Raw genomic sequence first — 57,671 nt, forward strand, 5'->3', positions numbered from 1 at the left:
TTCACAATAATCTCTTCAGCAAGTTTTTTTCCGTCGATAATATTATTCATGAGAGAGATCCTTTCGGTAAGGCTGTTTGTTTTTTTGTAAAGCATTTTCTAATAATACGATAGAGTTTTATAGCAATATTCATATGAGAACAGTAAGAATGGTTTGATAATGTTGTGGATTTACAGTTTTATAAGACTTTTAAATAATTGCTTTATAAAGAAGCAGCAATATTGCTGTTTGAATAAACTTTGGATAAAGAACAAAAATAATGAAAATACAAAATGGATATGATGAATTATAGGGTTATAAAAAGCCTTTTAACGATTATTTAAGTTTATTTTTAATCTGTTATAGGGGGATACGTGTAGAGGGATATTGTGCGCATCAGAATAATAAAATTTTTGAGCGGAATTTTTATTACAATTATCTTTTTATTTGGAGTGGGGATTCTTATTTTACCTTATCTTGTCTCTACGGATGCGATTCGTGTTCGTTTAGCGCAAGAGTTGAGTGCATGGACAGGTTATAACGTGCAATTGCGTGATCCACCGCGGTTAAATCTTTTTCCTTATCCTAAAGCGTTGCTTTCTGGCATTACTTTAACATCAAAAATGGATGATGTTGCACCATTAATGGAAGCTGAATCAATAGAAGTTGATCTTTCTGTCGTCGATCTTCTTTGGGGGCGTGTTTCTTTTTCAGAGACGCGGATTGTGCGTCCTCAATTTGTTATGGAAAAGCCCGTTAAAACAATGGCAGATTTTTTTGATCGATTTTCTCACTCACAAGGCGCCTTAGGGTTAGCCATACGCAAGGCACGTGAAATATTAAAACATAACCCTGAACATCCAGAGATAGAACACCTTTTAAAACAACCTTTTGGGCGGATTGTTATTAAAAATGGTGCTCTTGTGTATCATGACAGCTTTTCAGGAGTAGCAGAAAAAATAACAGGATTAAATGCGACTTTAGATTGGCCAGAATCGACTGAGGAAGTACGGTTGCGTGCAGATGCTCGTTGGCGCGGAGAATTTACAAAATTATCAATTGATGCTTCTCAAGCATTGTTGCTTTTGGCAGGAGGAAAAAGCCAGGTTAAGGCAAGTCTTAATTCTGTACGTGGGGGAATAACTTTTACAGGGCAGGCTCGGTTATCTGAATATTATATTTTTGATGGAAAGGTGTCGATGCGTTCACCAAGCTGGAATCAGACTTTGTCTTGGGTTGGAGGAAATCAGTTTTGGGGACATAGATTAACAATACCCATTGTATGGGAATCTCATTTTTTAGCGCGACCAATGCATATCCAAATGAACAGTGTTGCATTTACGATGGGGAAATCCAATGCACGTGGGGCTTTGGAACTTGATTTTCAAGATTATGTACCAAGTGTCATGGGCTCTTTAGCATTTGATAACTTAGACATTAACCTCTTGGACTCAATGTTTTTTTCGGATAAAAAGAAAAATTCATTCTTTGATATGGCGCTTTTTGATCGTATTGGGGTGGATATACGACTTTCTGCGCCACAAGCCAAAATAGGAAATATTTCACTTACAAATTTAGCAGCTGCGATGCAAATAAGAAATGGGCATGGGATTTTTGATCTTGGACATGTCAATATTTGGGGTGGATCCGTTCAAAGTAATATTGAAGTTACGCCAGCTGGACAGAAAATACGTATTGAAGGAACTATTTCAGGGGCTTCTATTGATACGCAGGAGGCTTTAGAAGCCTTAGGATTTATTCCATTTGTACAGAGCAAAACAAATTTTACCGCAGCGATACAAACACTTGTGGGTTCTTGGATGGAAGTTTTTACAAAAATGCAGGGCGGTTTAACGCTGAAGATGTCTTCTGGTCGGCTCTTAGGGTATGATTTGAATGAATTACAAACAAAACTTTCAAGCAAACAGCAATTTCTTTTAACGAGAAATGATTCTCTCTCCACAAGTTTTGATCACTGGGATATTCAGGCAAGCTTTTCAGAAGGGATGATGAAGGTGACAGAGTCATTGATGCGTACAGCAGACTTGAGTTTATCCATACAGGAGGCTGTTACAGCGGCTATTTTTCAAGGGAAGCAGAATGAATTGATACTACAAGCACAATTGCGCAAAAATCATAGGTCAGAAACTTTATGTAAAGATGTCCAATGCCTTGCGAATAGCCTTGCACGGCCTTTTACATTTTCTCTAAGCTCTAAAGGACAAAATCATGGTAATTTTTTGATTACAAAAGATATTGATACCGATTGAGCATTGTTTTTCATTTGTATGACATTTTATTCTATAATAATTCGTCTATTTGCAATTTAAAGCCTTTTTTAAATTTAAATAAGAGATTTCAATATCATAAGATTCTCTCATGTTAAATCTATTCGTGATGAAACCAAAAAACTTCCTCTCCCTCACAAGTGCAGTTAGTATGTAGATAAACGATTGAAGGGAGGAACAAAAACACCTCTTTACGGAATCTTTCAAATATAAGAGTTTCATAATATGCGTGCAAATCTTAGAAAATTGCTAAAAAACATTTTGTTGCATTAAAACTTATAAGGGCATATCAGCCCGTGCTTATTGAATCTGAGAAGAAATACCATATCCATCTTTGGTAACTGTATGCTTTCCATCTGCTCCAACAGAACCAATACCCACTGTAATCAAAATAAAGGCTAAGAGGGTTGTAATCGTAATAATGGTAGCTTTTTTAGCAGACATATCTTTCCTCCACTGATGCATCAATGACTGAATGCAAAGATGAATGTTGTATTATTTAAACTTTTATGAAAGCAGAATCACTTAATGATCTATTGGTTCCTATCATTATCTCATAAAGCTAAAAAAACTCTATAATTCTTTAATATATTATAGTTCTATAGATATAATTTTTTCTTTTTGTGATATGTTTTTCTTCATTTCTTGATGACGATAGTGAGCATTGGCAAGATTTTATGCGCATAAATTATAAACTTAAAAGATTATTTATCCGACAGACATTGGCTTTGGATGAAGAAATAAAGATAGAGGGGGCACAAGCTTCTTATCTTGTGCATGTTTTGCGGATGAAAGAAGGAGCGGAAATTCTACTTTTTAATGGACAGGATGGTGAGTGGCTTGCTAAACTTATCATTGTTAAGAAAAAGTTTGTTGTGGTTCAGCTTATCCATCAAGAAAGATTACAAACAGCACATTCCAATCTTATTTATTGCTTTGCTCCACTCAAAAATGCGCGGTTGGATTATATGGTGCAGAAAGCTGTTGAAATGGGGGTGTCGATTTTGCAGCCTGTTATAACGCATCATACGCAGGTTACGCGTATCAATATGGCGCGTATGGAAGCCAATGTTATTGAAGCTTCTGAACAGTGTGGCATTTTATCTCTCCCTGAATGCGTATCAGCTCTATCCTTAGCAGAGCTTTTAGCGCGTTGGGATGAGACACAGCCTTTATTCTTTTGTGATGAAGAGCATAAATCGCACAATCCATTACCTTCTTTTAAAAAGCGTGACGTTACAACGCCTGGTGTTCTCATTGGACCAGAAGGTGGGTTTAGTGAAGAAGAGCGGAGCTTTTTAAAAAAGCAGCCTTTTGTGGTTCCAATATCATTAGGTCCACGCATTTTACGTGCTGACACTGCCGCTGTTGCGGCTTTGGCTCTTCTTAATGCGACAGTGGGGGATTGGTCAATGGATTGAGATGTCTGTAAAATCATTCTAAACAATTCATTTAAGATGATAATACCAATGATAGGATACGATAAGTTATGGCGCTTGATATAATGGATGAAAGTGAAGTTTATAACTTAGATTCCTTGGTGAGCTATTTCCAAGGGGGGTATAAAGCAGAAGATGATTGGCGTATTGGTACAGAACATGAAAAATTTCCATTTTATAGAGATGGTTTTCGTCCTGTTCCTTATGACGGTAAGAGGGGAATCCGAGCGTTGTTAGAAGGCATGCAAAGCGCTTTAGGATGGAAACCTATTGTAGATGAAGGGAATATTATTGGGCTTGTAGGATCCGTTGATCAGGGGGCTATTTCTTTGGAACCAGGGGGACAGTTTGAATTATCTGGGGCACCATTAAAAACAGTAGGTGATACGTATCATGAGTTGATGGAACATTTAGCTCTTCTCAAGAAAATTGCAGAACCATTGGGTATTGGTTTTTTGGGGATAGGCGCTAGCCCAAAGTGGACGTTAGCTGAAACGCCGAAAATGCCTAAGTCACGTTATCAAATTATGACTGATTATATGCCGAAAGTCGGGCATAATGGTCTTAATATGATGTATCGCACATCAACAGTTCAGGTTAATCTTGATTTTTCATCTGAAAGTGATATGCGGCGAAAAATGCAAGTATCCATGAAGTTACAATCCGTTGCGACTGCATTATTTGCAAGTTCACCTTTTACAGAAGGACGCCCAAATGGCTTTTTGTCATGGCGTTCTGAAATTTGGCGTGATACGGATAATCAGAGGACAGGCGTTCTTCCCTTTATATTTTCTGAGCGTTTTGGTTTTGCTGATTACGTTGAATGGGCCCTTGATGTTCCCATGTATTTTGTTGTACGTGATGGTCGTTATTATGATTGTACCCATATAACGTTTCGTCAGTTTATGAATGGAGCATTAAGAGGACAAGTTGTAAATTCAATTCCAAATATGGGAGATTGGATTAATCATTTATCAACGTTATTTCCTGAAGTCCGCTTAAAAAGATTTTTAGAAATGAGAGGAGCTGATTGCGGTTCTTGGAAGCGCATCTGTGCATTGTCGGCTTTTTGGGTTGGGCTTCTTTATGATAGAGAAGCGCTTAACGAGGCAGAGGCTTTGACCAAAGATTGGTGTTTTGAAGAAGTTTTAGACATGCGCCAACGCGTTCCCAAAGAAGGGTTAAAAACTCCTTTTCGTCAAACCATTCTTTTAGAATTAGCCCGTCAAACTATCGCTATTGCTCGCAAGGGCTTAAAAAATCGCAAACAGTGTGATGCAAATGGTTTTGATGAAACAAATTTCCTTAATCCTTTAGAAGAGGTTGTGGCAACGGGGCAAACAGATGCTGAAAAATTTTTATCCCATTACTCTTCTATTTGGGATGAGTCTGTTGAACCGGTATTTTTAGAATGTGCCTATTAAATTTTAGGCAAAGACACTTTGTACTTTTTTAAAAAATGCATATCATCGTAGTAGTCTATTCACTCATTTGTTTGAGAGGAGAATATCCTCCCTTGCTTTCAACATTTTTCATAAAGGATACAATACAAAGATCTCTTGGAAACTGCGATTTTTATCCCAATACTATCACGATATTTCCGTAACCTCCATGTTATATCTTTGTGCTCAAGATGATTTGATCTATTTAGTTTTTTATCAAACACTTTTTATCCGCTTGGCTCATTCCTCTTAATGAATAGGGCAGAAAATAATTTTTAGACTTTTAAATAAGGGATAAAAAATATTATTTATATTCAATATCCTCAATGCTATTTTATAAAAATACGAAGTTTTTTTATTTTGTAGAATAAAAATACAAAGCCTTAGTTTATTGTGCTGGTAAGCCACAAACACCTCTTTTATTATTTAAAAATGTAGAGTACGTTTCTTAACTGTTTGTTGTTTTCGTTTTTAAAAGCAAGATTGCATGAGGGGGCTTATACCTTTTTATACCATTATAAGATATAGTTATACAGTCATCATGAAGGGCAAGAGCTGCATTTTTAAAATGGGTAGGAAAATTACAGGGTATCATTTTCGCTACACGAATAATTTGTTCTTTTCGGTTAATGCTCGTTGGGGAATCTAGAAATTTTTCTACGTATTCAAACACTGGATCACTAAAGTCTGCTTCAAGTTTTGCGAGGAAAATGTTTTTTCTAAATAAATCAAAGAGCATCCTATTTTGATCGCTTAGCAAACCCTCACATTGGGATTCTCTACCTAAAAAGGGTGAAGCATCCACAAAAAATAAGTATTTTTTAGTAATACTTTAAAATATTAATTATGCAGATTCAATTTGTCGTTCTATTAAATATTTCTAAAATGATCCCTTATCCTATTCTGTAGATGTGATAGGTTCTATCTTACTCTTAAACATTTTTATATATTCTTTTGCTATTTCCTCTTTGTCGCGGTATTCTAAATCTCTACAGTTTTTATTGAGGTATGACTGATAAAGTTCATCGTACAGATTCAGATCGTTCACTTTCGTATACCCAAGTGATATTAATACAGCAAACAAAGGTATCAATAGAGAAGATAATACAATAAATGTTATGGTACGTTTCATGAGTGATTTAACTCCTTATCTTTGATAAATAGACCAATATTGAATACGGCTATTATGACGGTTGATATCACTTAATTTCGTTATATCGACAGGATATAGGGTATTTTTGTTGGTATTGTGTTTCAGATTGTATTGAGAAATATTATATATTATTGGTTGTATGTCGTTTTTAGGCATTGTGGCTTTTAAAGCCCTTCATATTTACGATTTTTTTGTTATTGAGAGGGCATATTTTTATGCCTATAAAAATAATTAAAAAAACAAAAAAGCTTTCCCAAAAAGTTTTTATTGAGAGCAAAGAAAGAATGTATAATAAGTATTTTCAATAAAATAATTATATTTGAAGGGATGGCCAAAGTTTTTGAGAGTGCTGTTCATAAAATTGGCAAAAGGAGCTTGATAATTTATTTGCCAGAAAATTCATGAATGTTCATTTGTTAATGAACCATTTTTTAAGAAAGCTCTTTTCAATTCAAAGGGCAAAAGAGAGCGATAAGAACATTAATAGCATAAGATACGTTGGAATTATTCAGGATTAAGATGCAATGAATGGTGTTTATATTTCTCTTATTAACCTATTATAAGATCGTAATTATTTAAATAATAAGGAAATAATTTTATTTATTTTCTTTAAATTGTTATTCGTAGATAAAAAATTCTCTTTTAATCTATAAATTAAAAAAATAATGACTTTTAAAAAGCCTTGTAAGTTTTATACCTTAATTTTAAATATTATGCATTGATTTTGAATTATGCATATTATTCACCATCAATCATAACCATAGTGGATATAGACTGGGCATAGACAATGACATTTAATTTTTTCATCAATTTATTTCTATTTGTTATTTTTTTATTGTGGGTTGCCCAAAGTAAGAGAATGCAATGGAGTCTTTCACTCCGTGTTATGCTAGGGCTTATCCTTGGCTTGATTTTTGGAAGTGTTTTGCAGCTTTTTTATGGAGAGGGTGAAGCCACTTTATTGAAATCCGTTGAATGGTTTAACATTGTTGGTGAAGGCTATGTCTTATTGTTACAAATGATTGTTATGCCACTGGTTTTTGTCTCTATCGTTTCAGCGGTTGCTCATTTACATTCTGTTTATGCTGTTGGAAAGATGAGTATCATAACGATTTCAATATTGCTTATTACAACGGCTCTTTCAGCGTTGGTTGGTGTGCTTGTGGTTAATTTCTTTGGATTAACCGCAAATGGTTTGGTGCATGAAGGGCAAAATGTTTCTGCTGTTCTTGGGGATCGTATTTCTCAACTTGGAGATATGAATATACCAAAAATGATTTTGTCCTTGATTCCTAAAAATCCCTTTGCTGAGTTAAGTGGAGCCAAGCGTACATCAATTATTAGTGTTGTTATTTTTGCGTCCTTTTTAGGGGCTGCAGTTCTTCTTTTAAAGAAAGATGAGCCGGAAAAAGGGGAAAAGGCTCTTTTATTTATTCAAGTGGCACAAGCTTGGATTATGCGGTTAGTTCGTATTGTGATTGCTTTGACTCCTTATGGTATTTTTGCACTTATGACTAAGGTAGCAGCAACTTCGCGTATTGCAGATATTTTAAATTTACTCATTTTTATCATCGCTTCCTATGTTGGTATTATCCTTATGTTTGCAATTCATGGTGTATTGCTTGGCATTTCTGGGATTAATCCTTTTCGTTTTTTCAAAAAAGTTTTACCAGTTTTAACATTTGCTTTTAGCAGTCGTTCAAGTGCTGCAAGTATTCCTTTGAATATTGAAGCGCAAACGCAGTGGATAGGTGTGCCGCAATCCATTGCGAGTTTTGCAGCTTCTTTTGGGGCAACAATTGGACAAAATGGGTGTGCTGGTCTTTATCCAGCGATGCTTGCGACCATGATTGCACCGACCACGGGGATTAATCCTCTTGATCCTACTTGGATTGCTACGCTTGTTGGGATTGTAACGTTGAGTTCTATTGGTGTCGCTGGTGTTGGGGGAGGGGCTATTTTTGCTGCATTGATTGTATTACCAATTATGGGACTTCCTGTTACTTTGGTTGCTGTACTTATCTCTATTGAGCCACTGATTGATATGGGACGTACCGCCCTAAATGTGAGTGATTCAATGGTAGCTGGAACGATCACCAGTCAAATGTTACGGACAACGGATAAAAGTATTTTTAAAAAATGATTTTGGGTTATGTTTTTTGGGGTTGTAAAACATCCATCAGAGATATTTGTGCCGAACCAGGTTGTAGAGGTTTTTGTTGATTGGGGTGAGGAGCCCAACCAGAGAGCCAGATGAAAGAAAAATGTGCACGAATACGTCCATCAGGATCGCTAAATTTTTGTGCATAGATTTCAGCAGCACGGAGAAAAAATCGTTTAGATACAGGACGTCGTGAGCGATTGATAAGCGCATTTTGCATTCCCATCGCTTTAAGATCGTTTATGAGATCAAACATTGTATTATAACGTATTGTGACATCTTCAACATCTGCTACAGGTAGGGCAAAGCCAACACGCTGTAAAAGAGCACCTGCATCACGAATGTCGGCAAAAGGGTAGATCCTAGGGCTTGCACCACCATAAATTTCAATTTCGGCTTGTAGAAGACATTCACGTAATTCTTTGAGTGTACCTGCACCCGCCATAACAGCTAGAAATAAGCCATCTGGTTTAAGGGTGTTTTTTATCTGACTTAGAACACCAGGGGTATCATTCGTCAAGTGTAATGAAAGAAGTGAAACAATAAGATCGCAGTAATTTTGAGGAAAATCAAGAAATTCTCGATGACGTAAATGAAACTTTTTATCATGGCTTTGATAAAGTGTATCAGTCTCAATACGTTCTATAGAACAAACCTTTCCAGATTTCATGAGAGCTTGCGTGGCAAGATCTGTATGGCTGTGTAAATCGAGCGCTAATGTGAAGAGACGATCAATGGTGCTAAGACGTTTATAGAGATCTTCTGCCATGAGAGAGAGTAAAAAGTCGTATCCTTTTTTTGCTTTTTCAAAGGCGCGTTTGCGGAATTGTTCAATGCGGTTATGATCAAAAATTAAAGGATGCGACATATTGTGGAATACTTTCGATTTATGAAAGAATGCATTTTGAAAAGGTTCATGATTGTGCGAGCTCTGTCAAGTTTATAATGTGAAAGAAAAATAAGTTTATAGGAGGTTAAGATTTTTTAAAGAAATTAAATTTATAAATTGAGGAAATACAAAGGAACTTTTGTTCTACGGGGGGGACTTGTAAAAGCCTAAATTTATAATGTTTTACTTTCGAGAAGTGGCTTTAAATAGCGGGGATATACTACGTCAATTCATTGAGCGCTTTAAAACGATGCTTTATCCACCAATTTGTCCTGGATGTAAGCAAAATGTTTCTACTTATGGCACGATTTGCTCTGAATGTTGGAAAGATCTTCAATTTATCACGAAGCCTTATTGTCCTGTTATGGGGACGCCTTTTGTTTGTGATATGGGGGATGGTTTTCTCAGTGGTGAAGCGCTTCGTAATTCTTACCCTTTTTCGCGTGTTCGCTCAGTCATTGTTCATAAAGGGCTTGCACGTACTTTGGTAACGCGCTTAAAATATGGTGATCATATAGAATTGGCATCTTTTATGGCTAATTGGATGGTGTTTGCTGGACGTGAGGTTATTGAAGAGTGTGATGTTATTATTCCCATTCCATTGCATTTTCGTCGTTTTTGGGAGAGACGTTATAATCAATCTGCTGAGCTTGCACGTTATATTGCAGCATCACAAAAAAAGCTTTTAAAACCGGGGTGGCTTGTTCGTTCTCGGCATACGCGTCCGCAGGTTAGTCTTTCTTCAAGAGAAAGAAAACTTAACGTAAAAAATGCTTTTAAGGTTTCGCATAAAGTTAAAAAATATCTTAAAGGATGTTCTGTTTTACTGATTGATGATGTATTTACAACGGGTGCAACAGTTACAGCAGCAGCTGCTGCATTAAAATATGCAGGTGCACAACAGGTTGATGTGCTAACATTTTCGCGTGTCCTTAAAGAAGATTCTATTTTTCCTTCTTCTTAAGGGGAATTTAAAGTAGATATTATTAAAAAAAATACTTGGAGGATAATACTTATGAAAGAGATAATCATTTATACACGTCCAGGTTGTCCTTATTGCACAAAAGCACGTGATTTACTGGACAAAAAGGGTGTAAAATATACAGATATTGATGCTTCCACATCCCTTCGTCAAGAAATGGTGCAGCGCGCGAATGGACGTAATACATTTCCACAAATTTTTATAGGTGATTATCACGTTGGTGGTTGTGATGATCTTTATGCTTTAGAAGCAGAGGGAAAACTCAATTCTTTATTGCAAGACCTATAATTGCCGTAAATGACATATCTTTAAGATCGTTTTGCGAGAAGGAGATAGTTAACATCCATGTCTTTTGAACGATTCCAGCTGTCGTTTAATGGATTATAAGTAATACCTATCTCATCAATGACAGTCAGAGCGTTTTTTGATAAGAAATTTTTAAGTTCTCGAGGTTTTAGGAATTTTTTATAATCATGGGTTCCTTTAGGGAGCCAACGGAGGATATATTCAGCGCCGACAATAGCAAGTCCCCATGCTTTCCACGTGCGGTTGAGTGTTGCGACAAACATCAACCCTTGTGGTTTTAGCATTTTTGCTGTCGCTTTTATGAAGAGATTAACGTCAGCGACATGTTCAACAACTTCCATATTAAGGATGATATCAAATTTCTCTCCTTCATTGGCGAGTGCTTCTGCTGTCGTCGTGCGATAATCAATTGAAAGGTTACTTTGGGCAGCATGGATTTTTGCGACTTCAATATTCGTTTGTGCGGCATCAACGCCTACAACTGTAGCGCCAAGTCGTGCCATTGGTTCACATAACAAGCCCCCCCCACAGCCAATATCAAGAATTTTCAAATTGTCAAAAGGCGTCAGTGAGACAGGGTCACGATTAAATTCTAAACAGATTTTTTCTCTGATGTAAGCAAGACGTGTTGGATTAAATTGGTGAAGAGGTCGAAATTTTCCTTGAGGATTCCACCATTCTGTAGCGATACGTGAAAAGTGATCAAGTTCACTTTGATCAACAGTTGTTCGTGTTTCATCTATCATGTTGCCTTCCTTTATTTTTAATGATCAGATCAAGTCCAGAGGATTTTATACAAAGTCAAGAGAAATTAATATAATCATAATGAAACTTGCACAAATGATAGATATTCGCTATGTCGAGAAAATGGTTCGTTGATACAGCATGTTATTCTCATTATCGTTTGAGATAAGAGATGTAAAGGTAAGAGTGTTATTAATGGCGCGCATTGTCATGAAATTTGGTGGAACGTCTGTAGCAAACATTGAATGTATTCATAATGTTGCACGGCACGTCAAAAGAGAGGTTGATGCAGGCAATGAGGTTGCTGTTGTTGTCTCTGCGATGGCGGGTAAAACTAATGAGCTTGTCCAATGGACGTGTGATGCTTCGCCCATACAGCGAGATGCTCGTGAATATGATGTTGTGGTGGCTTCTGGTGAACAAGTCACTTCAGGTTTGCTGGCTTTGACACTTCAAGCAATGGGGATCAATGCGCGTTCATGGCTTGGTTGGCAGATCCCTATTCATACAGACAATGCGCATGGTCGTGCGCGCATTACTGATATTGACGGATCTTTTTTAATAGAGTGTTTTCAGGAAGGTCAGGTTGCTGTTATTGCTGGTTTTCAGGGGTTAGCTTCAGATAATCGGATTTCTACCTTAGGGCGTGGGGGGTCAGATACAAGTGCTGTTGCGATAGCCGCAGCTGTACAAGCTGATCGCTGTGATATTTATACGGATGTGGATGGTGTTTATACAACGGATCCACGTATAGAACCGAAAGCGCGCCGTTTACCAAAAGTAGCTTTTGAAGAAATGCTAGAGATGGCTTCTCTTGGAGCAAAAGTTTTACAGGTTCGTTCTGTTGAATTAGCAATGGTTCATAAGGTTCGTACCTTTGTGCGTTCAAGTTTTGAGGATCCCGATGCCTTAGGCATGGAGGATTCAATGAGTTCTTCTGGAACACTTATTTGCGATGAGGATGAAATTGTGGAACAACAAAATGTTACTGGTATTGCTTTTGCTAAGGATGAAGCGCAAATTTCGCTGCGTCGACTTGCTGATCGTCCAGGGATTTCGGCAGCAATTTTTGGTCCCTTGGCTGAAGAGTGCATTAATGTTGATATGATTGTGCAAAATATTTCTGAAGATGGATCAAAAACTGATATGACTTTTACTGTGCCATCAGCAGATGTAGAAAAAGCCGTTGCTCTTCTTGAAAAAAATCGCAAAGAAATTGGATTTGATGTGCTCCAATTTGAAAGTGATCTTGCCAAAATATCTGTGATTGGCATTGGAATGCGTAGCCATGCAGGTGTTGCGGCGACAGCTTTTAAGGCTTTGGCTGAAAAGGGGATTAATATTCAAGCAATCACCACTTCCGAGATAAAGATTTCTGTTTTGATTGATAGCGCTTATACTGAACTTGCGGTGAGAACATTACATGCTGTTTATGGATTGGATAAGAGTTAAGTATTTTTAAATGCTCAATTTCAAGAACATAAAGTTTTAATATGTATGAGTGATTCGCTTTATAAGCATAACGCGCACTTATTAATGTAAATAAGAATAATTGATACAGTGAAATTTTTTCATTGAAGATTTTTTATGATGAAGCAAAAAACTGTTTGCTTGTATACAAACAAGATTAGCATAGGAATAAAAACTATTTAAGAGACAACATCATAAAATACTTCTTATAAATCGTTTAGATATAAGATAGAGAGAAAGGAGAATTGTTTACATAGGGGCTTTGAAGAGAAGAAGAATGGCACCATGTATCTGTTATGAAAGGGGGATTTATACTTCAGAGTCAACATTATAGAGCTTACAGAATTTGCTTTTTAGTTGGCTAAAAATTAAAAATGTTATCCTAGCAGTAAATAATTTATAAAAATTTCAAGCTCTCACGCTGAAGGGGAGAATGTTCTTGATATCATACCTCTGATTTCAAGAGATAAAATGCCTTATTTCTAGACAAGAAGATTTTAGATGTAAAATGACGTAAATTATATGAATGGAGAGAAAGTGTATCTTAAGAAAGATATTTATAATTCCATGTGGTCTTCGAAGCAATATGCTGGTTCTTTTGGTGCTCTATGCGGATTTGATGGGAGTGGAAAGACCACTCAAGTACAAGAGATTTCTCGCCATTACTCACAAGAAAAACATATCATACAAACTTTTCAACCCAGTCATTGGTATAGAAATAATCAAGAGGTTAGAGATTATTTAGAGAGTGGAAAATCAATTGATCCATTGCTTTTAGCACTTTTAGCTGCGACAGATAGACGAAAACATACGCTTGAAATTATCGAGCCCTCTTTAACTTCATCGCAAAATTTTATAATTAGCGATCGATATGTTTATTCTAGTCTTGCTTATTTTTACGCTCGAGGGCTTTCACTTGAAAGTGTGATTAAATTGAATCAATTTATCCCAAGACCTTGTATCACATTTTATCTTCATTTGCCGCCTGCTGCTATTATCGAACGATTGCAAAAAAGGGATGGTTTAGCTTTAAAATACGAAGAAAAGCTCTCCTTTATTGAAAAAGTTTATGAAGTCTATCAACTTTTATCAGAAATAGACGAACGATTTATCGTCATTGATGGAACCGCTTCTATTTCTTCAATTCATAATCAAGTACGATACCATATAGACAAGGCTTGTTTTAATGATAAATGAAATACACCCATTTATGAATATTATTGAAAAATTTATCTGTGCTCTATTTTCCTTTATGATCTAGTTTCTATGTGAAATCTAAAATTTTAAAAGTTAGTCCGCGATAATTTAAGAGTTTTGGAAAAATATTACATATCTTAATATGTTAATGAAACGACTGGTAATCATTAAACTGCAGCGCATTTTTTTGAAAAGTTTGGAAGAGAGAAGTTATGCAAAAAGGTTATCAAGTTTCTGTTATGATAATGATATTTTCATTCTCTTGAAATACTCATATGGCGATATAAGAACGACTCGTAGAGATCTGCACAAATATATTTGAGTAGAGAGAATAAGCTAAGAGCGGAGGCGATAATAACAGCAAATCTTTTTGAAGTTGAATATTCTTATCTCTGATCAATGAAACAAAAAACAGTTCTTAATGTTTTTATGGGGACTTTCAAATTTGTTCCTTTAACCAGAAAGAACATAAGATAAAAATACCCTAACAAGAAGATACACCCATTTCAAAAACTGTAGGTAACACCTTGGTTATGCTAAAAGATCAGTCTAACAAAGCAAATGATTGTTTGGTTTTATTCAGAACTATGAGAAATTTCTTTGTTGCGCTTAATATAAATAAATCCATATCCAAGACCGATAAGAGCAGATAAACCAGAACCACAAAGCACCCCAATTTTGGCAGCATCAAGAAGGATAATATCCTTAAAAGCAAGCATTGAAACAAAGATAGACATTGTAAAGCCAATTCCTGCTAAGAATCCAATGAGTAAAATCCCGGCCCATGTCATTTGAGGAGGAAGGCGGCATAGTCCTGATTTCACGGCTAGATAACTAGCAGTGATAATGCCAAGGGGCTTACCAACGAAAAGACCAATGACAACACCAAAAACAATTAAGAATGATTTGCCAGAAGAAAGATCAAAGTTTGCAAAACTAACACCAGCATTTGCAAAGGCAAAAACCGGCATGATACCGTATGCAACCCATGGGTGCAAAGCTTTTTGAACACGTGTTACGGGAGCAATCATGGCCCTTTGCCCTTTACGCATTTTTTTCAATGCAGTTGAAATATGATGGAGATCTGTTTTTGTGTTTTTTTCTTGGAGAATTTGCATAGCGTTGCTGAGCATGGTGAGTGGCGCTACAAGAGTGCGTGTAGGAAAAACGGGCGTCATCATACCTAAGATTACACCAGCAAGTGAGGGATGAACGCCTGTTACCATTAATCCCCACCAGATGATTGCACCAGGTAAAATGTAAAGCCATGCTGATGCAAGCCCGATCCATTGAAAAAAGAGTACCAGAGCAATACCTCCCCCTGCAATCAATAGACCACTAGGATCAATGTTTGTTGAGTAGAAAAAAGCAATAATAAGAACAGCGATAATATCATCAATAATCGCTAATGAGAGAAGAATGACATGAAGATTAGAAGGAATTTTTTTTCCAAGAAGCGCCAGAATACCAAGAGCAAAGGCAATATCTGTTGCTGTTGGCACAGCCCAACCATGGATATGTCCCTCGTTAAAGTTGAAGATGAAATAAATAATCGCAGGAACACAAACGCCGCCTATTGCAGCAACAATTGGTAAGATTGCTTGTTTAAAATCGGCAAGAGCACCTTCATGAATTTCGCGTCGAATTTCCATTCCAGCGACGAGAAAGAAAATAGTCATAAGGGCATCATTAACCCAAAAATGTAAATCCCATGAAAGCGTGAAATGACCCAAATTAAAGCCAAGAGGTGTATGCCAAAAAGATTCATAGAGAGCAGCATATTGAGAATTGGCAAAAATGAGGGCAGAAGCAGCAGCGAGTAAAAGAACAATACCACTAAGAGCTTCAATATGAAGAAAACGCTCGATAGCAGAAAGCGCTTGATTGGTGACACGAGAAGCGCGATTAGGCAAGCGATTTGAAGATAAATCAGACATGAACAACTCCAACTATCGACAATTTTATGATTCTATATTCTCTGTGTATAGTGACTCTATTATGATGTTTTCTGTATCATATAAAAGCAAAAAGAGGAATAAAGTTCTTAATTTATAGACAAGATCATCATGTTTAAAGCACAATATGTTTAAGGCGATGCTTCATTTTTAATAGCGAGGTCTACTTTGTTTAACACCTTGGATAGATCATTTTGTAGAGCAGATTCGAGATCAACCATTGTGAGCCCTTTATTATCTTTTGCTTTAATTTTAATGATCAATGTTTGTGGATTTTTAGCAAATTCACCTAAGGATTTTGAAATTTTTTCTGCTTCGTCATGATTTTTTAGCAGCATTTTTGGGGTTTGCGTCATCATTAAATAGAAATCATCATAGAGTTCCTTTTTAAGATCATGTTGGCTATCATTAAGGCTTTTCGCAAGATAAGAAAAAAGCTTATCAATAAAACCTGCATCTCTATATTGTATATCAATTTCATTGATGCCAATGTTTTGAGAAGCAGCAATCATGACATTTTGTTGACCAGAAAAAAACTTCTCATCAACATCAATAACCTTAGCCGATATGTTCCCAGACCCAACATCTTTCATATCGAAAGACATTGTATCAAGAAGGAGCATATGTTTTTTTTCATCATAAGAAATATCAAGTTTTCCTGAAAAATCGATTTGTTCAAACCCCATCTGTTTAAAGAGTTCTAAGTCTTTTTCATTCATTTTTTTCGGTAAAACCGAAAGGTTATTGAAAGAAAGAAAAAGCTTTTTGGGGATAGGGTGTTTCCACAAGCTTGGTTTAAATTGAAATGATTCGAGAGTTGCTTTCAAGGGCGGAATATCAACGGTGACATTATCAACTTTGGCATCTGCTGAGGTAATGGCGAGCAGTATGTTTAGAAGGAGACCATTTTGTGCTATTTTTTCCGCGACTTTATTCTTCTCTTTTCTTGCATTAAGATAAGCTTTAACCAATTTTTCAGGCGTTTGTTCAAGTGGTTTCATCTTTAGACCAGATGTTTTAAATTGGCCGAGGAAGAAAGAGCTATTTTTTTCTGCTTCTTCAAAAATATCGACACTTATATTGTTCAGAGAAATAGGGCCAGTAACGGTTTTTCCTTGAGTGAGAGCGTTATTTTTTCCGAAAATGATAGAATAGGCATAATTGATGTCGATATCATTGGCTTTTATGCTATCACTTTTAGCCATCAGCTGCATCTGTTTATCACCATTGACTGCGATTGTTTTAAAATCCATATTTTTGATACTAACGGAACGAATATGACCTTTTTTAAAATCAAAAAGCTGAAAATTTTTGACTTCAACTGTTTCTGCTGGTTTGTTTCTATTTTCTACAGAAAGCTGTATATTAGGAGCACTTATTGAGGCAAGCTCAATACGCATCATTGATTGTAAAAGACGTGATGTGATTGTTCTATCTTTGTCTTTTAAGGATACACTTTTAAGAGAAATTTGGGGAATTTTTACATGAATATTATTATGCTTTAAATCAACATTATAAAATGTAAAAGTTCCAGGAATAAAGGAAAGAGGAGGACGAGCAGAAATGGCACCAATTTTAAGTGATGTACCGGCTGGAACGGGGAGTGTAACATTCTTCAAATTGACTGTACCTAGAATGCTGACTTCAGTTTTTTCTGCTTTTATAGCACGACGGGCTATCTCTTGTTTGACAAAACTGTCAAGATAGGGTTTTGCGATATAAAATCCACCCACAATTATAATTGCCAAGATAGCAACAAATCCAATAATGCAAGTGAGCCAATATTTTAGGTGACTTTGATACCCACTATTAAGATTGACCATTCTTTCTTCTTTCATTTTTATCACTCTTTGAATTGAGAGTGAAGATAAACTCTTTTAAGCAACGACAAAGGTTAAAATATAGCGTGTACCAGTTTCAACAGTCATCTACCTTGTATATTAGAGTTATTCTCAGCTTTTTTGCAATATCACTTTATCAACTTTTATCGATTTTCTTTAGATTCAGCACGTTATAGAAAAGCACGCATAATGAAGGAGAGATAAGTTTATGCGCATCATATTTTTTATCACTTTAAGTTATCATAAAATATTCCTATGTCCGCTTTTATCTTGCTGCTGTTTATAAGAATATTTAAAACATATAAAGATATGTTTTTGTTTATTATAATTTAATGGGGAGAGGTGAGTGTTATGACAGAAAATCAAATAATGGCCTTTTTGATCATTGGTCTCATGATGGTTGTTTTTATTTGGGATCGATTTCGTTATGATCTTGTCGCTATTTGTACATTATTAATAGCGTGTGCTCTTGGTCTTGTCAGTCCAAAGGAGGCTTTTAGCGGTTTTAGTAATGATATTGTTATTATCGTGGGAAGTGTGTTTGTTGTCAGTACGGCTGTATCACGTTCTGGTATAATGGAATTTATTATTCAGCGGATATGGCCAGATGTGAAATCGGTGCGTCTTCAATTAGCTTTTTTGGTTCTTTCTGTTGTCGTTTTATCAATGTTTGTTAAAAATATTGGTGCTTTGGCTATCATGCTTCCGATCGCTTTTCAGTTTGCGCGTCGTTCTCAGGTTTCTCCCTCTGTCTTTTTGATGCCCATGGCCTTTGGTTCTTTATTGGGGGGGCTTATGACACAGATAGGGACATCTCCCAATGTTGTTATTTCAGCGATGCAAGAACGTTTAGCAGGAACACCTTTTACGATGTTTGATTTTACACCAGTTGGTGCGGTTATTGCGATGGTTGGTGTTTTATATTTGGTCTTTTTTTATTGGCTTTTGCCTGTACGTGTGCGTTCAGGTGGATCGTTTGATAAAGCCATTGATATTCGTAATTATGTTGCAGAAGTGCATATTCCAATAAATTCACCGATTGTGGGGAAAAGTATTATTGATTTGGTTAAGCCATCAAGTGGTGATGTTATGGTGATTCAAATTATCAGAAACAAAGTATTTATTTCGCCACTACCGGATTTTGTTTTATCTGAAAATGATATTGTTTTGCTGGAAGGGTCACATACAGGAATAGATAGTGTGATGAATTCTGCTCGTTTAGAGTTTTCTAAGGAGCGAACGCTTTCTACAGGGGATAAGGACAGTGATATTGATATTATTGAAGCGGTCATCACGCATAATTCGCCTCTTATTGGCATTAGTGCGAAAGAGTTTTCCCTATTTGATCACTATAATGTCAATTTGCTTGCGTTAAGTCGTCAACATGAGAGGGTGAGGGGAAGACTTAATGATATTATTTTCCATCTTGGAGATGTGATTGTTTTACAAGGACAAGATGCGGTTATTCCAAATTTATTAAGGGAATTGAAATGTCTACCCCTAGCAAAACGAAATATTGTGTTTGGAAATTTACGACATGGTTTTATATCTTTAGCCATTTTATTTATAGCCATTATTTTTACAGCTTTTCATATTGTTCCAGTGGCTTTTTCTTTCTTTTCTGCAGCCGCTGCAATGGTTATCTTTCGCGTTTTGCCTGCGCGTGATCTGTATCAGGCATTAGATGGCCCAATATTAGTCCTCTTAGCGGCTCTTATTCCAGTGAGTGAAGCCTTAGAGAGAACGGGATGTACGGATCTCATTGGTCAATGGCTGAGCCAACTGGCAATATTTTTCCCGCCATCTGGTGCTTTAGCACTGATGTTGGTGACAGCCATGTTGGTCACGCCATTTTTGAATAATGCAGCAACGGTTATGATGGTTGCACCCATCGCGTCAAGTTTTGCTCATTCTCTTCATTATAAGCCTGAAGCTTTTTTGATGGCTGTTGCAATTGGTGCGGGGTGTGAGTTTCTTACACCTATTGGACATCAAAGCAATATGCTCGTGATGGCGCCAGGAGGATATCGTTTTAGTGATTATCCACGTTTGGGGGCTCCATTGGCGGTGTTGATCGTTATTGTTGCTGTTCCCATGCTTATGTGGGTTTGGCCATTACAATAGGATATTTTTAGAAGCTTTAAGGATCGATTACAAAAGGTCGTTAATCGTATGAAGATTAAGTTGAAGGGATACACTTTGTATAAAAATTTTTACTTGAAACTTAGGGGAGAGCATTCTTTTAATAACGCTCCAGTGTTTTTTCTGTGGGGTGCAAATTTGTTTATTTGGTTTTAGAGGGGGAGAGAGAAGTTTAGCTATCGTTTTTTGTAAAAAGTTTGTGTGTTTAATGCCATTCTACAATTGAAGACAAGGAACCATTTGTTTTTAAGGGCTTTAAAAGATTGTCTTTGGTATACATTGAATTAAGAAAGAATGGTTAACATTATCGACAAGCATCTATATATTAAGGTCGTGATCTTTTTTATAAATTCAAATTATATAAAACAAATTATATAAAAATTGTCATGTTAAGCAAAAGGATATTTGCGTCGTTTTTAATTGATACAGTTGCAAAAGACTAATCAATTGGGATACATATTGCTTTGAAATGAATAAACAGAGCAACTTAAAGCTTTTTCTTTAATGAGGACTACCATCTTTGTCCATTTATGCGTAAAAGTGTAGAAAGTAAATTTTTTACAAGGTATGTTATATGTCGTATGATAGTTTTATTGCTGAAGTTAATGCAGAATTTCGCCAAGAAAAAGCACTTGCTTTTTGGAGACGTTATGGTTTTTCAATTATTGGGGCAGCTCTTCTTTTCATTCTCACGATAATTATTTATCAAATTTATCATCATGCGCAAATAAAGAAAGCCAGCCATATTGGTGATGCATTTGTAAAAAGCCTTAATTTTGCGGATACACGTCATTTTGATAAGGCGATAAAGCAATTGGAGAATGTTAAAGACTCTCATTTTGGAGGATATCCTTTTCTTGCCCGTTTGCGGGAGGCTTCTTTACGCATGGAGCAAGGTGATCTTATCAAGTCGGTAGAGATCTTTGATTCTGTTGCAGCAGATGAGAAAGCACCGCAGATTTTGCGAAAGGTTGCAAAAATTCGAGCCGCCTATATTTTGGTTGATACAGGGACTTTGGATGATGTCAAAAAGCGCGTCGAAGATATGGCAAGTGATATTGATCCTATGCGTATGTCCGCACGAGAGGCTTTGGGCTTAGCTGCTTATAAAGCAGGGAAGATTGATGAGGCCGTTGACTATTTTCAGAAAATTTCTGCAGAAGGGACGCTGAGATCAAAAGTGACAGATCGGGCTCGAATGATGCTTGAGCTTATGCAAGCTGAGGGCAAGGCAAATAAGGAATAAATCGATGAGCCTTACCATTGCTATCGTTGGTCGTCCCAATGTTGGGAAATCGACACTTTTTAATCGTTTGGTTGGGCAAAAATTGGCTTTGGTTGATGATAAGCCGGGTGTAACACGTGATCGGCGTATTCATGCGGCAAAACTTCAAGATCTACGTTTTGATGTGATTGATACGGCTGGGCTGGAAGAAGCAGGAGATCATACACTTGAGGGGCGTATGCGTTCTCATACAAAAGCTGCGATTGATGAAGCAGATCTTATTTTCTTCGTATTTGATGCAAAGAGCGGAATAACACCGAGTGATTTAAATTTTGCTTCACTGGTTCGCAAATCAGGAAAACCGATTGTACTCGTTGCTAATAAGTCTGAGTCAAAAGCGGCAACAGGGGGAGAGTATGAGGCATGGTCATTAGGTTTGGGAGAGCCGTGCCCAATATCGGCTGAACATGGTTTGGGACTTAGCGATCTTCGTGATGCCATTATAGACGCTGTTGGGTCAGAGCGCGCTTTTGGCAACAACAAAGAAGAAGATATGACGATACAGCCTGCATCTGTTGGTAATGATATAGAAGATTTGCAAGAAGAGGGGCTTATTTACGATGAAAGTAAGCCTATTCGGATTGCCATTGCCGGGCGTCCCAATACAGGAAAATCCACTCTTATCAATAGTATGTTGAAGCAAGATCGGTTGTTAACAGGACCAGAAGCAGGGTTGACACGCGATTCTATTTCTGTCGATTGGGAATGGCGTGGTCGTCATATTAAACTATTTGATACTGCAGGTTTACGTCGAAAATCGAAAATTCAAGAGAAATTAGAAAAGTTATCGGTTGCAGATACTTTGCGTGCTATTCGTTTTGCTGAAGTGGTGGTCATTGTTTTTGATGCAACGATGTCTTTTGAAAAGCAGGATTTACAAATTGCGGATCTTGTGATTCGTGAAGGGCGTGTCCCAGTTATTGCTTTCAATAAGTGGGACCTTATTGAAAATAGTCAGGCCACATTGATTGATTTGCATGAAAAATGTGCGCGATTTCTTCCTCAAGTTCGTGGTTTGAGGGCTGTTCCTTTATCGGGACAATATGGTCAAGGGATTGATAAACTCATGGAAAATATCATGATCATGCACCGTGTATGGAATCGCCGTATTTCCACGGCTAAATTGAACCAATGGCTTGAAACTGTTGTGGCACATCATCCACCACCTGCGATTTCGGGACGTCGACTTAAGGTTAAATATATCACACAGGTGAAAACACGTCCCCCTGGATTTATGATTTCTTGCTCACGTCCCAAAGTCATGCCTCAGTCCTATTTGCGTTATCTTGTCAATGGATTACGTGAAACATTTGATATGTCTGGTATACCAGTGCGCCTATCATTACGAGCTTCTGATAATCCTTTTGCGACACGCTCTCAAAAGAAATGATTAAAAGTGAATGAAATCTATAGAACCTTAAAAATAAGCTGTTGCATGATTTGTCGTGTTCTAAATATCGAAAATGAAATGATAACTTCAACAGACAATCATCTCCTTTTTTATAAAAGAAAAAAATTTTTATTTTCTAAAGTCTTGATTCATCAATAATCATTTATCATGAGTGCTATAGAGCTTTCTCATTTTATTTTCTCTTGATAAAGATTCTCTATGCGCATGTTATGAGAAGAATTTAATGGGGAGTATTTAAGAAAGAGCACACAATCCTTTTAAGAGTGTATTTTAATGCAAAAATAAATGCAATCTGAGGGGAGGGAAATATAATGATGATGCTCATTTGAAAAGAAGCATTAAATTATCTTTTCATAAAAATAGACGGTATTCATAAGCGCTTTTGCTTGCGATAGTTTTTCTAAATAAAAAGCAAAAATATCTGCGGAATCTAATAATATTCAATTGCAAAGGGTGAGATTCAAAAAGTGGATTAAAATTGTATAAAGCGGTATAGCGGTCGTATTCAAGTTTTATTGAGCTCTATTTAAAATTGTAAATTTATTATATCTCGTACTTAAAGAAAAATCTCTTTGTGCTTCTATAAGCCTATTTCACGATGGTGTCTGTAAATAGAGGATAACGTAAAATACCTTGCAAGTGGAATCATATACAACCCGTTGAGAATTTTCAGTTAAACAAAAAGTACAAGTTTACTTGAATAAAAGCCACAAGCTAATGCGTTCATATTATTTTCAGCTTTCAAGGGTGTATCAATTCTATTTGTACCAATTCTCGTTTTGAAAGAGAGCATAAAAAGCAATTTTTCAACCGTTTTTAAGCACACATAAACCCTTCTTGTGATATACAAAAACAGTTTTGATGACTTCAATATGAATACGCAAGAATATCTTATCAGAGTTCTTTTTAAAGGTGAAAATTATAAATTATCCTTATAAATAAATACGTTGCGCTAAAATAACGCAAAAAAAACTAATAGCTTCCATTTCCCTTAACGCATGATGGGTAAAGCCTACGCGATTGATTCACATTCAGTGAATATGTGTTTAGTATATTATTGTTACCAAGAATAAGACATCAGTTATGTTTGTGCTATCTTATCAAAGTGTTACACGATATATTTTGTATGTTTTGGGTAGATGAATTTACATACGTTCAGAATATTTAAATGATATGAGGAAAAATATGATTTTGACGGAAAACAAGACAGCATTCCATTTGTTTGCAAGCTAGAATGATGATGTGCAAGTGTGTTAATGTTTAGTGTTATTAATTTAATAATAGTTTGATTTATAATAATAAATTATCACTTTTTATATTGAATTAAGAACACAAAATATCGTACGCTTCTTTATATTTCAAACATGTTCATATTGAATTAATTAAAATGGTGTCCTTGCCATCACAAGTCGGATTGATGTCTGAGTAAAAACGATTAAAGAAAAGTCTTTTATGCGTTCTTTCAAGACGAGGACTGTTGCAACATTGGAGTTAACAAAGTGTATAAGGGTGCCAGCTTGTTTCTTCATAAGCATAAAGATGGAGAACTTAAAAGTTTTATATTATTTACGGAAGCTTTTATGTATTCTTGGGTGATGTTGTGGAATTGGTTTAGGGGCTTTAAGAAATATCTTTTAAAAAAATCATGTGAATTGAAAAATAGGTTACTTATGCGATAAAATTTATACGATAATTTGTGATAGATTTCTTTTAGTGTCTTGACGAATAAATTCGGGAACAATATGATGCACACGGTTTTATGAGATGCATTTTTACTTTGCTTTTTGATAAAGGAGCCGATGATGGCGATGGGCGAAAAACCCGTTACAAGCCGCAAGGAGGCTGAAGAAAAAAAGCAAAGAGGGTGTTTTCATTCAGAGGATTTGGAATGTCGTAGTAAAAACTTAAGCGTAGCTTTAGGACGTAAGCAAGCGTTAAGGAAGCGGGAGCATAAGGATAGGCGGAAAAAATCACAAGGAAGGATAGCGGATGCGATTAAGCTTTCCAGTGAGTTTCTAGCAAGTGTTATTGTTGGTGTTGTTTTGGGGGTGGGGTTTGATAAGTTAGCAGGTTCATGGCCGTGGGGATTGGTGTTCTTTCTCTTTCTTGGATTTGCTGCTGGTGTATTGAGTATTCTTCGGTCTGTGGGATATGTTTCCTCCAGTCAATTAGGACAAAAAGGCGTATTGCGCCAAGATGAACAAAATAAAGGGGCCCATGAGAGGTCCGATAAATGAGGTTGAAGTGACAGCGCACGCTCCAGATCCTATTCATCAGTTTGAGGTTTCACGGCTGATTAAGATTTCCATAGGAAATATGGATTTATCATTTACAAATGTATCATTGTTTACAGTCGTTACGGTTGTTATAACCTCCGTTTTTCTCTTTATTTCATCATCAAGTCGTGGATTAGTTCCAACGAGGATGCAATCTCTTTCAGAAATGGCCTATGAGTTTGTAGCGTCGACTCTGCGGGAATCATCTGGTGTGCGGGGAATGCAGTTTTTCCCTTTAGTTTTTTCTCTGTTTACTTTTATTTTGGTTGCTAACTTTATTGGTCTTTTCCCCTATTTTTATACGGTGACCTCTCAGATCATGATCACGTTTTCGTTGGCAATGGTGGTTATTTTAACGGTGATTGGTTATGGCTTTTATAAGCATGGGGTCAGTTTTTTGAAACTGTTCGTTCCCAGTGGGGTTCCTGTGGTAGTTTTGCCTCTAGTGACAATGATTGAGATTATTTCTTTTCTCTCTCGCCCCATCAGTCTTTCTCTTCGTCTTTTTGCGAATATGCTTGCTGGTCATATTACGCTCAAAGTGTTTGCTGGGTTTGTTGTTTCAATGATTGGGGTAGGAATCGTAGGCGTTGGTGGTTCGATTTTGCCCCTTATTATGACTGTAGCGATTACGGCTCTTGAGTTTTTGGTTGCATTTCTTCAGGCTTACGTCTTTACAGTTTTAACTTGTATGTATCTTAATGATGCAATTCATCCAGGACATTAATAGAATTGGCGGTTTTCCGTCGAATAGTGCAATTTCGCTTTAAAGGAGAATAATATGGAAATGGTGCTTGCAGCAAAATATATTGGTGCTGGTCTTGCTTGCTTTGGTATGGCTGGAACAGCTTTAGGGCTTGGTAATATTTTTGGGAGCTATCTTTCTGGTGCATTACGTAATCCATCAGCAGCAGATAGTCAGTTTGGACGTCTCGTCTTTGGTTTTGCTGTGACAGAGGCTTTGGGTATTTTTTCATTGCTCATTGCTTTATTACTTCTTTTTGGGGTTTAATCATCATCAGAAGGGTATGTTTGTTCTCGCTATGAGGAAAGATTTACCCTTTTAGCTCTCAATTAAGAAAAATGTTCGTCAATTATCATCGGGGATAGAGGGCTTAAGCTATTTAAAGGATGAAAGAAGATGTTTGTTTCCAGCGCTTATGCACAGAACACTGAAACGTCGATAGAACATATCAAAAAAGTGGCAGAGCATGCAAATCGTGTGTTTCCGCCTTTTGATTTTGTTCATTTTAGTTCGCATTTTTTCTGGTTGGCAATTTCTTTCGGACTTTTTTATCTGTTTATCTCTCGTGTGATTGCGCCGCGTATTGGTGGTGTTATTGAAACACGTCGAGATCGAATTGCATCTGATTTAGATCAAGCAATGCGCATGAAGCAGGAAGCAGACACTGTTGTTGAAACTTATGAGCGGGAATTAGCAGAAGCACGTTTGAAAGCTCATACTATAGCACAAGCAGCTGGTGAAAAATTAAAAGAAAAGGCTGAACTTGAACGGCAGGAAATTGAAGAGCGTTTAGAGAAAAAACTTGCAGATGCTGAAAAACAGATAGCAAAAATTCGGGATAAAGCGATGCAAAATGTTGGTTCTATCGCTGAAGAAGTCGCCCTTGAAATTGTGAAAAAATTAATTGATGTTGATATCAGCAAAGAGGTTGTTCATTCAGTTGTGAAAACTGCGGATTATTGAGGAAGACAAAGATGAGTGATACTTTTTGGGCTTTTGTTGGATTAGTTCTTTTTTTAGCTCTTTTAGTCTATTTCCAAATTCCACAGAAGGTTATACACCATCTTGATGCACGCGCAAAGCGTATCAAAGATGAGTTGGATGAGGCTCTGCGTCTTCGTGAAGAGGCACAGGAAATATTAGCTGAATATCAACGCAAACACGCGGAAGCAGAAAAAGATGCGCAAGAAATTATTGCAGCAGCAAAGCATGAAGTTGAATCTGTTATTGCTGAGGCGCGTACAAAAGCAGAAGAATATGTAAAAAACCGCAATAAATTGGCAGAGCAAAAAATCGCTCAGGCAGAAGCGGATGCAATACGCATGGTTTCTGCATCGGCTATCGATTTGGCAATTTCTACGGCACGTATTCTTATCGCAAAGGAATTAGATTCTAACGGGGCAGATGAACTCGTTAAAGAAACTCTTTCGAAAGAATCATTGAGCAAAATGAAAACACATCTTAATTAATGGTGTTTTAGAGATAAGAAACTGCTTCTTTAGGTGCATAATTTTTTCATTATTGAATGCTTTAATCTATTATGTCGTGATGCTAGTTTTGAATTGGTTATGCATTGAGTTTAGAGAGCACTATTCCCTAGCTTAGATTCGTTTTTTGATTCTATTCATAAAGATTATAATGAGGAGTGCTATTGTCTTTATTTTTATGAAGCGATAAGCGAGTAGCGTTATTGTGTTATCAGTTAAGATATTACGCCCATTTTGTATTGAACAACTGCTTTTATATTTAGCGGTTTTATGAAAAGCACCTCTCTCATTTTTTAAGAATTCTTTTTATCAGTTTTTTATCTCTCTTATCTATCGCCATCATCTGAAGACGGTTATCACTCATGATGGAAGAGTTTAAAGTAAGAGATTTTTTTCTATATTCTCATTGAATATGCGAAAACGATAAGTTGGTTATTATAAATCAATAATTTTGCTTTTTGATGATTTATTCAATTTTTTGACAAGTCATTACAAAGTATCATTTTCACTGGAGATTCTATAATTTTTTAAAAGTTATCTCAAAACTCACAGAGAAATGTTTTTAAATGGAAGTACGCTCTTTATAAAAAAACAGAGTATTTTAATATGCAATATATTGATTTATATAACTAATTTATCGTTGTTCAATTTGGATTAGAATCCTGAATACCGTAAGATTTTCTCATTTCAAATCTGTTTTATATTGAATCAATCAAAATCATTTTCTTACACGTGACAAGCGGGGGTGGTTTGTGGGAAAAAATTCTACAAGAAAGAATACTCTCTTATGAATCGTCTCAAAAGCTAAGGGTTATCGGTAGCATTTGGGGAAGGCAAAGTGTGTGACGGAGCTCGATCTCTCCTTTATAAGCGGTAAAGATGGTGGTACTCAATGGCTTTATCACAATACCATTCATGGGTTTTGTTGTGAAAAGGGCTTGGGGGGCTTAAGAAATTTTTCTTTAAAAAAGCCAATGAATGCGCAATCCAATGGCATTTTGTCTTACAGAATACCTATGTGCTAAACATTTATATACTTGTTTTTAAAAGATATTTTCCAACATATACTCTTCCTTTATTTTACGACGATATCTGTGAAAAGTAGCACCTCCCCGTAAAGTGTATAAAATCTACTGAGCGTAACCATCTTTTTGTTTTAATAAAAATTCAGATCAATAGCATTTATATTACTTGGCCAATTCTCCTAATTTTGCAACAGCACTTGGCTCCGTTCATGAGGAGCGTTTTGACTATTGTCTTCAATATGTTACCAACAAACTACTCCTGCTTGTCACGTGCAAGAATATGATTTTGATTGATGCAATAAGAGAGAAGGGACTTATGATAAGAAAATATTACGATATAAAGTGTCATTGACGATAAAAATTCTACTGCTTTTTAAAGTGAGGTCAAATCTCACGGGAAACTTCTTTTTAAGATTTTGGAATATTCATTAATAAAAAGAAGAAAAAATTTATCTTTATTATTTCTTATCAGTTAATGGACATTTTAAGTTTAAAGGACAAGTTTTGAGAAGTCTACAACCGCTTGTGTAATTGTGTGAATACGTTTAAGAAGAGCAAGACGGTTGGCGCGAACATCGGGGTTTTTATCGTTCACCAATACCTTTTCAAAAAATAGGTCAATCAATTTTCCAAGTGGCGCTAGAATATCGAGTGCACATGATAAATTTGTTGCATTGATGGGTGCAAGAACCTTTTTTTCTGCTTCACAGATTGCATGATAGAGCTGCTTTTCTTCTGTCTCAATAAAGAGATCAGGATTAATTTCATTTGCGATTGTTGTGTTTTTTTGAAATTCATTTTCAAGAATATTGGCAGTACGTTTTACCGAGGCTACAAAGTTCATTCCATCATGGGTATTGATAAAAGCAATAAGAGATTCGACATGACGTGCAACCAATAAAAAATCATCAGAATCTTTATTTAAAACGGCTTCAAGAGCATCGTAGCGAGCCCCTTCTTCTTTTAGATAGATTTTTAGGCGGTCATGAAAAAAGAATAACAGATCAGATAAAATAGCTTCTGTTTTTTCTGGAAAAAGATTTTGCAATTGTGGATTTTCTCTTTGAGAGATTTCATGTTTATTTTTTTGTTGTACGAAAAGATTCGTTGCCAACTGAAACAGTGGCATGAGATTAATTTTCCAATCCCGCGAAAGTACAAGCCTAATAATTCCTAAGGCTGCTCGTCTTAACGCATAGGGATCTTTCGAGCCCGTTGGTTTTTCATTAATGAGCCAAAAGCCAACCAGCATGTCAATTTTGTCGGCGAGCATAATGGTTATAGCAAGTGGTTCTTGCGGAAGACGATCTGTTGGTCCTTGAGGTTTATAATGCTCTTCAATGGCTACAGCTACGCGAGGATCTTCCCCTTGAAGAAGGGCATATTTGCACCCCATAACCCCTTGTAGTTCAGGAAATTCTCCGACAATTTCTGTTTGCAAATCAGCTTTTGCAAGGATTGCAGCACGATTCGCTAAGAGAGGATCTGCTTGTATCAAAGGTGCAATTTTTTGTGCGAGTGTAGCGATGCGTTCTACTCTTGCACCTTGCGTGCCTAATTTGGTGTGAAAAGTTACATTCAAATGATCAAGTCGTGCCATTCTCTGATCGAGAGGTTTTTTTATATCAAGATCAAACTTTTTTATAGAAGATTCCAATTGTTGGATATCGGGCAAATCACGTTGATCTGTTTGCCAAAAATAGAGTGCGTCAGAAAGACGGGCACGGACAACCTTACTATTTCCTTTCGAAATTTCTTTGCCTTCATCATTTGCAAGAATATTAGAAACAAGAATAAAATGATGAGAAAGCTTTATTTTTTCTCCTTGTTTCCGGGTGACAAAACATTTTTGATTGGCCCGAATGGTCAAGCGAATAATTTCGGGAGGAATATCAAGGAATGATTTGTCAAAATCACCCATAAGGATAACAGGCCATTCAACAAGACCAGCAACTTCTTCTAGGAGTGCATTATCTTGAACCAGTTCTAAACCGTTTGCAAAGCAAAGATTTTGGGCATCAGCTAAAATAATATTCTTTCGTCTTTCGGCATCCAGAATGACTTTATGAGTTTCAAGTTGCGTCACATAATCATCAAAACGGCGCACTTGGAATGGCTTTCCGTCACTTAAGAAACGATGACCATAAGTTAGATTGTTACTTTCAAGAGAACCAATTGTAAACGGAATAACATGCGTTTCACCAATTTCTGGTCCGAAGATGCAAAGAATATTTTGTAAAGGTCGAATCCACTTGAGAGCACCACTTTTTGCTGAATTTTTTCCCCAACGCATGGATTTTGTCCACGGAAAGTTACGGATAATATCTGGTAAAATATCGGCAATAATTTCTTCTGCTGCCCTGCCTTTTTTTACAATTTTAGCAATATAAAAATCACCTTTTTTATCATCATGCCCAATATGTGCTTCAGAAATATCGTTGAGCCCCGTTGCACGTAGAAAGCCATCAATTGCATGTTGTGGTGATTTTGTACTGGGCCCTTTTCGTTCCTCATGGACATCTTTTGAGCGGATAGAAAGTCCGCGTATGTCCAATGTTAGTCGACGAGGTGTCCAATATTCACGAGCAGCTTTATAGGTCAATCCAGCATTCACAAGTTGATCCGTGACAGCTTTTTTAAGGTCAGCAGCAGCTTTTCGTTGCATACGTGCAGGAATTTCTTCACTGAAAAGTTCAAGAAGAAGATCAGACATTAGGCTTCTCCAGTGTATATTTGTCCAGCTTCTGTGAGTAAGAAGGCTTCCCCACAACGGCGTGCGAGATCACGAACGCGAAGAATGTAATTTTGTCGTTCGGTTACAGAAATAACGCCACGTGCTTGCAAAAGATTAAAGATATGGCTCGCTTTAATACATTGATCATAGGCAGGAAAAACACAGCGATGTAATGTATTTTCTTTATTGGGTTTCCCAGCATCAAGAAGTGCGTTGCATTCGCGTTCGGCATCAATAAAATGCTGGTGGAGCAGTTTTGTATCAGCAAATTCGAAATTATAATATGAATATTCCTGTTCTGCCTGTAGAAAAATATCTCTATAACTTATTTTGTTTTCTTCCTCCAAACCATTAAAGTTAAGATCATAGACATTATCAACCCCTTGGATATACATCGCTAGGCGCTCAAGACCATATGTGAGCTCTCCTGAAACTGGGGCGCACTCAATGCCGCAAACTTGTTGAAAATAAGTAAATTGAGAGATTTCCATCCCATCGCACCAACATTCCCATCCAAGCCCCCAAGCGCCAAGGGTTGGGCTTTCCCAGTCATCTTCAACAAAACGAATATCATGCAGTTTTGTATCAAGCCCGATAGCTTGTAGCGACTTTATATAAAGTTCTTGTAGATTGGGCGGAGAAGGTTTGAGAAGCACTTGAAATTGATAATAATGTTGTAAACGATTTGGATTCTTACCATATCGGCCATCTGTTGGACGCCGAGAGGGTTGGACATAAGCGACTTTCCAAGGCCGTAGACCTAGAGAGCGTAGCGTTGTTGCTGGATGAAAAGTTCCAGCTCCGACTTCCATATCATAAGGTTGCAAAATCGCACATCCATAGTGGGCCCAATAATTTTGCAAAGTTAAGATTAGTCCCTGAAAAGAACGTTTGGGGTTTAGATGCTCCGGCAGTTTCACGCTTTATACTCTTTAAATATTGAACGATATAGATAGCAACCAAAGAAATTTTAGTCTCTTTAGTTTATTATTTTATGTGGTTTACGGTTAAGCATTGTTTATTGCAAACCAAATTTCAATTTTTCTTGAATTTGTTTAGAATTTTCAGGTTTTCCGTCAATTGCGTGGTTCCATTGAAATATTGCTTCACGTTTACGTCCAACTTTCCAATAGGCATCTCCTAAATGATCATTCAGAGTTGGATCCTCAGGTTGTAATCTGACAGCATTTTCTAATATTTGGACTGCTTTGTTGTATTCTTTTAGTTTATAATAAGCCCATCCTAAAGAATCGAGAATATGACTGTTGTGAGCTTGCAAAGCAGAAGCTTTTTGCAGCATATGGAGCGATTCTTCAAGCTTCTCACCTCGTTCTACAAGGGAATAGGCTAAATAATTCAGAACCTGCGGTTGGTTTGGGAAAAATTCAAGTGATTTTCGCAAGTCAACTTCTGCTTTTGACCACTGTTTTAGACGTTCAAAAGCAATACCACGCTGATAAAAAAGTTTCCAATCGTCCTGCTGAAAGTTTTTTATCTGGGCAATAGCATGGTCTAGAGTTTTAGTCGCTTCAAGAAATTTATGATCCTGCATATAAAAGGCAACAAGCGTTATCAAAATATTACGATCATTGGGAAATTTTTTATTTAACAATGTGAGTAATTTTATTGCTTCTTTATAATTGTTGTTATTGGCAAGAAGGAATGCAAGATGAAGTTGTCCATCTTTATAATAAGGAGATTGAGGGGATAAAGCGCGATAAAGTTTAATTGCTTGATGAGGATCGTCTAATTTAGCAGAAATATGTGCGAGCTGAAACAGTATTGCGTCATTTTGAGGGTATAAGGTGAAAGATAATTGTTTGAAAATACGTGCAATGCGCCCTGAGTTTTTATGGTTAAGGGCTGTTCCAAAATTGTACAACACCTCGGCTGCTCCTTGTTGAGGTGTTTTAATCAACCTTTCTAAGAAAGTATTTTTTTCAATTTTTTTTCGAAAGTTTTTGAAGACTTCTCGACCTGACAACATTTGTTCACCATGCTGGATTGTCTGAAGAGCTTGCTTGCGCATATTATGGCGCAATTGGAATGAGGCATAGGCTATAATAATACGTTCATAGGTATTAGGAGCGATAAGAGTCCCCTGTTTGTTACTCAATGCTTTAATAAAATATTTTTTTGCATCCTGTGGTTGTTCTGCAAGGTCGCTCATAAGTGCTAGGTGATAAGATATAAAAAGCTCATACCAGACAGGACCTTTGAGCTTCTTAAGATCAGCAATTGCTTGAGATTTTTGTCCAGATCCAAATGTAATCCAAGCACCGATGAGTTCAGGTATTGGGTTACTGGCTGTTGCAGGTTCTTTTAATTGCAGAAGAAGTTTGGCATTCTTATAGTCTCTTTTGATGAGACTTTCTATTGACAACGTTAAGGAAACAAAGGGAGTTATAACATCTTGCTCTTTGAGTTTTTTGGCTTGTTGCACAGCTCCTTTAAAGTCTCCGACCAAGAGCATAGCTTCCAGGAGCTCTTTTTGTGTTTCAATGTTATCAGGTTGATAAACGAGTGCCTGTTTAAAATAATTGATAGCAAGATCTGTTTTATTTTCATGATTTGCAACTCTTCCGGCTAAATAAGCACCTGTAAATGAGCTTGTATGAGTCGCCGTGCTTATTTTACTGTAGGTAGGGGATGGCATCAGCGTGATACCCACGATCAAGAGGGTAAAAAGTCGGGATACCGTTGCAGAGCACATGGAGCTAATCCTTTTCAAGATAATCAATCGATTGTGTCGTTTATAAATCATATCTCATTACTTTTTTTAGAAATACTGCGATTCTTGCAAAGAATTCAGTTTACGCGCGCAATGCAAAATTCAACAGTTTCAACGAGAGCATTATAAGCGGGATTTTCATTCATGGGAATAAGAGCATCAATTGCATATTTTCCATAGATGCGCGCTTGTTCTATCGTATCTGTGATGCTATTATATTTCTCCATTAAGTGTTGCGCGTGTGCGAAGGCTTCATTATTGCTATTGCCATCTTCAAGTGCTTGTTTCCAGAAAGCTTTTTCACCCATATTCCCACGCTCATATGCGAGAATAACAGGCATTGTGATCTTTCCTTCCCTAAAATCGTCCCCTATATTTTTTCCTAAGTTTTGAGCACTACCACTATAGTCAAGTGCATCATCAATCAATTGGAAAGCTAATCCTAAAGATGTTCCATATTCCCGTAATGCAGAACGCTCTTTATTTCCATAACCAGCAACAATGGGGCCTACTTCGGCAGCTGCTGAAAAAAGTGCTGCTGTTTTTGCATTGATAATTTTGAGATAATCTGAAGGGCTTGTTTTGATATTTTTTGCGGCAGAAAGTTGCATAACTTCTCCTTCAGCAATAATTGCAGCAGCGTTTGCTAGGACAGAGAGCGCTTCTATAGAGCCAACATCGACCATCATTTTAAAAGCTTGTCCTAACAGGAAATCTCCAACAAGGACACTTGCTTGATTTCCCCAAATCATTCGTGCGGTAGATTTTCCACGTCGTAGATCACTTTCATCAATCACATCATCGTGTAACAAGGTCGCTGTGTGCATAAATTCAACGGCTGTTGCGAGTTTTATATGCCCATCATGTTGATAGCCGAACATATGAGCAGAAGCTAATGTGATCATTGGGCGTAACCGTTTTCCTCCTGATGAAATAAGATGGTTAGAAATTTCAGGGATCATTTCAACCTCTGATTTTGCCATAGAGAGGATAAATCGATTGACACGCTCCATATCATTTTTTGTAAGACTAATGAGGGATTGGAGAGATATTTGATTATTTTGTGTTTGATCTAGTTTTGTGGCTACACTCACAATATGTTGACTCCTAGAGTATTGCAATGGACATCTATGAATTCTATTTTCTTGAATATTAGCATAAAGGGGGTTTTGTTTTGACTCAAGCTTTTGATGTTGCTTTGAAGTGCAAACTTTGAATGATATGTGCAAGAGTATATTTTAAAAGCTTGTATAATATTGTTTCTATGAGGGATAAGGAAACAATTTGCAACAGCTTTATTTAAGTAGTCATTGATAAGAAAAGTTCAGTTTATAGTGAACATTAGGCTTTCAGATGGATAAAATAGCGAATCAGAATGATGAAACAATAGACAGTTTTCATCGTGGGAAATTTTATTTGGTTCAACCACGTGTATATGGTCATCGCTCTGGGATAGACGCTATGTTATTAGCTAGTTTGGTACCCACTGATTTAAAGGGAAAGGTTGTTGATTTAGGGGCGGGGGCTGGAGCAGCAGGGTTGGCCGTTGCTTCGCGTTGTCCGCAAGTTCATGTTACATTGGTTGAACGCTCATCTTTTATGGTATCTTATGCACAAAAAACACTTATGCTAAAGCAAAATGAAAAACTTGCTGAGCGGATTTGTTTGCTAGAAGCAGATGTTACTCTCAAAGGGAATGCTCGTATAAAAGCAGGTTTGATAAATAATAGCTTTGATTTTGCCATTATGAATCCACCTTTTAATAATCCTAACGATCGTAAGACACCTGATAAACAAAAATCTGAAGCACACGTTATGCCTGAAGCGATGTTTGATAAATGGTTACGCAGTGCGGCAGCCATCGTTAAGCCAGGTGGATATTTAGGGCTCATTGCGCGTCCACAATCTCTAAGGGATATCTTGCATGCTTTAGAAGGCCGCTTTGGTGGTATCTGTATCATTCCCATTCATGCACGTGCAACAACTCCGGCAATTCGTCTTTTATTTTACGCAAAACGGGGGAGTAGAGCAGCTTTATCTATTTTACCGGCATTGGTTATACATGAAGGGAATAGCCATATTTTTTCACCACGGATTGATGCAATCAATAATGGATATATAAGCTTGTGGGAACTTTTGTAATGGTCTCTTGTGTTTTTCAGTTTATTATTTAAAGTCTAAACTTTATTAAGGAGGCGTAGCTTTGGGTGAAGTTATATTTCTGGTTGTAATGTGGGGATTGATTGGCGCTTTTGGATGCTATCGCGTTTTTCCTTTTTGTTGTCCTTGCCTATTTAATTGTTCTTAAATTAAGGAGATTTTGTTTTGATGGATATTTTAAAAAATCTTATTCCACGCCGTTTTTCTTCCAATAAACTTGAAATTCCTGTTGTTCGCCTTAAAGGGGCGATTATGGATTCATCATCTATATCTCGTACGCTTTCCCTCAGTAGATGTGCTAATCTTTTAGAGAAGGCTTTTGCGTACAAAAAAGCACCGGCTGTTGCAATTATTGTTAATTCTCCTGGTGGTTCTCCAGTGCAATCACGTTTTATTTTCAAGCGTATCCGCGATTTAGCAGAAGAAAAAAATAAAAAGGTTCTTGTATTTATTGAAGATATCGCGGCATCTGGTGGTTATATGATTGCTTGCGCGGGGGATGAAATTTTTGCAGATCCTTCTTCGATTGTTGGTTCCATTGGGGTGGTTTCAGCTTCTTTTGGTTTTCCGGAACTTTTGAAAAAAATTGGTGTGGAGCGGCGTGTATATACGGCAGGAAAAAACAAAGTTACACTCGATCCATTTCAGCCTGAAAAAAAGGCAGATATTGAGCATTTGAAATCTCTCCAACTTGAAGTGCATCAAACTTTTATTGATTTGGTTAAAGAACGGCGTGCTACAAAATTATCAGATGATTCGAATCTCTTTACAGGAATGTTTTGGAGTGGAAAAAAAAGCGTTGAACTTGGTCTAATTGACGGGTTGAATGATGTCCGTTCTGTTATTAAGGAGCGCTTTGGTAGTGATGCAAAACTTCGATTTATTACACCTCCAAAAAGTTTTTTAGGGTTTAAAACGCCTTCAGGAGTGACTGCTCATACAGTTTATACGGCTGTTGATAGTGCATTGATGGCAGCAGAAGAGCGGGCGCTTTGGCAGCGTTACGGTTTGTGATAGACAGGATCATTCAAGCAAGAGTTTTTTTTATCTAAAAAACAAATGTTAAAAGAAAAAATGCTTGAAATGATACGAATGAGAACGTGTCGTTTATTTTATGAGAGTTCTTCATAATATTTATTGTTTTTTTAGAAAAAATTAAGAATATTTCGAACTGTTTATAGGGTTGGTGTTAAAAGTATGAATAAAAGGGGATAGTTGTAAAAGAACCCTATAAAAGTGAATATTACGTCATATGATATCGGATGTACTAGTTTCGTTCCAAAGACATGTTTTATGTGTTTACACCCATTAAATTGAATTTAGCTCTGCATGTTGTAGGGCAACGTGCTGATGGTTATCATTTAATAGAAAGTTTGGTTTATTTTAGTCTGAGCGGTGATTGTCTACACTACGCGCCTTGTGAAAGTGATCGGTTTGTTTTAACGGGACCGTTTGCAAAAGAACTTGTGTCTCATTCAAACAATTTGGTTATTCGCGCACGAGACTTTATGCATAAGACTTTCCCTGAAAGTGCTCAACCTGCTTTTTTTCGACTTGTAAAAACACTCCCTATTGCTTCAGGCATTGGTGGTGGCTCAGGTGATGCCGCAGGGGTTATCAGTATATTGCGTCGACAATGGAATCTTGATTGTTCTTGCGAAAAATTAGCAAAAATGAGTTTAATCCTTGGTGCTGATATTCCCATGTGTCTTTTTGCATTGGAATATCAGCAGCCACTTTTGGTTAAAGGGATTGGCCAAGAGATTATACGACTCAAAGAAGCTTGTTCTCTTGCGATAGTATTGGTTAATCATGGACAAGAGATTTCAACACAAGCTGTTTTTAAAGCGTTAGACAAGCGCCATCATTCTCCTTTAAAAATTGATCCAGTCGCTTTAAAGAGTGTTGATTTATTGGTTGAAGCTTTACAAGAAACGCGAAATGATCTTTTTTCTCCAGCATTAAAAATGGCACCTCAGTTAACACAAGTGTTATCTATATTAGATGAATGTGGCTCTCTTTTTTCTCGCATGTCCGGAACGGGGGCAACTTGTTTTGGCATTTTTAAAAATCAACAAGCAGCGCAACAGGCAGCTCTTTTTATCAAATCAATGCACCCAAATTGGTTTGTTAAACCGATCATGACTTTGGGGGCTATTTGAGAAATAAAGGCTTTCATTTTATCATGATTCTATTATACAGAATGAAGAAGGGAACTAAAGAAATCTCTTTTTTTGTTTTTTAGATAAAATGAATACATGCTATAATAATCTTTTAGAAGAGAAAATGGACGATAAGATAGTCTTTAATTTCGTATTTTATTTCTACCTTTTGTGCAATAATTCACGCAATGTTTGAAGAGCTATTTAAAACTGTAACGCTTGCAAAAAATAAGCAGATTGCAGAAATGGATGGGTATTTGTTGTATTTGTGATTTATCAAAGAGGTTTAATTTGCCACTTCAACCAAATTTTTTGTGCGAATTAGATTTGCAGAAACAAGGTTTTTTTCATATAGCAGGGGTTGATGAAGTAGGACGGGGACCTCTCGCTGGACCTGTGGTAACGGCAGCGGTTATCTTGGATAAAGATCATATTCCTGATGGGTTAAATGATTCAAAAAAGCTTTCCTTCCTTCAACGGAGTAGGCTTTATCATGAAATCTTGCAAAGTGCATTAGCGGTGTCAGTCGCTAGTCTTTGCGCTCGTACAATTGATCAATCTAATATTAGAAAAGCAACTTTGGAAGCAATGCGTCGCTGTATTACAGGATTAGCTGTTCCAGCTCACTATGTACTTGTTGATGGACGTGATATCCCTTCTCAGCTATCCTGTCCCGCAACGGCATTGATTAAGGGTGATCAGCGTTCGGTTTCAATTGCAGCTGCATCTATTATTGCGAAAGTAACGCGTGACCGGATGATGGAATGTGCTGGACAAGTTTATAAAGGGTATGGTTTAGAGAAGCATGTAGGGTATGCAACATTAGCCCATCGTAGGGCTCTTGATAAATATGGTCCAATTGTAAGATTACATCGTTATAGTTTTGCGCCACTCAAAGAGCGTTATAGGAATGATGTGTCATGACGATTCGACCACTCAATAGCGTTTCGATAAAAGAAGCAATAGCGCTTCTTGAACAAGGCAGGTTGGTAGCATTACCAACGGAAACTGTTTATGGATTAGCGGGCGATGCAACCAATGGAAGGGCGATCTCTTCTATTTTTTCTACAAAAAAGCGTCCACAATTTAATCCTCTTATTGCGCATGTCAACGGTATTGAAATGGCGGAGCGCTATGTTGAAATTGATTTTCTTTCGCATCGACTAATGGAAGCGTTTTGGCCAGGTCCTTTGACATTGGTTTTACCTTTAAAGGAACAGCATAATATCCATCCTTTAACAACGGCCGGTTTGAATACATTGGCTATTCGTTTTCCAGATAGTCGTTTTGCGGAAATTGTACAATGTTTTGGCCGTCCACTTGCTGCGCCTAGTGCGAATCAATCGGGGAGTCTTAGTCCTACTTCGGCTGAGGCTGTTTTTGCATCTTTGGGGGAATCTGTTCCTTTGATATTGGATGGAGGACCTGCTAGAATAGGGCTTGAATCAACGATTATTAAGATTTGTGGTGAAAATATTTATCTTTTACGTCCAGGGGGGCTTTCGGCTGATAAAATTGAAGAAGTTGTGGGGAAGTCTTTAAAACGGAGAGATCAAAGGGCGGCGATTGAAGCTCCAGGGATGTTAAAATCACATTATGCTCCCAATGCCGCGATTCGTTTGAATGTAGAAAAGGTGGAAAATGGTGAAGCGCTTTTAGCATTTGGTCCAAAGCGTGTTATGGGGGCTGAGAATGCTGTTTTTATTTTAAACCTTAGCGAAGAAGGAAAGTTGGAAGAAGCAGCTTCTCATTTATTTCAATACATGAAGGAATTAGATTCATTTAAAGTGAGATGTATAGCCGTAGAACCTATTCCATCATATGGATTAGGAGAAGCTATCAATGATCGTCTTATAAGGGCTGCAGCTCCAAGGGAGAAATGAACATGGAGCAGGAATTAATTGAGAGGTTTAGAGAAATTGTTGGTGCCAAGCATGCTATAACAGATCAGGCGTTGATTGCACCGTATTTGCTTGAAGAGCGAGGGCTTTTTCACGGCAAAACACCCTTACTTTTACGTCCATCTTCACCGCAAGAAATCTCATTGATTATGCAGTTAGCGAGTAAAACACGCACACCAATTGTACCTCAAGGTGGAAATACAGGGCTCGTAGGGGGGCAACAACCAGATGAAAAAGGAGAGAGCGTTCTTTTATCCATGGAGCGATTAAATAAGATTAAAGCGATGAATCTTGAAGGGAATTTTGTTGTTGTAGAAGCTGGTGTTATTTTACAGGATTTACAAAAAAAAGTGGATGAATCAGGCCGTTTTTTCCCTCTTTCTTTGGCATCTGAAGGTTCTTGCCAAATAGGAGGAAATCTTTCATCAAATGCTGGAGGGACAGCTGTTTTAGCTTATGGCAATATGCGTGACCTTTGTCTTGGTTTGGAAGTTGTTTTACCGGATGGCCGTATTTTGGATGATTTGCGCTTTATTAAAAAAGACAATAGCGGTTACGATTTGAAAAATCTTTTTATTGGTGCAGAAGGCACATTAGGCATTATAACTGCAGCCGTTTTGAAGATTTTTCCAAAAATAAAAGGAAAAGCCGTTGCTTTAGTGGGATTACATAGTCCAGCGAAGGCTCTTGAATTTTTATCTTTGGCTCAAGAATATGGGGGAGGGATGGTGACGGGCTTTGAGCTTATGGGAAACCTCAGTTTGCAAATGGCTTTAGATTATAAGATGTGTGAGAAGTCTCCCCTCCAACAGAAACATGAATGGTATGTATTAATGAACATTTCATCGTTGCAAGGTAATGATGAGGCGTTATCCGTGTTGAGTATTATTTTAGAAAAAGCCTTAAAGAGGGCGGTGATAGAAGATGCAATTATTGCGCAATCTTTAAAACAGCAAGATTTTTTTTGGCAATTGCGAGAAAGTATATCACCGGCACAAAAATTGTTGGGAGGATCTATTAAGCACGATATTGCTGTACCGCTTGCTTCCATTTCTGATTTTATTGCTGAGGCAGCACTTATTGTTGAAGATGTTGCTCCAGGGGCGCGGGTGGTGTGTTTTGGACATATGGGTGATGGAAATTTGCATTATAATGTTACACAACCGACAGGTGCTGATACGACAGCATTCTTGCAGTTATGGCCAAAAATGAACCATCGCATTCATAGGTTAGTGATGGATTATCAAGGTGCATTTTCTGCTGAGCATGGAATTGGTCAGCTTAAGCGCGAAGAACTTCGTTCTTTTAAATCGCCTGTCGCATTGGATATTATGCGAGGGATTAAAAAAACACTCGATCCTTTAGGAATCATGAATCCTAGAAAAGTATTATAATTCAAAAATGCTGATCATGTATTTTTGTTTAGATTTTAATAACCAAAAAATAAACCAGTTGTTTTTTATTCAAACTTTTAATAATCCAATGAGGAAAAGCTGCTAAAAGGTGTATGTTATTTAAGATAAATTGGGACACTGTATATGGCTAATCAATGCTTTAATCAGGCAAAAGCGGTGCTTGAATTTCGGTTAGATCCGTGCCATTTGCCACAAACGACGACATATTTTTCATCCAAAACGGGCAATAAGGTCATTTGTTCGTTAAATGAGCGCGGTGTTTTTTTTAAAATGGATAAGCCTTCAAGCTTATCGCATTTAGTGCCCTCTTATCATTTTAAAGGAATTGCGGCACGTACCGTAAAAACATGTTCAGGAGAGAGAGCTGTTGCATTAGAATTACTTCATGCAGATGAGGAATCTTGTATTCCGCTTTTGGTTTCCAGAGATTTGAATAATGTTCTTCTGGATTGGCGGTTGTGGGCGGATACTTATGATCTTCCCATGCTTATGATTAATGAAGATGAGCGCATTGTGGTTGTAAAAGATCGCTCTGATTTACATCGATTTTTTGATACAGCGTCGCATTCTAAACAAAAGCGTTTTTTTCTTCGTTATAGCAATCCGTTAGGTTTGCGTTTGGTGATTGCAAATCGAATTACACTGCAATAATATTAATATGTATTCATTTTTTTCGATTATAAGCATTGATCTTGTTGTGTCGTAAAACACTGTTATTTAGCGCACTGATATAAGGCATGCACAAGCTTCACATATGAGGTGTTTTTAGAGGACGTGGTAAATAGTCTTCAGTTTGTTTGTCGAGCCTTACAGCAGTGAAGTACATGAGTGGGAAGACAAGGGGAACAAACTCAATAAGAAATCTGACTGTTTAGAGCTCGGTTTTGGCGGGAGTTCTAGCTCTTTAAGGCAAAGAGGAAGTCAAGGATTGCAAATGAGAGTTTTTTTGACAGTACATATTGGCAGCAGAAATTGATTAATATTAAATGCTTTTTTTATTGATGATGTAATTTTTGTTTTTGCTACATCGTTAAAACACGAGCAAATGGCGGGGAGTGTTTTTTACTTCCTTTTTTATAAAGCAAGTTATTGATTTATAAAAATAATGAATCATTTTGTCATATTAAATGAGAGCTACGAATATAATATTCTCATTTCTCTCTTATAATCAAAATCATTTTCTTGCACGTTATCAAGAGGGAATGCTCATGTGGATGAAAAGTACTCAAAAAGAGCAAAAACTCTCTGATAAGTTTTCTAGATAACAAGAGTTATCGGTAACATTGGGCGTTGGATCAAACGATAGTATCGGTTTTTTTCTTTATTTCGTTAAGATTGCAGAATGGGTTTATACTCTTCACGGTTAAGATCGTGAAATGGGAGAAAGAGCATGAGATATATTGCTTTGTTCTTGAATAACATGAAGCGCATTCTTTTTTAGGTATTTTATTTTTTAAAGGAAAATATATTCATTTTTTCCCAAAGTTATGGACAATGCAAAACAATAAGAAAATTCATGTATCATGCTCTTAGGTGAAAGAATCAAATCGTAAAAAAGAATACCAAAAGATTTAGTTTTCTCGCGCAATGGCTCGCCATCCGATATCACGACGAACAAAGCCTTCTGGCCAATCAATACAATCAACAGCTTCATAAGCACGTTTTTGTGCGTGTGTAATCGTTTTTCCTGTTGCTGTTATATTGAGAACACGTCCACCATTTGCAATAAGTTCTCCATTGCACAATGCGGTACCAGCTTGGAAAACTTTCACATCCGGAAGTGTGTTTACTTTATCAACGTTACGGATAACAGTTCCTTTTTGGGGAGAGCCTGGATAACCATTAGCAGCCATAACAACGGTGATAGCAGTTTTTTCAGACCATTGAAGAGGTTTATTTTCAAGTTTTCCTTGAGCAGCAGCAAGAAAAATCGGTAGAATATCATCTTTGAGGCGCATCATTAAAACTTGACATTCAGGATCACCGAATCGTACATTAAATTCAATGAGTTCGGGTCCTTTTTGCGTTATCATTAATCCGACGAAGAGAATGCCTTTAAAAGGGGCGCCCATTTCATTCATGCTTTTTAAAGCGGGTTCAACAATTTCTTTGAGGGCGCGATTCACCATTTCTTCGGTCATGATGGGTGCTGGTGAATAAGCCCCCATACCACCGGTGTTTGCTCCAGTATCTCCATCCCCCACACGCTTATGATCTTGAGCAGATCCAAAGGGAAGGGCAATTTTACCATCACAAAGACAGAAGAAGCTTGCTTCTTCGCCTTCAAGAAAAGATTCTACAACAATTTTGTTTCCTGCATCTCCAAAGGCACTTTTGAAGCAGGCATCAACGGCGTTAAATGCTTCTTCTATCGTTGTTGCAACCACAACACCTTTGCCAGCTGCTAAGCCATCGGCTTTAATGACAATGGGAACACCTTGTTGATGAATGTAAGCTTTGGCTTTAGCCGCATCATTAAAGCATTGGTAACTTCCTGTAGGAATGTTATTCTTACAACATAAATCTTTTGTAAAAGCTTTTGAACCTTCTAGTTGAGCAGCTTTTTGAGTAGGACCAAATACACAGATGTTGGCGCTATTAAGAGAGTCGGTTATACCTGCAACCAATGGTGCTTCTGGTCCCACAATCACAAGATCAATAGAATGTGCTTTACAAAAATCAATAACAAGGGGGTGGTCATCAATGTCTAAATTAATATTTTCACCAAATTCTGTTGTGGCAGGATTTCCAGGAGCGCAATATAACTTTTTGAGCAGTGGTGATGCTGCGATTTTCCATGCTAAAGCATGTTCTCGTCCACCTGAGCCGATAAGAAGAATATTCATTGCTTGCTCCTCTCATAAAAGATGATTAATTTCATCTTCTTCTCATAAGAATGAAATGTCTCTATCGCAAGACTAAAGGTAAATCATTTGATGAAAAAAAATAAAAATATTCCCCATGTTCAGTCCCATGATAGCCAAGGACGGGTTATGGATGCATCTTCCAAACAATGGGTCTATAATTTTCTTCCCTGTTCTTTATGGTTTTATGCGCAATTGGCGCGTTGGGATCGGCCTATCGGATGGCAATTGTTGATGTGGCCTTGTTTTTGGTCAACAACAATGGCTTTTCTCTCTTATGACATGCATTATGAGCCTCTTTTATCAATGCTTCTTCATTGGGTTTGGTATCTTTTTCTTTTTTTTCTGGGATCCGTCGCTATGCGAGGGGCTGGATGTACTTGGAATGACCTTATTGACCATAAAATCGATTCTCAGGTAGAAAGAACACGTTCTCGTCCATTACCGACAGGTCATGTGAGTCGGTTTCAAGCAAAAGCTTTTATACTTGTGCAATGTTTGGTTGGTTTAGGCGTTTTATCACAATTTAATAGGTTTAGTTTTTTTCTAGGCATTTCGTCATTGATAGCCGTTGCATTTTATCCTTTTATGAAACGCGTAACCTATTGGCCGCAGTTTTTTTTAGGCGTTGCATTTAATTGGGGAGCATTAATGGGGTGGGCCGTTGTGTTTGGAAGTTTAAGCTGGGAACCAATTTTACTTTATGTGGGATCAATCTTGTGGACCATAGGATACGATACAATCTACGCACATCAAGATAAAGAGGATGACATTACTGTTGGTATCGGTTCTACGGCGCTTCTCTTTGGTAAAGGCACTAAGCGTGCTTTAGTATTTCTGTATGGTGGTTTTGTCGTATTCGTTAGTTTAGCATTTTATTTGGCTAAAGTTCCTCCATTGAGTTTTTTGGGAATTTTTGTGGCAAGCATCCATATGTTTATTCAAATTAAAGTCATTGATATAGATGACAGTGCACAATGCCTTAGGCTTTTCAAATCTAATTCGTTTATTGGTTTTGTGATTTTTGCTGGTTTAGTCTGTGGTGGTCTATGGATGATATTTTATCCTACAGTTTAACAACACGTTAAAGTTATGTATTCTATAATGATGGGGAGAAGAATGAAAATACAAAGATACTTTCATTGATTTTAAAGTTTATTATTCTTTGAATTTTCAAAGCTTGTTTGTATTTTATGATTAGTTTCGTTCCAGATTTTTCTGGTTCGAAACGACGCTTTTATCAAATTTTATTGAAATGAAAATAGTTTTTAGGAGGAATGAACAATTTTTTAATTGAAAGTGCACTTTCTCTTCAATAAGCTTGTCGCTAACCTATCTTCAAGCGATAGAGAATATTATCAATCAACTTTTATCGTAAAAATAAAATTCTTCTTTAAATGAAATAAATCATCTCCTTTTAGAATTTTGCAAATAGACAATAATCGTTTAACTGTCAGAAAAAACTCATAACGATGAAGCTTGAAGGATTAGGGGTAGAGTTTTTGTCTTTTCCAATTGTTGTTTTCAACACAATCGCGTGTAAAAAGCAGACGATCATGTAGACGAAATGGGCGGTCACGCCAGAATTCAATAGAAAGGGGTTTAACACGAAAACCAGACCAATAAGGTGGTCGTGGAATAGGGCCTAGAGCATAACGCGCAGTATATTGAGCAATTGCCTTTTCGAGCACAAAACGATTTTCTAATGGTTGAGATTGTTTAGATGCCCATGCACCAATTCGACTCCCACGGGGGCGTGATTGGAAATAGGCATCGGCTTCCTGGGGACTTACTTTTTCAACAATTCCTCTTATTCTGACCTGACGATGGAGCGATTTCCAATGAAACCCTAAGGATGCTTTCATTGATTTTAAAATTTCTTGCCCTTTACAGCTTTCATAATTGGTATAGAAGACGAAGCCTTGAGGACTATAATCTTTGAGGAGAACCATACGAACATTAGGAAGTCCTGTTTCGTCAACTGTTGCGAGTGCCATAGCATTCGGATCATTTATTTCGCTGATCGTTGCTTCTTCAAGCCACTTTGCAAAAAGTTCAAAAGGTTTTTGCATTTGCATAAAATGATCGTCTGTTGGTATTTTATGGCTCATAGTGTCTCCAAATGTCAGTGAGCATAGGGCATTTTCTCATTTACTTTTTCATCAAGAAGTAAAGTACCATTTTTTCTTATTTTCAAAAAGCCAATGCTTTCATATATTTTTAACGCGTATTTTTATGGAGGTCTCGTTATTTTTGTCTTTAGCATAGACGACAATAAGCTATATTAAATAAATATCTCATTTTATCTGGTATTTTAGTTTCTTGATAGACATATAAAAGAAAAGAAGAAATTATTCTCTAGAATAGACTGATAAAGCTATGAGGGGTATTGAGCAACGTATCCGTTGATATTTTGAAAACGAAAAAATTGAAAAGAGGGCAATATGCGTGATCCCTACACGATTCTGGGTGTGGCACGTACCGCAAAACCGCAAGAGATTAAATCAGCATTTAGAAGATTAGCAAAGAAGTATCATCCAGACCACAATAAAGATGATGCAAAGGCTAAAGAAAAGTTTGCTGAAATTAATCAAGCTTATGAAATTATAGGTGATAAAGATAAAAAGGCACAATTTGACCGCGGTGAAATTGATATGGAAGGCAAACCGCTTTATCAAGCCTATGGTGCTGGTGAAAATTTTAGTAATAAACAAAATCCCTTTTCAGGAAGAGCGAAAGGATTTGATTTTTCCTCTTCAGGGGGACCAGGTTTTGATGCGAGTGATATTTTTCGCGATCTATTTGGGGGAGGTGGTAGCTTTTCAAATTCCACACACTATAATCGCCCTCAACAAGGAGCCCATATTCGCGCTAATCTTACCATAACATTAGAGCAGATGGTTGGCGCAGAAAAGGTGGAAGCTGTTTTTCCTCATGGAAAAAAGTTAAAAATTAAACTTCCCGATTATATTGAAGATGGGCAAACTATTCGTTTAAAAGGTCAGGGAGAAGAGGTTCCTCATGGGCAAGCAGGAGATGCGTTGATTACCATTCAGATTCAAAAACATCCTCGTTTTCGGGTTGAAGGAAGGGCGCTTCATCTTGATTTACCCGTTTCTCTTAAACATGCTGTTTTGGGAGCAAAAGAAGAAGTTGAGACATTGGAAGGACGTGTGGTTTTAACGATTCCTGCTTGGTCAAGTTCTGATCGCGTTTTGCGGTTGAAAGGAAAAGGGCTTCGTTTAAAAAATGGTACAAGAGATGATCTTTATGTGCATGTTCGTGTTATGTTGCCGGAAAGTGAAAATGCTGCGCTAGAACAGTTTTTGCAAACGCAAAAAGATTAATTTTTAAAATTTTTTATATATACAAAGTGTGGTTTTTGTTTGATTTTAAACCAATTACTTGAAGAAAAAGTTGACCTGTGTCATAGGCAGATGAATAATATTAATTTTAAGTAACAATGGGGCAGTGCTGATGGCGAAGGGTAATGGTTTATTGTACGGTAAGCGTGGTTTAATTTTGGGGTTGGCCAATAATCGCTCCATCGCTTGGGGAATCGCTAAAGCAGCAAGTGCTGCAGGAGCAGAGCTTGCTTTCACCTATCAGGGTGAAGCAATGAAAAAGCGTGTTGAGCCTTTGGCTGAAGAATTAAAAGGGTTTGTTTGTGGACATTGTGATGTTTCTGACAGTACCTCTATTGATACAGTCTTTAGAGCCATAGAGAAGAAATGGGGTAAACTTGATTTTTTAGTTCATGCTATTGGTTTTTCTGATAAAGATGAATTAACTGGTCGTTATGTTGATATCAGCGAATCAAATTTTATGATGACCATGAATATTTCGGTTTATTCCCTAACAGCGCTAACAAAGCGTGCAGAAAAGTTGATGTTAGACGGTGGTTCAATTTTAACACTAACCTATTATGGTGCGGAAAAGGTTGTTCCCAATTATAATGTTATGGGGGTTGCCAAAGCAGCTCTTGAAGCGAGCGTGAAATATTTAGCGGTAGATTTAGGCCCCCAAAATATTCGTGTTAATGCGATATCAGCTGGACCAATTAAAACGTTAGCGGCTTCAGGTATTGGTGATTTCCGTTATATTCTAAAATGGAATGAATATAATGCTCCCTTACGTCGTACGGTATCGATTGAAGAGGTGGGTGATTCTGCTCTTTATTTTCTCTCGGATCTGTCTCGTTCTGTTACCGGTGAAGTTCATCATGTCGATTCAGGCTATAATATCATCGGTATGAAAGCCGTTGATGCACCAGATATTTCCGTCGTTAAAGAATAAGTTTGGTTTAAGGACCCGTATTGGACAGCGGTGATTTGACCAAATTTGAAGCGGCTAAGAATATTTGTAGTAAAGAGCGGTTTTGTGTAAAGCTCAACATGCGTTGTCGTTGCGTATATTTGACAGAGAAATGGATCTTTTTTCATGTCGCATAATACATTTGGTCATTTGTTTCGTGTAACAACATGGGGTGAAAGTCATGGTGCTGCTCTTGGTTGTGTCATTGATGGTTGCCCACCCGGAATTATTTTTACTCTTGCAGAAATTCAAGCTTATCTTAATAAGCGTAGACCCGGGCAATCTAAATATACAACGCAGCGCCGAGAACAAGATCAAGTAGAAATTCTTTCAGGAGCGATTGCGCAGGAAGACGGGACGACATTAGTTACAACAGGCACGCCAATTTCTTTGTTGATTCGAAATACAGATCAACGCTCTCAAGATTATGGAGAAATCGCTCATCAATATCGTCCTGGTCATGCAGATTATACGTATGATGTTAAATATGGCATTCGTGATTTTCGGGGGGGGGGGCGTGCTTCAGCACGCGAGACGGCAGCACGCGTTGCGGCTGGTGCTTTGGCTCGTAAAGTTGTGCCTCATTTGGTTGTACGAGGAGCCGTGGTAGCAATTGGTCCCCATCATATTAATCGTGATCGTTGGGATTGGTCAGAGGTTGAAAATAATCCTTTTTTTACAGCTGATGCAGAGATGGTTCAGATTTTTAGTGATTATATCAGTAAAATCCGTAAAGATGGTACATCTGTTGGTGCGGTTGTGGAGATCGTTGCAGAAAATGTTCCGGCAGGTTTAGGAGCCCCTATTTACGCAAAACTTGATCAAGACATTGCATCATTCCTTATGTCAATTAATGCGGTAAAAGGGGTTGAAATTGGTGATGGTTTTGCGGCAGCCCGCTTGAGGGGAGAAGAAAATGCCGATGAAATGCGGATGGGAAATGATGGAAAACCACTTTTTTTATCCAATCATGCTGGGGGTATTTTAGGGGGAATATCGAGTGGACAGCCAATTGTTGCACGTTTTGCTGTAAAGCCTACTTCATCCATTTTAACGCCTTGTCGCTCCATTGATGTTGATGGTCATGATGTAGACGTTATAACGAAGGGACGTCATGATCCATGTGTTGGGATTCGTGCCGTTCCTGTTGGTGAAGCGATGGTAGCTTGTGCTATTGCTGACCATTATTTAAGACATCGCGGTCAAGTTGGGTGATTGAGAAGGTGAATAATGGCGTATAATGAAGAAAAAATTGTTTCTGCGCTTAAAGCTTTTGAACGCGGTGAAATTGTTGTGGTGACAGATGATAATGACCGTGAAAATGAAGGTGATTTAACAGTTGCAGCAGCGCATTGTACAGAAGAAAAGATGGCATTTATTCTTCGTCACACAACAGGGATTGTGTGTACACCTATGCCCAAAAAAGAGGCACAACGATTTAATCTTGCTCCTATGGTACGAGATAATAACTCTGCACATGGGACACAATTTACTGTTACTATTGATTTTAAACACGGTATAACAACAGGGATTTCGGCGCATGACCGTACATTGGCGGTGCGTAATCTTGCAAATTCAAATGCAGGTGCGGATGATTTTGTTCGTCCAGGACATGTTTTTCCTTTGATCGCGCATGAAGGGGGGGTTCTTATGCGTTCAGGTCATACAGAAGCCGCTGTTGATTTATGTAAATTAGCTGGTTTACCGCCGGTTGGTGTTATCGGTGAGTTAGTCAATGATGATGGAAGCGTTAAACATGGCGATCAGATTACAAAATTTTCACAAGAACATCGGTTGCATATCATAACGGTTGCAGATTTAATTGCTTACCGCCAGCGTAAAGAAATATTGATCAAGCATGTTGGGGAAATGCCGATTGAAACACCGGTAGGACCGGCTATTATTCAAAGTTATCAACTTCCTTGGGAAGCTGTTCAGCATGTTGCGATTATTTTTGGTGATATCCGTGAGGGTGATGATATTCCTGTGCATTTCCATCATGAAAACATTATAAATGACGTTTTTTGTCAATCTTCAGATATCATGGTGATGATGCAGCGTATGATGGAAAAAGAAAAACGTGGCGTATTTGTTTATTTGCGTGAAGGATCTATTATACAATCAACTATTGGCATTCAAAACATGGAAAGAGACGTTTTAGAAAACCATGTGCAGGCGATTGAGCGTGAAGAAGAATGGCGCAAAATTGGTTTAGGATCACAAATTTTAAAATATTTAGGAATAGGCTCTGTTATTGTTTATGCTTCTAAAGAGCATCATTATGTAGGTTTAGAAGGTTTTGGAATTCGTATATCTAGAACAGATATTTTTTGAGGTTCATATGAAAAAAGAGATACAAGAGGGTGATATTACGACCTTAAGCTTTGAGCAAGCGCTTAAGCAACTTGAAGCTATTGTTGAAAATTTGGAACGTGGCGATGTGCCTTTGGAACAATCCATTGATATTTATGAACGTGGTGAAGCGCTTAAAAAACATTGTGAAAAACTCTTAAAAGTTGCTGAAGCCAAAGTTGAAAAAATTCAGCTTTCACAGGAATGTTCTCCAGAAGGAGTAGAACCACTTGATGCTCAATAATATTAAATATTTTGGGATATTTATTGTGGGACTCTAAGAGATGCAATAATCTTAGTTTATAAAAAGCAAATTTTATTGATTTCTTTTTTATAAAATAAGTTAAAAATGGAAAAGATCATTAATCATCTCAAAGAGAGAAAAGCATTTTTCAGTAGAAAAGATGTAAAGCTCTCAATAAACGAGTAGAGAAGATATATTTTTATCGTTGCTTTCTCTTGAGCTAAGATAATAGAAAGGAATTTTTTTGTCTCAGGTCTTAACACCATTGCTTGACCGTGTTTGTTTTCCGCGAGATTTGCGGGCATTATCTGAGTCTGATCTGGTACAGTTGGCTGATGAGTTGCGGACCGAAACAATTGATGCTGTTTCTGTAACAGGTGGTCATCTTGGGGCGGGACTTGGTGTTGTTGAGCTTACAGTTGCATTACATTATATTTTTAATACACCCGAGGATAGGATTATTTGGGATGTTGGTCATCAAACCTATCCGCACAAAATTTTAACAGGGCGGAGAGAAAAAATTCGCACATTACGTCAAGAGGGGGGACTATCAGGTTTTACAAAACGTTCAGAAAGTGTATATGATCCATTTGGAGCGGGTCATTCATCGACATCTATTTCCGCGGGGCTTGGCATGGCGGTGGCAAGTGCTTTGAAAGAAGAGACAAGACGCAATATCATTGCTGTCATTGGTGATGGTGCAATGTCTGCGGGTATGGCTTATGAAGCAATGAATAACGCTGGTGCGTTAGATGCACGCTTGATTGTTGTTCTGAATGATAACGATATGTCTATCGCACCGCCTACAGGTGCTATGAGTGCGCATCTTGCACGATTAGTGTCTCGTCCTTCTTATCGTCATTTGCGTGAACGCGTAAAGATGTTGAGCGAAAAATTGCCAAAGTTTTTTTTGGATAAGGCACGTCGTTCAGAGGAATTTGCGCGTGGCCTTTTGGTTGGGGGAACGTTATTTGATGAGCTTGGCTTTTATTACGTTGGACCCATAGATGGGCACAATTTAGGGCATTTATTGCCTGTTTTAAAAAATGTTCGTGAATACCCTAATGGTCCTGTTTTGGTGCACGTTATAACCCATAAGGGAAAGGGATATCCACCCGCAGAAGCCTCATCTGATAAATATCATGGTGTTAATCGTTTTGATGTCACGACAGGAAGACAAATTAAGGCATCAAGTAATATTTTACCCTATACTAAGGTATTTTCTAAAGCTTTAATAGAAGAAGCCTGCCATGATGATAAGATTGTTGGCATAACGGCAGCGATGCCAACAGGGACAGGACTTGATGCTTTTGCAGAAAAATTTCCTGAAAAGATGTTTGATGTTGGGATTGCTGAGCAACATGCCGTAACTTTTGCGGCAGGACTTGCTTGTGAAGGGTATAAGCCTTTTGTTGCAATTTATTCTACTTTTTTACAGCGTGCTTATGATCAAATTATTCATGATGTATCAATTCAAAAATTACCGGTACGTTTTGCCATTGATCGCGCAGGTTTTGTGGGGGCAGATGGTGCAACGCACGCTGGCAGTTTTGATATTGTTTTTTTGGCCACGCTTCCTGAGTTTGTTGTTATGGCGCCTTCAGATGAACTTGAACTGATGCATATGGTGCGTACAGCTTCAGCTTATGATCAAGGCCCCATTTCTTTTCGTTATCCACGTGGTGAAGGTATTGGTATAGATTTACCGCAACGTGGTGAGATATTAGAGATTGGAAAAGGACGCGTTCTGCGTGAAGGAAATAGGATCGCTCTGGTTTGTTTTGGAACACGAATGTCAGAAGCGTTGCGAGCTGCTGATAGGTTGGGGGCTAAAGGGTTATCGACAACGGTTGCAGATGCACGGTTTGCAAAACCTTTGGATAAGGATTTAATGCGTCGTTTAGCTCGTGAGCATGAAGTATTGGTGACAATTGAAGAAGGGGCAATCGGTGGATTTGGAGCGCATTTATTACAATTTTTAGCACAAGAAGGGCTCTTAGAGCATGGTTTGAAAGTTCGTACATTAAAACTTCCTGATGAATATTTGAATCATGGTCCACCAGAAAAAGTTCTCTCAATGATTGGGCTTGATGCGGTGGGTATTGTCAACACGGTATTGATGGCTTTGGGACGCAAAATTCAAATGGAATAGAAAATTCGAGTATGAGATGGCTTCCAGAAAAAGACTCGATATTCTTTTAGTTGAAAGAAACTTTTTTACGACACGTTCCCGCGCACGTGATGCTGTCATGCGCCAAACTGTTAAAGTTAATGGTGAAAGAGTTTTTAAAGCGGGGGAAACTTTTTTTGATGATGCAGAGATTGTTGTTTGTGATCCAGCGCAGAATTATGTTTCGCGGGCAGCATTGAAATTGATTGCAGCACTTGATGCATTTCCGATTATAACGGATAAAGTGACAGCCATTGATGTTGGTGCATCAACAGGTGGTTTTACACAAGTTCTCTTAGAACGAGGAGCAGCGCATGTCATTGCTGTTGATGTTGGGCATCATCAATTTGATAAACGTTTATTGGGCAACAGCGCTATAACATTATTAGAAGGCTTGAATGTTAGAGATTTCCAACAGGAACATTTAGGCGGGCGGGAAATTGATCTTATCGTTTCAGATGTTAGCTTTATTTCTCTCAAACTTGCATTGCCTCCCGTTTTGTCTTTAGCCAAAAAGGGTGCCCAAGCTGTTTTACTGGTAAAGCCTCAGTTTGAGGTTGGTCGTAAACACCTTGGTAAGGGAGGAATATTAGATCCCTCAAGAGCTAAAGAAACCGCTGAGGGACTTTTTGTCTGGCTCAATACGCAAACAGGATGGCGTGCAAAAGATTTACTTCCTTCCCCTATTAAAGGAGGTGATGGCAATGTGGAATATTTACTATTCGGAGAAAAGCAACAGTGAGTGATAATGTTATCATCGACCATATTGGAACAAATGGTTATGGTACTGCTAAGACGAGGCATGGCTTTGTTTATGTTCCTTTTACTTTGCCAGGAGAATATGCTGAAATTATTGTTCATGGAAAATATGCAACATATATAGCATTAAAAGAAAAATCCCCAGAACGCGTTGATGCGCTTTGTCAGCATTTTGGAGAATGTGGAGGCTGTACGCTTCAACATTGGCGTGCTGATGCTTATCGCGTATGGAAACGACAATTGGTTGTTGATGCACTTAAAAAGTATGGAATTAATAGCGTTGTTACACCTTTAATAGAATGTAAACCCTATAGCCGACGGCGGGTGACTCTAACAGCATCTATGACTCCACAAGGTCAAAAAGTTGGTTTTAATCGTTATCTCTCTCATGAGATTGTCGCTCTTGAGGAATGTCCAGTAAGCCATCCAGAACTTATTTCTCAGTTGCGTAATATCAGAGAGCTCTGTGCTTTTCTAAGCAGCTCTGTCAAACGGTTTCATGTTACGATAACATGCGTTGAAAATGGTTTAGATGTTGCTTTAAGCGGTTGTATTGTACACCATGAAGCACTCCGTCAGAAAATGATTAGTGCCGCTCTTTCATATGGGATTACGCGTTTATCTGTTGATGGTGAAGTTTTGATTGAACGAGAAAAACCAGTAATTTACTTTGGAGATGTCCGTGTTGAATTCCCTTCTGGTGGTTTTCTTCAAGCAACCTGCGAAGCTGAAAATATAATGGGCAATATTATTTTGACACATTTAAAAAAAGCAAAGAATGCTCTTGATTTGTTTTCAGGGGTAGGAACATTTACCTTGCGTATGGCAAAAAAGATGAATGTTCATGCGGTAGAAAATAATGAGAAAGCATTAGAAAATTTAAGTTCAGCAGCGCGTTTTTCAACTGGTTTAAAAACAGTCACTTGTGAAAAACGTGATCTTTTCCGCCATCCACTTTCTGTAAAGGAACTTGAGTGTTTTGAGAGTGTTGTTTTTGACCCTCCTCGTGCTGGTGCAGAGGAACAAGTCCGTGAATTGGCGAAGGCAACAGTATCACGTGTTGTGGCAATTTCGTGTAATCCTGCTACATTTGCGCGTGATTTATCACTTCTTGTTGCAGGGGGGTATACAATAGAAAAAATCACACCAATTGATCAATTTTTATGGTCAACCCATGTTGAAATTGTTGCTGTTTTGAGCAAAAAGAAAAAGAAGAAGGGCTGGAAGCTTTAGCCTGAAAATTTTTTAACGCTATGAAGATTTTTTTAGTTCACGTGAATATTATTATAAAATCTTTTTCTCATTTATCTATAATAAAGGCTTTTTTCTTTTCTCATTGAATGAGAACACTGAATATAAGAAGTATTCTTATTTTAGACTTTTTTATAAAGACAGCGTTACCCTACACAAAAGACTAACTATTACGAAGAAGGTGCGTCTGAACAAGCACCACCATTATATTTGCCATTTCCCAATGTCGTGACAGCCTTTGGTATTTGAGACAGTTCGGCATGTCTTTCTTGTGCAGTTTCGCTCTACATGGCTCTCCCCGCTTGTAACCTATAAACCAATGATTTTTATTGATTCAACATGCACAGATTTAAAATAAGAGAATCCTATGGTATTGAGGGGTCTCATTCAAGTTGAATGACGCTAGGTTATCTTTATAAATCAATTGGTTACACAAAAAGACCTTGCCTCATAAGTCGTTTTAATAGACGGGAGGGGGCAATATTGGAAAGAAATAAGCAAATTTGCTCTTTTATAACGCAGTTCCACCGATTGTCATATTATTGATTCGCAGATGAGGTTGTCCAACACCAACAGGAACATTTTGGCCAGCTTTCCCGCACATACCAATACCATTATCCAGTTTACTATCATTCCCAATCATTGTGATACGTTTCATAGCATCCGGACCATTTCCGATAAGAGTTGCACCTTTGATTGGTGCACCAATTTTACCATTTTCTACTCGGTATGCTTCAGTACATTCAAAGACGAATTTGCCAGAAGTAATATCAACTTGTCCTCCACCAAATGAAACAGCATAGATACCACTTTTAAGGGAAGAAAGGATTTCTTCAGGTGTTTTATCTCCTCCTAGCATGATTGTATTGGTCATTCGTGGCATTGGGGCATAAGCATAGGATTCACGCCGTCCATTTCCAGTTGATTGACTCCCCATAAGTCGTGCATTAAGCCTATCTTGCATAAAACCAACGAGTTTTCCATCTTCAATGAGGACGTTATATCCTGAAGGGGTCCCCTCATCATCGATAGTGAGAGAGCCACGGCAATGAGGAATTGTTCCATCATCAACAACTGTAACACCTTTTGCCGCAACTTGTTGTCCTAAAAGTCCAGCAAAAGCAGATGTTTTTTTGCGGTTAAAGTCACCTTCTAAACCATGACCTACGGCTTCATGGAGCATAACGCCAGGCCATCCATTGGCTAAGACAACATCAAATGTTCCTGCAGGTGCTGCTTCTGCTTCTAAATTTGTTAAAGCCATACGTAAGGCTTCATCCGCGGCTTGTTTCCAATTGTCTTCACGAATAAATTGGTCAAATGCTTGTCGCCCTCCACATCCATAAAAACCATTTTCACGTCGATTGCCTTCAGCCGCAACAACAGATATAGAAAGCCGTACAAGGGGACGAATATCGCGAACCAAATATCCATCTGCACGTAAAATTTCGACATGTTGTAGTGAGCCCGAAAGAGAAACAGTCACTTGATGCAATTTGTCATTTTTTGCTCTTAAATAAGCATCAATTTTTTGCAAAAGAGCACTTTTTTCTTCAAATGACGGAGCATCAAGGGGATTATGCGGTTGATAAAGTCTCTTATTTGTTCGTTGAGGGGCTATGCTATAAGGACCGGCATGATTATTATAGGTAACAGCTTTAGCTGCTTCACAAGCACGTTTGAGTGCAGAAGCTGATAATTCACTAGAATGTGCATATCCAGTCGCTTCTCCAGCAACGACACGCAGACCAAACCCCATATCTTGATGGAAAGAACCGTTTTTAAGTTGTCCATTATCAAATAAAAGGGCTTCGCTTTCTGTATACTCAAGGTAAAGTTCGCCATCATCAGCATGATGAAGCGTTTCCTGTACAAGTGATTGCACTTTAGAGGAAGCAATATCAAAATGATCAATCAGCGATTTCATAAGAATTATCCTATTTTTATTGGGGGCTTAGAAGATTTTCATTGATCTAGCTTAAGAAGCTCTTAAAATATATAATGAGATTTTAATCATCCAATGTGCGTTGATTTCATTCATGTGGGTAAAGTTGCATAGGCATCGCCAAGGCCATCAAGGTCAACGAGACCTCCAATTCCTTGCTCCGGGGTCGTAAAGATAAAATAGGTTGCCATTTTCCCTTTTAAAAAGAGTTGTAATACGTCTTCTTTAAGAAAAGCTTCAGCAACACAATTATCACCAAGACAACGACGATATTCCATTCTGCCCATATTTTTATTGTCAATTTTAATTCCGACGCCAGGACGTAACTCAACGCGAATCGGAACAAAAACACGCATTAAAGCACCTTGCTTTTGAGGAAGTTTATAAAATGTAACGCGCAAGGTAATATCATGACGATCTTGTGTATGGACGTTTTGTACAACTTCACATTG

The 57,671-nt window shown here is 37.6% G+C and carries 46 protein-coding genes and 1 pseudogene (2 of these 47 cut by a window edge); 33 read left to right on the forward strand and 14 right to left on the reverse strand.

Annotated features, from left to right (window positions below; translation table 11 throughout):
* Positions 1 to 50: the beginning of a bifunctional methylenetetrahydrofolate dehydrogenase/methenyltetrahydrofolate cyclohydrolase FolD gene (gene folD / locus PVV57_RS03780; protein WP_273718950.1), read on the reverse strand. The gene continues 850 nt to the left of window position 1, outside the view; only the first 50 of its 900 coding nucleotides appear in the window; the start codon lies at positions 48 to 50; its stop codon lies off the left edge, out of view.
* Positions 51 to 368: 318 nt separating this feature from the next.
* Between folD and PVV57_RS03785 the strand changes: the two genes are divergently transcribed.
* Complete coding sequence (locus PVV57_RS03785) at positions 369 to 2,249, forward strand: AsmA family protein (protein WP_273783507.1); 1,881 nt, start codon at positions 369 to 371, stop codon at positions 2,247 to 2,249.
* A 318-nt stretch (positions 2,250 to 2,567) separates the two neighbouring features.
* Here PVV57_RS03785 and PVV57_RS03790 read toward each other — a convergent pair whose 3' ends face one another.
* On the reverse strand, positions 2,568 to 2,711 hold the full coding sequence (locus tag PVV57_RS03790; protein WP_005773989.1) for a hypothetical protein: 144 nt from the start codon (positions 2,709 to 2,711) through the stop codon (positions 2,568 to 2,570).
* 233 nt (positions 2,712 to 2,944) lie between these two features.
* Here PVV57_RS03790 and PVV57_RS03795 point away from each other — a divergent pair, with 233 nt between their 5' ends.
* The 3 genes from PVV57_RS03795 to PVV57_RS03805 all read left to right on the forward strand — a co-directional run bounded on the left by PVV57_RS03795 (position 2,945) and on the right by PVV57_RS03805 (position 8,444).
* Positions 2,945 to 3,688 (forward strand): 16S rRNA (uracil(1498)-N(3))-methyltransferase, encoded by a 744-nt coding sequence (locus PVV57_RS03795; protein WP_273718952.1) that lies wholly within the window; start codon positions 2,945 to 2,947, stop codon positions 3,686 to 3,688.
* Positions 3,689 to 3,756: 68 nt separating this feature from the next.
* Positions 3,757 to 5,130: a glutamate--cysteine ligase gene (locus PVV57_RS03800; protein WP_273718953.1), complete on the forward strand. Its 1,374-nt coding sequence runs from the start codon at positions 3,757 to 3,759 to the stop codon at positions 5,128 to 5,130.
* A gap of 1,958 nt (positions 5,131 to 7,088) precedes the next feature.
* Positions 7,089 to 8,444 carry an L-cystine transporter gene (locus tag PVV57_RS03805; protein ID WP_273718954.1) on the forward strand — a complete coding sequence of 452 codons (1,356 nt, stop codon included), beginning with the start codon at positions 7,089 to 7,091 and terminating at the stop codon, positions 8,442 to 8,444.
* A 7-nt stretch (positions 8,445 to 8,451) separates the two neighbouring features.
* On the opposite strand, the gene PVV57_RS03810 is transcribed toward PVV57_RS03805, so the two are convergent.
* Positions 8,452 to 9,330 (reverse strand): methyltransferase domain-containing protein, encoded by an 879-nt coding sequence (locus PVV57_RS03810; RefSeq protein ID WP_273718955.1) that lies wholly within the window; start codon positions 9,328 to 9,330, stop codon positions 8,452 to 8,454.
* 199 nt (positions 9,331 to 9,529) lie between these two features.
* Between PVV57_RS03810 and PVV57_RS03815 the strand changes: the two genes are divergently transcribed.
* Positions 9,530 to 10,315 (forward strand): ComF family protein, encoded by a 786-nt coding sequence (locus tag PVV57_RS03815; protein ID WP_273718956.1) that lies wholly within the window; start codon positions 9,530 to 9,532, stop codon positions 10,313 to 10,315.
* Between the two features lie 51 nt (positions 10,316 to 10,366).
* Positions 10,367 to 10,621, forward strand: a complete 255-nt coding sequence (gene grxC / locus PVV57_RS03820; RefSeq protein ID WP_273718957.1) for a glutaredoxin 3 — start codon at positions 10,367 to 10,369, stop codon at positions 10,619 to 10,621.
* A gap of 20 nt (positions 10,622 to 10,641) precedes the next feature.
* Here the strand turns inward: grxC and ubiG are convergent, their stop codons facing one another.
* A complete protein-coding gene (gene ubiG, locus PVV57_RS03825) occupies positions 10,642 to 11,385 on the reverse strand; it encodes a bifunctional 2-polyprenyl-6-hydroxyphenol methylase/3-demethylubiquinol 3-O-methyltransferase UbiG (protein WP_273718958.1) in 744 nt (247 codons plus the stop codon).
* 193 nt (positions 11,386 to 11,578) lie between these two features.
* Here ubiG and PVV57_RS03830 point away from each other — a divergent pair, with 193 nt between their 5' ends.
* On the forward strand, positions 11,579 to 12,835 hold the full coding sequence (locus tag PVV57_RS03830; protein ID WP_273718959.1) for an aspartate kinase: 1,257 nt from the start codon (positions 11,579 to 11,581) through the stop codon (positions 12,833 to 12,835).
* A 555-nt stretch (positions 12,836 to 13,390) separates the two neighbouring features.
* Complete coding sequence (gene tmk / locus PVV57_RS03835; RefSeq protein WP_273718960.1) at positions 13,391 to 14,050, forward strand: dTMP kinase; 660 nt, start codon at positions 13,391 to 13,393, stop codon at positions 14,048 to 14,050.
* A 575-nt stretch (positions 14,051 to 14,625) separates the two neighbouring features.
* Here tmk and nhaA read toward each other — a convergent pair.
* A complete protein-coding gene (gene nhaA, locus PVV57_RS03840) occupies positions 14,626 to 15,987 on the reverse strand; it encodes a Na+/H+ antiporter NhaA (protein WP_273718961.1) in 1,362 nt (453 codons plus the stop codon).
* 149 nt (positions 15,988 to 16,136) lie between these two features.
* Positions 16,137 to 17,843 carry a hypothetical protein gene (locus PVV57_RS03845; protein WP_273718962.1) on the reverse strand — a complete coding sequence of 569 codons (1,707 nt, stop codon included), beginning with the start codon at positions 17,841 to 17,843 and terminating at the stop codon, positions 16,137 to 16,139.
* A 354-nt stretch (positions 17,844 to 18,197) separates the two neighbouring features.
* On the opposite strand from PVV57_RS03845, the gene PVV57_RS03850 reads away from it, so the two are divergent.
* From PVV57_RS03850 to PVV57_RS03890, 9 genes are all read left to right on the forward strand, one after another.
* Positions 18,198 to 19,970, forward strand: coding sequence for an SLC13 family permease (locus tag PVV57_RS03850; protein WP_273718963.1), 1,773 nt, complete (start codon positions 18,198 to 18,200; stop codon positions 19,968 to 19,970).
* Between the two features lie 592 nt (positions 19,971 to 20,562).
* On the forward strand, positions 20,563 to 21,234 hold the full coding sequence (locus PVV57_RS03855; protein WP_273718964.1) for a tetratricopeptide repeat protein: 672 nt from the start codon (positions 20,563 to 20,565) through the stop codon (positions 21,232 to 21,234).
* Between the two features lie 4 nt (positions 21,235 to 21,238).
* Positions 21,239 to 22,663 (forward strand): ribosome biogenesis GTPase Der, encoded by a 1,425-nt coding sequence (der, locus tag PVV57_RS03860; protein ID WP_273718965.1) that lies wholly within the window; start codon positions 21,239 to 21,241, stop codon positions 22,661 to 22,663.
* 1,823 nt (positions 22,664 to 24,486) lie between these two features.
* The gene (locus PVV57_RS03865; RefSeq protein ID WP_273718966.1) at positions 24,487 to 24,921 is read left to right on the forward strand and encodes an AtpZ/AtpI family protein; all 435 of its coding nucleotides are present in this window, start codon (positions 24,487 to 24,489) and stop codon (positions 24,919 to 24,921) included.
* A gap of 7 nt (positions 24,922 to 24,928) precedes the next feature.
* On the forward strand, positions 24,929 to 25,687 hold the full coding sequence (locus tag PVV57_RS03870; RefSeq protein ID WP_273719005.1) for a F0F1 ATP synthase subunit A: 759 nt from the start codon (positions 24,929 to 24,931) through the stop codon (positions 25,685 to 25,687).
* A gap of 54 nt (positions 25,688 to 25,741) precedes the next feature.
* Positions 25,742 to 25,972 (forward strand): F0F1 ATP synthase subunit C, encoded by a 231-nt coding sequence (locus PVV57_RS03875; protein WP_005773968.1) that lies wholly within the window; start codon positions 25,742 to 25,744, stop codon positions 25,970 to 25,972.
* Between the two features lie 129 nt (positions 25,973 to 26,101).
* Complete coding sequence (locus PVV57_RS03880) at positions 26,102 to 26,668, forward strand: F0F1 ATP synthase subunit B (protein ID WP_273718967.1); 567 nt, start codon at positions 26,102 to 26,104, stop codon at positions 26,666 to 26,668.
* Between the two features lie 11 nt (positions 26,669 to 26,679).
* Positions 26,680 to 27,174: a F0F1 ATP synthase subunit B gene (locus tag PVV57_RS03885; protein WP_273718968.1), complete on the forward strand. Its 495-nt coding sequence runs from the start codon at positions 26,680 to 26,682 to the stop codon at positions 27,172 to 27,174.
* Between the two features lie 860 nt (positions 27,175 to 28,034).
* Entirely contained in the window at positions 28,035 to 28,217 is a 183-nt protein-coding gene (locus tag PVV57_RS03890; protein WP_273783509.1) for a hypothetical protein, read from the forward strand.
* A gap of 490 nt (positions 28,218 to 28,707) precedes the next feature.
* On the opposite strand, the gene glyS is transcribed toward PVV57_RS03890, so the two are convergent.
* The 4 genes from glyS to PVV57_RS03910 form a co-directional block, all read right to left on the reverse strand.
* Positions 28,708 to 30,930 carry a glycine--tRNA ligase subunit beta gene (gene glyS, locus PVV57_RS03895; RefSeq protein ID WP_273718969.1) on the reverse strand — a complete coding sequence of 741 codons (2,223 nt, stop codon included), beginning with the start codon at positions 30,928 to 30,930 and terminating at the stop codon, positions 28,708 to 28,710.
* A complete protein-coding gene (locus PVV57_RS03900; RefSeq protein WP_273718970.1) occupies positions 30,930 to 31,871 on the reverse strand; it encodes a glycine--tRNA ligase subunit alpha in 942 nt (313 codons plus the stop codon). Before PVV57_RS03900 ends, glyS begins: the two co-directional genes overlap by 1 nt.
* Before the next feature lie 98 nt (positions 31,872 to 31,969).
* On the reverse strand, positions 31,970 to 33,664 hold the full coding sequence (locus PVV57_RS03905) for a tetratricopeptide repeat protein (RefSeq protein ID WP_273718971.1): 1,695 nt from the start codon (positions 33,662 to 33,664) through the stop codon (positions 31,970 to 31,972).
* Between the two features lie 95 nt (positions 33,665 to 33,759).
* On the reverse strand, positions 33,760 to 34,776 hold the full coding sequence (locus PVV57_RS03910; protein WP_273718972.1) for a polyprenyl synthetase family protein: 1,017 nt from the start codon (positions 34,774 to 34,776) through the stop codon (positions 33,760 to 33,762).
* A gap of 259 nt (positions 34,777 to 35,035) precedes the next feature.
* Between PVV57_RS03910 and PVV57_RS03915 the strand changes: the two genes are divergently transcribed.
* From PVV57_RS03915 to PVV57_RS03945, 7 genes and pseudogenes are all read left to right on the forward strand, one after another.
* Complete coding sequence (locus PVV57_RS03915) at positions 35,036 to 35,824, forward strand: tRNA1(Val) (adenine(37)-N6)-methyltransferase (protein WP_273718973.1); 789 nt, start codon at positions 35,036 to 35,038, stop codon at positions 35,822 to 35,824.
* A gap of 186 nt (positions 35,825 to 36,010) precedes the next feature.
* On the forward strand, positions 36,011 to 36,856 hold the full coding sequence (locus tag PVV57_RS03920; protein ID WP_273718974.1) for a S49 family peptidase: 846 nt from the start codon (positions 36,011 to 36,013) through the stop codon (positions 36,854 to 36,856).
* 238 nt (positions 36,857 to 37,094) lie between these two features.
* Positions 37,095 to 38,004, forward strand: a pseudogene (locus PVV57_RS03925) (4-(cytidine 5'-diphospho)-2-C-methyl-D-erythritol kinase).
* A gap of 249 nt (positions 38,005 to 38,253) precedes the next feature.
* Entirely contained in the window at positions 38,254 to 38,928 is a 675-nt protein-coding gene (locus tag PVV57_RS03930; protein WP_273718975.1) for a ribonuclease HII, read from the forward strand.
* Complete coding sequence (locus PVV57_RS03935) at positions 38,925 to 39,887, forward strand: L-threonylcarbamoyladenylate synthase (RefSeq protein ID WP_273718976.1); 963 nt, start codon at positions 38,925 to 38,927, stop codon at positions 39,885 to 39,887. The genes PVV57_RS03930 and PVV57_RS03935 overlap by 4 nt, the downstream gene beginning before the upstream one ends.
* Before the next feature lie 2 nt (positions 39,888 to 39,889).
* Positions 39,890 to 41,299: an FAD-binding oxidoreductase gene (locus PVV57_RS03940; protein ID WP_273783511.1), complete on the forward strand. Its 1,410-nt coding sequence runs from the start codon at positions 39,890 to 39,892 to the stop codon at positions 41,297 to 41,299.
* Positions 41,300 to 41,443: 144 nt separating this feature from the next.
* Entirely contained in the window at positions 41,444 to 41,971 is a 528-nt protein-coding gene (locus PVV57_RS03945) for a DUF6101 family protein (protein ID WP_273718978.1), read from the forward strand.
* Between the two features lie 920 nt (positions 41,972 to 42,891).
* On the opposite strand, the gene purD is transcribed toward PVV57_RS03945, so the two are convergent.
* Positions 42,892 to 44,166: a phosphoribosylamine--glycine ligase gene (gene purD, locus PVV57_RS03950; RefSeq protein WP_273718979.1), complete on the reverse strand. Its 1,275-nt coding sequence runs from the start codon at positions 44,164 to 44,166 to the stop codon at positions 42,892 to 42,894.
* Positions 44,167 to 44,256: 90 nt separating this feature from the next.
* Here purD and ubiA point away from each other — a divergent pair, with 90 nt between their 5' ends.
* A complete protein-coding gene (gene ubiA, locus PVV57_RS03955) occupies positions 44,257 to 45,261 on the forward strand; it encodes a 4-hydroxybenzoate octaprenyltransferase (protein ID WP_273718980.1) in 1,005 nt (334 codons plus the stop codon).
* Positions 45,262 to 45,671: 410 nt separating this feature from the next.
* Here ubiA and pdxH read toward each other — a convergent pair whose 3' ends face one another.
* Positions 45,672 to 46,295, reverse strand: coding sequence for a pyridoxamine 5'-phosphate oxidase (gene pdxH, locus PVV57_RS03960; protein ID WP_273718981.1), 624 nt, complete (start codon positions 46,293 to 46,295; stop codon positions 45,672 to 45,674).
* Between the two features lie 333 nt (positions 46,296 to 46,628).
* Here pdxH and PVV57_RS03965 point away from each other — a divergent pair, with 333 nt between their 5' ends.
* The 8 genes from PVV57_RS03965 (at position 46,629) to PVV57_RS04000 (ending at position 55,256) form a co-directional block, all read left to right on the forward strand.
* Positions 46,629 to 47,531, forward strand: a complete 903-nt coding sequence (locus PVV57_RS03965) for a J domain-containing protein (RefSeq protein ID WP_273718982.1) — start codon at positions 46,629 to 46,631, stop codon at positions 47,529 to 47,531.
* A 130-nt stretch (positions 47,532 to 47,661) separates the two neighbouring features.
* Entirely contained in the window at positions 47,662 to 48,480 is an 819-nt protein-coding gene (gene fabI, locus PVV57_RS03970) for an enoyl-ACP reductase FabI (protein WP_273718983.1), read from the forward strand.
* Between the two features lie 144 nt (positions 48,481 to 48,624).
* Positions 48,625 to 49,713 carry a chorismate synthase gene (aroC, locus tag PVV57_RS03975; RefSeq protein ID WP_273718984.1) on the forward strand — a complete coding sequence of 363 codons (1,089 nt, stop codon included), beginning with the start codon at positions 48,625 to 48,627 and terminating at the stop codon, positions 49,711 to 49,713.
* Positions 49,714 to 49,728: 15 nt separating this feature from the next.
* Positions 49,729 to 50,832, forward strand: a complete 1,104-nt coding sequence (gene ribB, locus PVV57_RS03980) for a 3,4-dihydroxy-2-butanone-4-phosphate synthase (RefSeq protein WP_273718985.1) — start codon at positions 49,729 to 49,731, stop codon at positions 50,830 to 50,832.
* Positions 50,833 to 50,839: 7 nt separating this feature from the next.
* On the forward strand, positions 50,840 to 51,094 hold the full coding sequence (locus PVV57_RS03985) for an exodeoxyribonuclease VII small subunit (RefSeq protein ID WP_273718986.1): 255 nt from the start codon (positions 50,840 to 50,842) through the stop codon (positions 51,092 to 51,094).
* A 244-nt stretch (positions 51,095 to 51,338) separates the two neighbouring features.
* Positions 51,339 to 53,246: a 1-deoxy-D-xylulose-5-phosphate synthase gene (gene dxs, locus PVV57_RS03990; protein ID WP_273783513.1), complete on the forward strand. Its 1,908-nt coding sequence runs from the start codon at positions 51,339 to 51,341 to the stop codon at positions 53,244 to 53,246.
* A gap of 16 nt (positions 53,247 to 53,262) precedes the next feature.
* Positions 53,263 to 54,006 carry a TlyA family RNA methyltransferase gene (locus tag PVV57_RS03995; protein ID WP_273718988.1) on the forward strand — a complete coding sequence of 248 codons (744 nt, stop codon included), beginning with the start codon at positions 53,263 to 53,265 and terminating at the stop codon, positions 54,004 to 54,006.
* Positions 54,003 to 55,256: a class I SAM-dependent RNA methyltransferase gene (locus PVV57_RS04000; protein WP_273718989.1), complete on the forward strand. Its 1,254-nt coding sequence runs from the start codon at positions 54,003 to 54,005 to the stop codon at positions 55,254 to 55,256. Before PVV57_RS03995 ends, PVV57_RS04000 begins: the two co-directional genes overlap by 4 nt.
* Before the next feature lie 529 nt (positions 55,257 to 55,785).
* On the opposite strand, the gene tldD is transcribed toward PVV57_RS04000, so the two are convergent.
* Together tldD and PVV57_RS04010 are read right to left on the reverse strand one after the other, a co-directional pair.
* Positions 55,786 to 57,201, reverse strand: coding sequence for a metalloprotease TldD (tldD, locus tag PVV57_RS04005; RefSeq protein ID WP_273718990.1), 1,416 nt, complete (start codon positions 57,199 to 57,201; stop codon positions 55,786 to 55,788).
* A gap of 110 nt (positions 57,202 to 57,311) precedes the next feature.
* Positions 57,312 to 57,671, reverse strand: partial view of an invasion associated locus B family protein gene (locus PVV57_RS04010; RefSeq protein ID WP_273718991.1) — the 3' portion only. 228 nt of this gene lie beyond the right edge of the window; only the last 360 of its 588 coding nucleotides appear in the window; its start codon lies beyond the right edge, outside the window; the stop codon is at positions 57,312 to 57,314.

It is taken from the genome of Bartonella sp. AU15XJBT, from assembly GCF_028618615.1.
Taxonomy (GTDB): Bacteria; Pseudomonadota; Alphaproteobacteria; order Rhizobiales; family Rhizobiaceae; genus Bartonella.

What these genes read in the sequence shown, in the direction of transcription:
- PVV57_RS03790 (WP_005773989.1), bottom strand. Translation starts at nt 2,711, where the DNA reads ATGTCTGCTAAAAAAGCTACCATTATTACGATTACAACCCTCTTAGCC.
- PVV57_RS03795 (WP_273718952.1), top strand. Translation starts at nt 2,945, where the DNA reads ATGCGCATAAATTATAAACTTAAAAGATTATTTATCCGACAGACATTG.
- PVV57_RS03800 (WP_273718953.1), top strand. Translation starts at nt 3,757, where the DNA reads ATGGCGCTTGATATAATGGATGAAAGTGAAGTTTATAACTTAGATTCC.
- PVV57_RS03805 (WP_273718954.1), top strand. Translation starts at nt 7,089, where the DNA reads ATGACATTTAATTTTTTCATCAATTTATTTCTATTTGTTATTTTTTTA.
- PVV57_RS03810 (WP_273718955.1), bottom strand. Translation starts at nt 9,330, where the DNA reads ATGTCGCATCCTTTAATTTTTGATCATAACCGCATTGAACAATTCCGC.
- PVV57_RS03815 (WP_273718956.1), top strand. Translation starts at nt 9,530, where the DNA reads ATGTTTTACTTTCGAGAAGTGGCTTTAAATAGCGGGGATATACTACGT.
- grxC (WP_273718957.1), top strand. Translation starts at nt 10,367, where the DNA reads ATGAAAGAGATAATCATTTATACACGTCCAGGTTGTCCTTATTGCACA.
- ubiG (WP_273718958.1), bottom strand. Translation starts at nt 11,385, where the DNA reads ATGATAGATGAAACACGAACAACTGTTGATCAAAGTGAACTTGATCAC.
- PVV57_RS03830 (WP_273718959.1), top strand. Translation starts at nt 11,579, where the DNA reads ATGGCGCGCATTGTCATGAAATTTGGTGGAACGTCTGTAGCAAACATT.
- nhaA (WP_273718961.1), bottom strand. Translation starts at nt 15,987, where the DNA reads ATGTCTGATTTATCTTCAAATCGCTTGCCTAATCGCGCTTCTCGTGTC.
- PVV57_RS03845 (WP_273718962.1), bottom strand. Translation starts at nt 17,843, where the DNA reads ATGAAAGAAGAAAGAATGGTCAATCTTAATAGTGGGTATCAAAGTCAC.
- PVV57_RS03850 (WP_273718963.1), top strand. Translation starts at nt 18,198, where the DNA reads ATGACAGAAAATCAAATAATGGCCTTTTTGATCATTGGTCTCATGATG.
- PVV57_RS03855 (WP_273718964.1), top strand. Translation starts at nt 20,563, where the DNA reads ATGTCGTATGATAGTTTTATTGCTGAAGTTAATGCAGAATTTCGCCAA.
- der (WP_273718965.1), top strand. Translation starts at nt 21,239, where the DNA reads ATGAGCCTTACCATTGCTATCGTTGGTCGTCCCAATGTTGGGAAATCG.
- PVV57_RS03865 (WP_273718966.1), top strand. Translation starts at nt 24,487, where the DNA reads ATGGCGATGGGCGAAAAACCCGTTACAAGCCGCAAGGAGGCTGAAGAA.
- PVV57_RS03875 (WP_005773968.1), top strand. Translation starts at nt 25,742, where the DNA reads ATGGAAATGGTGCTTGCAGCAAAATATATTGGTGCTGGTCTTGCTTGC.
- PVV57_RS03880 (WP_273718967.1), top strand. Translation starts at nt 26,102, where the DNA reads ATGTTTGTTTCCAGCGCTTATGCACAGAACACTGAAACGTCGATAGAA.
- PVV57_RS03885 (WP_273718968.1), top strand. Translation starts at nt 26,680, where the DNA reads ATGAGTGATACTTTTTGGGCTTTTGTTGGATTAGTTCTTTTTTTAGCT.
- glyS (WP_273718969.1), bottom strand. Translation starts at nt 30,930, where the DNA reads ATGTCTGATCTTCTTCTTGAACTTTTCAGTGAAGAAATTCCTGCACGT.
- PVV57_RS03905 (WP_273718971.1), bottom strand. Translation starts at nt 33,664, where the DNA reads ATGTGCTCTGCAACGGTATCCCGACTTTTTACCCTCTTGATCGTGGGT.
- PVV57_RS03915 (WP_273718973.1), top strand. Translation starts at nt 35,036, where the DNA reads ATGGATAAAATAGCGAATCAGAATGATGAAACAATAGACAGTTTTCAT.
- PVV57_RS03920 (WP_273718974.1), top strand. Translation starts at nt 36,011, where the DNA reads ATGGATATTTTAAAAAATCTTATTCCACGCCGTTTTTCTTCCAATAAA.
- PVV57_RS03930 (WP_273718975.1), top strand. Translation starts at nt 38,254, where the DNA reads ATGGGTATTTGTTGTATTTGTGATTTATCAAAGAGGTTTAATTTGCCA.
- PVV57_RS03935 (WP_273718976.1), top strand. Translation starts at nt 38,925, where the DNA reads ATGACGATTCGACCACTCAATAGCGTTTCGATAAAAGAAGCAATAGCG.
- PVV57_RS03940 (WP_273783511.1), top strand. Translation starts at nt 39,890, where the DNA reads ATGGAGCAGGAATTAATTGAGAGGTTTAGAGAAATTGTTGGTGCCAAG.
- PVV57_RS03945 (WP_273718978.1), top strand. Translation starts at nt 41,444, where the DNA reads ATGGCTAATCAATGCTTTAATCAGGCAAAAGCGGTGCTTGAATTTCGG.
- purD (WP_273718979.1), bottom strand. Translation starts at nt 44,166, where the DNA reads ATGAATATTCTTCTTATCGGCTCAGGTGGACGAGAACATGCTTTAGCA.
- ubiA (WP_273718980.1), top strand. Translation starts at nt 44,257, where the DNA reads ATGAAAAAAAATAAAAATATTCCCCATGTTCAGTCCCATGATAGCCAA.
- pdxH (WP_273718981.1), bottom strand. Translation starts at nt 46,295, where the DNA reads ATGAGCCATAAAATACCAACAGACGATCATTTTATGCAAATGCAAAAA.
- PVV57_RS03965 (WP_273718982.1), top strand. Translation starts at nt 46,629, where the DNA reads ATGCGTGATCCCTACACGATTCTGGGTGTGGCACGTACCGCAAAACCG.
- fabI (WP_273718983.1), top strand. Translation starts at nt 47,662, where the DNA reads ATGGCGAAGGGTAATGGTTTATTGTACGGTAAGCGTGGTTTAATTTTG.
- aroC (WP_273718984.1), top strand. Translation starts at nt 48,625, where the DNA reads ATGTCGCATAATACATTTGGTCATTTGTTTCGTGTAACAACATGGGGT.
- ribB (WP_273718985.1), top strand. Translation starts at nt 49,729, where the DNA reads ATGGCGTATAATGAAGAAAAAATTGTTTCTGCGCTTAAAGCTTTTGAA.
- PVV57_RS03985 (WP_273718986.1), top strand. Translation starts at nt 50,840, where the DNA reads ATGAAAAAAGAGATACAAGAGGGTGATATTACGACCTTAAGCTTTGAG.
- PVV57_RS03995 (WP_273718988.1), top strand. Translation starts at nt 53,263, where the DNA reads ATGGCTTCCAGAAAAAGACTCGATATTCTTTTAGTTGAAAGAAACTTT.
- tldD (WP_273718990.1), bottom strand. Translation starts at nt 57,201, where the DNA reads ATGAAATCGCTGATTGATCATTTTGATATTGCTTCCTCTAAAGTGCAA.